Here is a 53,798-nt window from a genome sequence, read left to right on the forward strand (position 1 = left end):
AACCAGTCGACCCATTCGAGGGTAGCGAACTCGACGGCCTCGAACGAGCGCCACGGCCCGCGCGGGTGAATGACCTCGGCCTTGTAGAGGCCGTTGATCGTCTCGGCGAGAGCGTTGTCGTAGGAATCACCGACACTGCCCACGGACGGCTCGACGCCGGCCTCGGCCAGCCGCTCGGTGTATTTGATCGAGACGTACTGGCTTCCTCTGTCGCTATGGTGGACGAGCCCGTTGCTCCGCACGGGCCGCCGCTCATGAAGAGCCTGTTCCAGCGCGTCGAGGACGAAGCCGGCATGGGCCGTGCGGCTGACACGCCAGCCCACGATACGCCGGGCAAAGGCGTCGATGACAAAGGCGGCATAGACGAAGCCCGCCCAGGTCGCCACGTAGGTGAAGTCGGAGACCCACAGCCTGTTCGGCGCCGGCGCCCGGAACTGGCGATTGACCCGGTCGAGCGGGCAAGGCGCCGCCTTGTCGCCACTCGTCGTTTTTATCCGCTTGCCGCGGATCGCCCCTTCCAGACCCATCTGGCGCATCAGCCGCGCTACCGTACAGCGGGCAACATCGAAGCCTTCACGCTTCAACTGCCGCCACAGCTTGCGCACGCCGTAGACCCGGAAGTTCTCCTCGTACACGCGCCGTATCTCGACCTTCAAGGCCTCATCCCGCTGCGCCCGAGCGGACAGCCGAGAAGGGTCGCGACGCCGGGCGACATGGTCACGGTAGGTGGACGGGGCGATCGGCAGCACCTTGCAGATCGGCTCGACCCCGTGAGCCTCCCGGTGATCGTCGATAAACGCGATCATCGCTTCAGTGGGCGGTCGAGCTCCGCCTGGGCAAAATAGGCGCTCGCCTTGCGCAGGATCTCATTGGCCTGCCTGAGCTCGCGAACCTCGCGCTCCAGCGTCCGTATCCGCTCGCGCTCGTCGGTCGTCGTACCAGCCCGCATGCCGCTGTCGCGCTCGGCCTGCCGGACCCAGCGCCGTAACGTCTCGCCCGTGCAGCCGATCTTCGCCGCGACCGAGTCGATCGCTGCCCATTGCGAGGCGTGCTCGCCCTGGTGATTCAAAACCAGACGGACCGCCCGCTCGCGAACCTCCGTCGGATACCGTGTCGATTGTGTTCCCATAACAGCTCCTTCTTCTCACAAGTCGGAGCCTCCGGGAAACTCGGCGCGGTTCAGGGCGTGTTGGGACGAGCTTAGGGAGAAAGCGCGAGCTTTGCCCAAGTGTCCCTCGTCGAAAGTGCCGAAAGTCTGAGGTAGAAGTTGTGTCGGGCGCTCCGGCTTTTCCCGGAAATTTCAATTAATCTCGACACTTGTATATAGTAGTGGCGGACCCGACAGGATTCGAACCTGTGACCTCTGCCTTCGGAGGGCAGCGCTCTATCCAGCTGAGCTACGGGTCCGCTGGCGCGTCGCGGCGCGGCCCCACGAAATAGCGGAAAGCGCGCCGCCGTGCAATCGCGGCGTTGGCTCAGGCGGCGGCGCCCGTGGCTTCCTCCAGGGGCTCGATCCAGCGGCCGTGATAGTCGCAGTGGGCGAGCACCCGCGTCTCCCCGCCGGGCCACAGGTTGACGTAGAGCGCCGCCTTCCAGGGATCCTCGCGCCAGGGCTCCATCCGGACCCAGGCGAGCGGTGCGTCGGCCTCCGCCAGGTCGCCCGTGACCTCGATGGCGGAGCGCAGCGCCTGCTGGCTCTCGTGCGGCAGGTACTGCCAGAAGATCGAATGGAAGATCACCGTGGTGCGGTCCTTCGGCCGGCGCTGCAGGCTGGCCCCGATCCAGTCGACGGCGTCGGCGCGGGCGACGCGGGTGGCGCGCGCCTTCGCTATCTCAATGGCGCCGTCCAGGCGCTGCAGCCGTGGCTGCTGGTCCGGCCAGACATAGGCGCGGAGCCGCAGCATCTGCGCCGGGTCCCGGACGTCGAGGGGACGCAGGTCGCAGGCGAAGCTGGCGGCGATCTCCACCGGCCCCAGGTCGGGCGGCGGTCCGCGCCATTCGGGGGCGAGGCGTACGGCGGAGTCCGCCGGTCCCCAACCGGCGCCGCCCAGGTCGTAGCGGAAGCGGTCCCAGTTCTGGTTCAGTCCGGCGCTGGCGCCGATCTCCAGCATGTGCAGCGGCCGCCCGCCGCGCCGCGCCGCGTCCTGGAAGCCCAGCATCAGGGCCGCCGCGCGGGCCGTCTCGTTGGTCTGCGGCGGGTGGCGCAGGAACTCGCCCAGGAAGTCGCCATAGCCCGTCATCGCCGCCTCGACCGCCGCCCACAGGGCGTCGTCGTCCCCGGCTTCAGCGGCCGCGCGGGGCGGGTAGCGCTCGGCCAGCTCCGGCGCCCGGCCGGACAGCACCAGGGCATGCAGCGCCCCGGCGAAGCGCAGCGACAACGCGTCCTCGAACATGCGTTCGTCCGGCCAGTCGAGCACCGCGCGGCCGAAGTCCGTTTCCGGCGTCAGCCGGGCCGCCGCCAGCGGCAGCAGCCGGGCCATGAAGGGCGAGCCGAGCCGGCCGCAGGCCTCGCCCTGACGTTCGAAATGACGCCTCGCAAGTTCGCCCAAGTTTCCCTCCAGCGGTATTGTCCGGGACCGTGGCCGCGCCTGGCGGGCCGCACGCGGAAGGCGGCACCTTATCTTTTTGCGTCTGCGAACGTAACCGTCTTGACAGCGGCCCCGCGGACCATTAGATCGCGCTTTCGAACGCAATCGCACGGGCTTCCCTTCGATGGGACTCGGTCACGGCGTGAGCGTCTCTGTTTGGCTTTGAATGTGCCTGGCCGCTGGGGCCGGGGGCTGATGGAGAAATGCTATGCCGTTCATGCGACGACAGACCTGACTTCGCTGAAGTCAGAGGCGGCACAAGGCCCGGTATCGGGATAACCGCCGCTCAGTTCCGCTGAGCATCTCCACCTGCTGGACCATACGCCGGCCACCGCCCGTCAACCCCCGGGCCGTGGCTCACTGTCATTTGCGTCAAGGGGGACCCCGCATATGGACTTCACGACTTCTCAGGTTCTGGACGAGGGCCTGGATCTCGACGACCGCGCCGACGAGGCGCGCAAGGATTTCTTCATCGTGCGCGACGGCGAGTGCTTCGCCGGCACGCATCTGCTGATCGACGTCCGCGAGGCCGAGGGCCTGGACGACATCAAGCACATCGACAGGACCCTTCGGGCCTGCGTCGAGGCGGCAGGCGCGACGCTGCTGTCGATCGACCTGCATCACTTCACGCCCAATGGCGGCGTGTCGGGCGTGGCGATCCTGGCCGAGAGCCACATCTCGATCCATTCCTGGCCGGAATACGGCTATGCCGCGCTCGACGTCTTCATGTGCGGCGACGCCGAGCCGCAGAAGGCCGTGCCGGTGCTGAAGAAGGCGTTCCGTGCCGGCATGGTCGAGGTCGCGGAGATCCGCCGCGGGAAGGGCATGGTGGGATGACCGAATGGGTGACCGAAGCGCTGCATGACGGCCTTCGATCGTCCTTCCGGGCAGACCGCGTTCTGTACCGCCGGCCGGTCGGGCAGCAGGATCTCGTGCTCTACGAGAACCCGAAGTTCGGCCGCATGCTGGCGCTCGACGGCGTGACCCAGGTCACGGAAGCCGACGAGTTCATCTACCACGAGATGCTGACCCATGTGCCGCTGCTGGCCCATGGCGAGGTCCGCTCGGTGCTGATCGTCGGCGGCGGCGACGGCGGGATGCTGCGCGAGGTTGTGCGGCACCGCTCCGTCGAGCGGGTGACCATGGTGGAGATCGACGAGGGCGTCGTGACCTTCTCGCAGGAGTACCTGCCGAAGGTCTCCGACGGGGCCTTCGACGATCCCCGGCTGGACCTGGTGATCGCGGACGGCGCGGAGTTCGTGCGCGATACGGAGCGGACATTCGACGTGATCATCGTCGATTCCACCGATCCGGTCGGGCCGGGCGAGGTGCTCTTCACCGACCATTTCTACGGCCACGCCAGGCGGCGCCTGAACCCCGGCGGGGTGCTGGTGACGCAGAACGGCGTGCCGTTCCTGCAGGGTGCGGAACTCACCGGCACCATGCGCGCCTTCGGTCAGCTGTTCGCCGACCGCACATGCTATCTGGCCACGGTGCCGACCTATGTCGGCGGCCCCATGGCCTTCGGATTCGGCACGGACGACAAGTCGCTGCGCCGGGTCGCCGTCGAGACCCTTGCCGACCGGTACCGGAAGGCGGGGCTTTCCACGCGTTACTACACCCCGGAGGTACACAGGGCGGCCTTCGCCCTGCCGGGTTACGTCCAGGAACTGCTCGACGCGGCCTGAGCCGCCAGTGACAGCCTGAGTTGTTGGTTCAAGGGCGGGTATCGCCCGGCCGCCGGCACGCCGGTCGGCTTCTTTATGGAAAGGTTCGGGGGTCTGCAATGACACAGCGGATTCACGATTATCTGGAGCGCACGGCCCATGAGGCGCCGTGCCTGGTGATGGATCTGGAGCGGGTGCGCGACAACTATCAGGCGTTCGCGCACGCCATGCCGGACACGCGGGTGTTCTACGCCATCAAGGCGAACCCGGCGCCGGCGATCCTGGAGCTGCTGGCCGAACTGAGCAGCTGCTTCGATGCGGCCTCGGTGGCCGAGATCCGCATGGCCCTGGCCGCCGGCGCGACGCCGGACAGGATCAGCTACTCCAACACCATCAAGCGCGAGCGCGACATCGCCACGGCCTTCGATCTGGGGGTGCGGCAGTTCGCCTTCGACTGCGACGCCGAGCTGGAGAAGATCGCCCGCGTGGCGCCGGGCAGCCGCGTGGTCTGCCGCCTGCTCTGCGACGGCGAGGGCGCCGACTGGCCCCTGTCGAAGAAGTTCGGCTGCGCGCCGGCCATGGCCGGCCGGCTGATGCGCCGCGCCCACGAGCTGGGTCTCGAGGCCCATGGCCTGGCCTTCCACGTCGGCTCCCAGCAGCCCAATCCGGGCATGTGGGACGGTGCGCTGGCGACCTGCGCGGACCTGTTCCGCCAGCTCGGCGAGCAGGGCATCGAGATGAAGATGGTCAACCTGGGCGGGGGCTTCCCCGCCCGCTATCTTCGCGACGTGCCCCAGGTGGAGATGTACGGCCAGGCGATCACGGGCTCGCTGAAGCGCCACTTCGGCAACCGGATCCCGCAGACCATCATCGAGCCGGGCCGCGGCCTGGTCGGCGACGCCGGCGTCATCCGCTCCGAGATCGTGCTGATCTCGAAGAAGGACGACGACGATCCGGTGCGCTGGGTCTATCTCGACATCGGCAAGTTCGGCGGTCTGGCCGAGACCATCGACGAGGCCATCCGCTATCCGATCCGCACCGACCATGACGGTGAGGAACTGGCGCCGGTGGTGCTGGCGGGGCCGACCTGCGACTCGGTCGACGTGATGTACGAAAAGGAGCCGTACCTGCTGCCGGTCTCGATCGAGATCGGCGAGACGGTGACGATCGAATCGACCGGCGCCTACACGGCGACCTACGCCTCCAACGGCTTCAACGGCTTCGACCCGCTGAGGTGCGTCTGCATCTGAACGCGCCCGTTCAGGCACGGAACGAACTTCCTCCCGGTCCGGCGTCAGCGGGACCGGGAGGGGGGTCTCCCCGCATTCTTTCCTGACTATTCGGCCCGGCCCCAGATGCGCAGCGAGGCGCCGTGCGCCTTCAGCCAGGCGTCAGCGCCCTCCGGGTCCGGGTGCAGCCGCGCCACCAGCGCGTGGAAACGCGACCCGTGGTTCATCTCCTTCAGGTGCGCCGTCTCGTGGGCGGCGACGAAATCGAGCACCGCCGCCGGCGCCAGCACCAGACGCCAGTTGAAGGAGAGCACCGCCCGCGCCGAACAGCTTCCCCAGCGGCTCTTCTGGTCGGCGATCCGCAGCCGCGCGATCCGGACGCCGATCTCGTCGGCGTAGCTGCGGCTCGCCGCTGCCAGCCGCCGCCGGGCCTCGGCCTTCAGCCAGTCGGTCACCCGGCGGTTGAGGTGTTCGCCGCCGCCGGCGACTTCCAGCATCGCCCCGTTGCGGCGGACGCCGAAGCGGCCATCGGCCCTGTGCACGATGGCCAGCCGGTCGTCCTGGAAGGGGATTTCCAGCCCGTCGCGGAACGGCAGTGCCGCAGGGCGCGCGGCGCGCCTTTCGGCCAGCCAGTCCAGGTTCTGACGCACGAAGGCCTCGCCGGAGCGGCGGGACACGCCGGGGGGCAGCACGAGCACGGGTGCGCCGTCGACGCTGTCCAGCCTGAGCTTGATCCGCCGTGCGCGGCCATGGCGGACGACCCGCAGATCGGCGGGCAGCGGCCTCATTCGAACTGCGCGCCGTGCAGGACGCGGATGCGGCTGTCCAGTTCGCCCCGGTCGATGTAGTAGCCGCGCAGCCGCCGCCGGCCGGTGTTCGGGTCGAACGCCGTGCGGCCGTGAAGGATGCGCGAATTGTCGAACACCGCCATCTCGCCGGACTTCAGCCTCAGCTGCAGCCGGCGGGAATGGCTGTCGACCAGCGCCTTCAGGCTGCGGTAGGCGCGATACCAGTCGCCGACGATCCCGGATTCCATGTCGACAATGTCCAGGATTCCCGGATTGAACGCCAGCCTGACGGGACGGCCGGCGGCGTCCGGCTCCACCAGCGGCCGGCGGATGCGCAGGTCCGTCTCGCGGTCGCGGAAGCGGAAGGGGACATCGACCTCGGCCAGCAGCCGAAAGGCCGCCGGCGCTGCGGCGCGCAGGTCCTCCAGGATTCGGAAACCGTCGGCGAAGACGGAATCGCCACCCGTGGCCTCGTTCGCCAGACAGTGCAGGAACTGGTAGCCGGGCACCAGATGCTGGTTGGGCAGGTCCGTGTGCAGGCCCAGTTCGTCGTGCGTGTAGGCCTGGTTGTTGGGATCGGGCCGGGAAACCACCTCGAAGATGACGCCGAAGTTCGTCTCGCGCAGGAAGCCGATGCGCTGCCCCAGCGCCACGCCCTCTTCGTCGCCGTCCAGTCCGCCGATCACGACCAGGCCGTCGCGCTTCAGTTGCGACAGCATCCGGCCCAGGCCTTCGTCGCCGGCGAGCGCCGCCGCCTCGAAGCGCGCCACTGCGTGGTCGTCCGCCCAGGCCACCGGCGCGATGTCGGCCGGATCCGGCCGGCGCCGGCCCGGCGCCCGGGCCAGCAGCCAGTCCAGTCGATAGGCGCAGGGGCCCGGCAGATCCGGCCAGTGGATCAGGATCTCGCCGTCGCGCATCTCCGCCCGTTCGGGGAAGATGTCCGGCGGCACCGACAGCAGATCGAAGCTGCGTTCCTGGGTGACGGGGTGAAAGGCGGCGGGTTCGTTGTCGCGCAGCCAGAGCCAGGGGAAGCGGCGGCTGACGCCATCGGGCGAATGAAGCAGAAGGCCGTCGGGCTCCAGCGCGAAGGCGAAATCGGTCATGACGGGTCTCGTTTGCGGAAAGGTGGCGTTCAGGGGTTCGCGGGAGGCGTCCGGCCTCACGCACCCGGCGGCCACCATTTCTGCTGCTTGATCCGCATCTGCATGACCCGGCCAATGTCTCGCTGTCAGGGCGCGATGTCCAGTGACCTCGAGAAATCCCGGGGGCGCCCGTCAGGCGGCCTTGCTGCCACCGCCCCGGGCCGGCGTCGGGGGCTGGATCGCCTCGGTCAGGCGGCGGCGGATGCGCTCCTGCTTTGCGCGGTCCTCGACCTTCAGACCGAACATGTCCCGAACATAGAAGACGTCGACGGCGCGCTCGCCATAGGTCGCGATCCGCGCCCGGCCGAGGTTCAGCGACAGGTCGAACAGCGCCCAGGCCACGTCGTGGACGAACCCCAGCCGGTCGCGGCCATTCACCTCGATCACTGTCCACGTGTTGGAGGCGTTGTTGTCGATGAAGACCACCGGCTCCACAGTGAATATCTGGGTCCGCTGGGCGTAGTTCGGCTTGCGGTCGGCGATAACCCGCGTCGGCCGCATCTCGCCCGAGAGGGTCTTGCGGATGGCGTTCTTCATCTTCTCCAGCCGCTCGGGATCGGTCAGCGGCCCTTCCTCGGCGTCCTGGACGATGAAGCTGTCGACGGCCATGCCGTCATGGGTGGTGAAGATGCGCGCGTCGACGATGTTGACGCCGGCCACCGCCATGGCGCCGGCGATGCGCGCGAACAGCCCAGGATGGTCGGTGGCGTAGATGACGATCTCCGTCATCGCCTTGAACTTGTCGGATCGGGCCTCGATCTCGATGTGTTTCTTCTGCTCGTCGGCGCGGCGCATGATCTCCGCGTGCCAGGCCTGGGTCTCGATATCCAGGCCCAGCCAGTAACCGTCGTAGAAGCGCTCCAGATGAGCGTCGAGCTGCCTGGTCGGCCAGTCCTTCAGCCGCTCGGCCAGATTCTGGCGCGCCTGCTTGATCCGCTCGCGGGAGGCGCGGCCGATCATGTCGCCGGACATGGCGTCCTCGGCGCGGTAGTAGAGGTCGCGCAGCAACTGACCCTTCCAGCCGTTCCAGACCCCGGGACCGACGGCGCGGATGTCGGCGACGGTCAGCACCAGCAGCAGCCGCAGCCGCTCCGGGCTCTGCACCGCGCCGACGAAATCGGCGATGGTCTTCGGGTCGGCCAGGTCGCGCTTGAAGGCGGTCGCCGACATCAGCAGGTGCCAGCGCACCAGCCAGGCCACGGTCTCGGTCTCCGCCGCGCTCATGCCCAGCCTGGGGCAGAGCTTCTTGGCCACGCGCTCGCCGAGCACCGAGTGGTCGCCGCCCCGGCCCTTGGCGATGTCGTGCAGGAAGACCGCGACGTAGAGCACCTCGCGCGACAGCACCTTGTGAATGATCTCGGCCGAGAGCGGGTGGTCCTGCTTCAGCTTGCCCTGCTCGATCTGCCAGAGCAGGCCGACGGCGCGGATGGTGTGCTCGTCGACGGTGTAATGATGGTACATGTCGTGCTGCGTCTGGGCGACGACGCGGCCGAAATCGGTGATGAACTGGCCCAGCACGCCGGCCTCGTTCATGCGCCGGAGATGGATTTCCGGTTCCTTCTCGCCGGTCAGGATATCCATGAAGGCGCGATTGGCGACCGGGTCCTGGCGCACCGGCCGGGTGATCTTCTTGCGGTGGCGGCGCATCAGCCGGAGCGCGTTGGGGTGGATGTCCAGATCTTCGTGCTGGGCCACGCGGAAGATCCGGACCATGTCCGCCGGCTTCTCGGCGAACTGCTCCTTGTCGGTCACGTCCAACCGGCCGCCCTCGGCCACGAAACCGTCGATCTCGCGCGTCCTGAGCCCCAGCCGCGGCAGGCGCAGCAACGGCTTGCGCTGGTTTTCCTGTTCGATCGCGGTGCAGATCACACGGGTCAGGTCGCCGACGTCCCGCGCGGTCAGCAGGTAGTGTTTCATGAACCGCTCGATGGCCTGCGCGCCCGCGTGATCGGTATAGCCGAGCCGCTTGGCCAGGTTGGTCTGCACGTCGAAGGTCAGCCGCTCCTCGGGCCGGTTGGCGAGCAGGTGCAGATGAAACCGCACCGTCCACAGGAAGCGCTCGGCCTTGACGAACTTGCGGTACTCGCCCTGGCTGATGACGCCTTTCTCGACCAGCTCCGAGACCCGGTCGACCTGGTAGAGATACTTGGCGACCCAGAACAGCGTGTGGAGGTCCCGCATGCCTCCCTTGCCCTCCTTCAGGTTGGGCTCGTTGACATAGCGGGAATCGCCGAAGCGCTGGTGGCGCTCGTCGCGTTCGGCCAGTTTCAGCTCGACGTAATCGATGCCGGAACCGGCGACGACGTCCTTCTGGAAGCGGCGTTTCAACTCGGCGTAAAGGGGCTGGTTGCCATAGACGTAGCGGGCTTCCAGCAGGGCCGTCCGGATGGTCGTGTCCTGCTTGGCCATGCGGATGCAGTCGTCGACGGTGCGGCTGGCGTGCCCGACCTTCAGCTTCAGGTCCCAGAGCATGTAGAGCATGTACTCGATCACGCTCTCCGACCAGGCGGTCTGCTTGTAGGGCATCAGGAACAGCAGATCGACGTCGGAGAACGGCGCCATCTGCCCCCGGCCGTAGCCGCCGACAGCAACGACCGAGAGTTGTTCGCCGTCGGTCGGATTGGCCGCCGCGAAGACATCCTCGACGGCGTGGTCGTAGAGCATGGTGATGATCTGGTCGACCAGATAGGACATGGCGCGTGCGGCCACATCGCCCGGCTCGCCCTCCAGGAACCGCTGCTCGATCTTCTGGCGGCCCTCGGCCAGGGCGTCCCGCAGGCGTTCGAACACGGCCTGGCGCAGACTGTCGCCATCGTGCGTTTCGGCCAGACGGCGCAGATCGGCGCCGATGCTCCGGCGGTCGATGATCTCGCGCTTGTTCTTGAGCTGCTCCATGGCCGGAAACATAGCAAAGCGCCGGCGGATTGACAGGGTGGTGGGGCCGGCCGCCGGTCAGGCGGCGTCTTCGTCCTCGACCTCGACGGCCTCCCGGTCGGAAGCGCGGCGGCGGGGCGCGTCCTCCGGCGGATTCTTGCGGCGGCGGCGGTCGGGTCCGAAATAGTCTTCGGTCTTCACGAAGGGACGGGCGCGTTCGATCACCGCGCTCAGCCGGTCGGCCAGGATGGTGACAGAGATCGGCTTGGCGACATACTCATTGATGCCGGCCTCGCGGGCGGCGACCACGTTCTTCTGCTCGCTGTGCGCCGAAACCATGATGATCGGCAGATAGGGATTGGGCGAGTCGCCTGCGGTGCGCAGGAACCTGGCGAGGCTTATGCCGTCCATGCCCTCCATCCTGTGATCCAGCAGCAGGATGTCGGGCAGGGCGCCGCGCATGTCGGCCAGCGCCTGCTCCGCGGTTTCCGCCTCGAAGATGTCGCGCACGCCCATGCTGCGCAGCATGCGGCTCAGCATGGTCCGCGTGGGCTTGTTGTCGTCGACGATCAGCATCGACAGGTTGGAGAGATCGAGCATGCCGCGTCGTGCCATCTCAGCCTCCCGCCGTCCGGATCCGGGAGTCGTCATCGTCGGGCCGGTCGGCCGCGAACATCTCCGCCTCGATCTGGTCCGTGGCCAGGCTGTCCAGCCGATCCACGGCGCGCCGGCGTTCGCCGGTGTCGGCCAGGCTTTCCATGGCCAGGATGCCGATGCCGCCGGTGGGTACGATGCCGCCGCCCTCGCGGCGGTCGGGTCCGAAATAGTCCTTGGTACGCACGAAATTCTTCGGATTCAGGATGAGGTCGGCCAGGCGCGTCGAGACGACCTTGGCGGACACGGGTTTGACGACGATATCGTTCACGCCGGCGTTGGTGGCGTTGATGATGGTGTGCTTGTCGGCGTAGCCGGTGATCATCAGGATCGGGACGAACGGGTTCGGACTGTCCTCGCTGACCCGGACAAGGCGCGTGAATTCGGTGCCGGTGATCGGCGCCATCTGGTGGTCGACGATGACGATGTCGTAGCGGGTCTTGTGGAGCAGCTGGAAACCGCTGGCCCCGTCCTCGGCCTGAACGATCTCGCGCACGCCGATCGACCGCAGGATCTGCGTCAGCAGCGATCTCATGTGACGATTGTCGTCAATGAGCATGATCTTCAGCATGCTGAGGTCGAGAAATTTCACGTCCGCTCCTGCCGCTGGCGCGGTATCCGCACGATCTGCCCTTGCCGGCGCGCGCCTTGCCACGCTCCGGCCATCCGCAATCTAGCGGTAAAGACTTGATGAACCGTAAATCACGGATGGGGAGGCGGCACCGCCTCGACGCCCTGGCCGTCGCCTGCCGGGACGCGGTCCTTACGCGAACATCGGTGGCCGCCGGAAGCCGCCCAGGGCCGTCTCCAGATGACGGGCGACGTCGAGGGCGGTGCGATCCTCCAGGAAGTTGGCGACGATCTGGACGCCGACGGGCAGACCCTCGCTTGTCGTCCCGATCGGCACCACCGCAGCAGGCAGGTAGACGCCGCAGGTCATGCCGCACCAGACGATCATGTCCGTGTAATCGCGGGCCTTGCCGTTGATGGTCACCTTGCGGCCCTGGAAGTCTTTCGAATGGTCGTGGGGAATCGCCGAGCGCGGCATCACCGGGCAGAGCAGAACGTCGTGCTCGCCGAAGAACTGCCGCCAGACCTCCCGCAGCCGGGCGCGGCGCTCGTTCAGCGCGATCCAGGCGGCGTGGTCCATCACCGCGGCGCGCGCGAAGATGCCGGCGTGAGAGTTGTCGTCCGCATCGGGCGGGCTGTCGCGCAACCGGCGGCGCAGCCCTTCCGGCAGGCCGGCGCCCAGTTCGCCCGCCAGCAGCGAGTAGTAGATCTCGTGGCTCTCCGCCATGTCGATATCCGGTCGGGCGTCGCGGGCGACCATGGCGCCGGCGTCGGCGAGGGCGTCGCCGGCCTGCTCGATCAGGGCCGCGACTTCCCGGTCGACCTCGCAGAAGGCGTCGTCCGACCAGACGGCGACGCGATAGTCCGCGACCCGTTCCCGCCGGGGCTTCGCCAGGTCCAGCTTCCAGCCGGGCGCGTCGAACTCGTCGGCGCCCGCCAGGATGTCCAGCGCCAGCTCCAGGTCCTCGACATTGCGCGCGAGCGGCCCGGCGACGCCGATGTCCGCGCCGCTCAGATTGCCGGGCGGACCGGGGATGTGGCCGCGGATCGGGACGATGCCGAAGCTGGGCTTCAGGCCCGTGACCCCGCAGAAATGGGCCGGATTGCGGATCGAGCCGCCGATGTCGGAGCCGAGTTCCAGTGCGGTGAACCCGGACGCCAGCGACGCCGCCGACCCGCCCGACGATCCGCCCGGCGCGCGGCCCAGGTCCCAGGGATTGTTGGTCGTGCCGTAGACGTCATTGTAGCTTTGCAGGTCGCCCGCCCAGATCGGCGTGTTGGTCTTGCCGTAGACGATGGCGCCAGCCTCGATCAGCCGCTCCACCGAGGTGGCGTGACGTGCCGGCACATGGTCCTTCAGTTCCGGCGCGCCGGCGGTGCAGGGCATGCCGACGACCTCGAAAGTGTCCTTGATCGTGATCGGCAGGCCATGCAGCGGGCCCCAGCTCTCGCCGCGCGCGGTGGCCGCGTCCGCGGCATCCGCTCTTGCCCGCGCCGCTTCGATATCGGTGGCGACCACCGCGTTGATCGTCCCGTTGTGGGCCTCGACGCGCCCCAGATAGTGGTCCAGCAGTTCGCCCGAACCGAATTCTTTGGCACGCATGGCCTCGACAAGCTGCTTCGCGCCCCGGTATTCGATATCCGCCATGATCGTCGCCCTCCCCAGAACCGTCCGGCTTCATCCGTTGCCCGGAAGCATGCCGCCGCGAGGCGTGTCTGTCCATCGCTGGCCGGTCCGATGACGCCGCGCCTGCGCGCCGACATCTGGGTCTCGGCCTACATGAAGACGGTACGGCTGCATGGCGGGTTCGCCTATCTGGTCCAGCGGGGCCACGAGGAGGCGGGCAGCGTGCTGCTCAAGATCGAGCGGCCCGAAGGCGGCCGCATGGTGCTATCGCCCGGCTATGTGGACGGGGAGCGGGTGTGGATGAAATCCACCGGTCCGGAGGCGGTATCGGACGCGGATGCCGAAAGCTATATTCGCCGCCGCCTGGCGACGGACCCGGACCTCTGGGTCGTCGAGGTGGAGGATCAGCAGGGCCGGCATTTCCTCGCCGAGCCCGTCGAAGGGGAGGACTGAGGCGCATGGGCATCGAGGCGGTGATCTGGGATTTCGGGGGCGTGTTCACCACCAGCCCCTTCGACCGGTTCGCGATATTCGAGACGGAGCGCGGCCTGCCGAAGGATTTCATCCGCACGATCAACGCCACGAATCCCGATGCCAACGCCTGGGCGCGCTTCGAGCGCTCCGAAATCTCCCTGGATGAGTTCGACGAGGCCTTTCTGGCCGAAGCCGCCGCCGCCGGTCACGAGGTCCGCGGCAAGGAAATCGTCGCGCTGCTTTCCGGCACGGTGCGCCCGGAGATGGTCCGCGCGCTGGACCGCATCCTGGCGCACGGCATCCGTTGCGCCTGCATCACCAACAATGTCCGCGCCGGTCAGGGGCCCGGCATTTCGGCCGACGCGGAAACCGCGGCGGCGGTGGCCGATGTCATGTCCCGTTTCGAGCTGATCGTGGAAAGCTCCAAGGTCGGCGTGCGCAAGCCGGACCCGAAGATCTATCGGCATGCCCTGGGCGAACTGGGCGTGGCGGCCGAAGCTGCCGTCTATCTCGACGATCTCGGCGTCAACCTGAAGCCGGCGCGCCAGCTCGGCATGCAGACGATCAAGGTCCTCGGCCCGGAGCAGGCGCTGGGCGAGCTGGAAGCGATCGTGGGTATTGATCTGAGAGCGTAGCTTGCCCGGTGCCGGGTCCTGCGCGACGCATGAGCGGCGGCTTGGGACCCACGCCTGAGCCCATCCGGCCGCGCCGCGTCTGCGCCAAGGCTCAGGCACGGACCCCGGATCGGGCCTTGCGGCCCGTGCGGGGCGCGGGAGGCTACCTCAGCTCCACCGCATAGGCCTCGGCCGGTTCCGCTTCCCCGATCAGGCCCTGGTGCTTCAGGAACTTCGCGAACTCGTCGTAGCGGCGGCGGTCCAGCGCCCGCGGACGCAGCGCAAAGCGGGGCAGCGTGTCGGCCCAGGCGCGGCGGTTGAGTTCGTCGTCCAGGTCCGGGTTCTGCTGCAGGAACAGCGCCCAGGCCTTCTCGGGTTCGTTGACCATGTACTGGACAGCGGCCTCGATGGCGTCGAGGAAGGCGAGGTAGCGCGGATCGTCCACGGTGTCCTTGTGAGCCACCAGGATCAGCTCGTCATAGGCCGGCACGCCTTCGGCCTCGACGTAGAAGGCGCGGCCCGGGCGGCCGACGATGTCCATCTGGTTGAGCTCGAAATTGCGGAAGGCGCCGATCACGGCGTCGACCTGCCCGGAGATCAGCGAGGGCGAGAGCGAAAAGTTGACGTTCACCAGCTCGATGTCGTCCATCGTCAGGCCGTGGCGCGCGAGCATGGCAGAGAGCATCGCGTCCTCGAAGCCGCCGACGGAGAAACCGACCTTGCGCCCCTTCAGGTCCGCAATGGATTCGACCGGCCCGTCCGCCAGCACCACCAGTGCGTTGAGCGGCGTCGCCACCAGCGTGCCTATGCGCCGCAGCGGCAGGCCCCGGTCGACCTGCAGGTGCAGCTGCGGCTGATAGGAAATAGCGATCTCCGCCTGCTTCGCCGCGACCAGCTTGGGCGGGTCGTTGGGGTCGGCGGGGGCGATGAACTCGACCTCCAGACCGCGCTTCTCGAACTCGCCCAGCGCCTGCGCCACGTAGAGCGGGCCGTGATCGGGATTGACGAACCAGTCCAGCAGCACCGTCATCTTCTGGGCGCTGGCGGTCCCGGTCGAGAGCGCAAGGGCGGCGCAGGCGGCGAGGATCAGGCGTTTCATCGTTTCGGTTCTCCTTGATCGGAAGCGAAGCTGTCGGGTTGCCAGGGCAGGGCGAGGCGCAGCAGGCGGTCGACCGCGAGCCAGAGCAGCACGGCGAAGAGCGCGAGCACGAACAGCGCGGCGAACATCAGGTCGATCTGCATCCGGGCATTGGCGTGCAGCATCAGGTAGCCGAGGCCGGCGCTGGAGCCGACCCATTCGCCGACCACCGCGCCGATGGGCGCGACGCCCGCCGCCACCCTGAGCCCGGAGCCGAGCGCCGGCAGAGCGGCCGGGATGCGGATGCGCCAGATCAGCGCCAGCCGGCCTGCGTCCATGGTCCGCGCCAGTTCGATCCAGCCGGGATCCGTGCGGCGCAGGCCGTCCAGGAAAGCGGTGGTGACGGGAAAGAAGATGATCAGCGTGGCCATGGCGACCTTCGACCATATGCCATAGCCGAGCCAGAGCACCAGCAGCGGCGCCAGGGCGAAGACCGGCAAGGCCTGGGAGGCGATCAGCACCGGCAGACCGAAGCGGCGCACCAGCGGCATGCTGTGCACCAGCAATGCCGAGGCGCAGCCGATCGCCGTGCCCAGCAAGAGGCCGAGAACGATCTCCAGCGCCGTCGTGCCGAGATGCTCCAGGATCAGGGCGTGGCGGGCGACAAGGGTCTCCATCACGCGCAGCGGTCCCGGTAGCAGAAAGGGCTCGATGCCGGACAGATCGACATAGAGCGCCCAGGCCGCGACCAGCACGGCAAGGGTCAGCAGGCCGCTGGCCAGAGGCTTCATGCCGCCTGCTCCACGCCCAGCGCCTCGACAATTCGCCGCCAGAGCGTCTGCGCCTCGACGCTGTCGGGCGCGCGGGGTTTCCCGCTTTCGGGTCGGATATCCAGGACCGGCCGCGCCGGCGCGCCGGCGAGGACGACGATCCGGTCCGCCAGGCGGATCGCCTCGAACGGCTCGTGGGTCACCATCACGACCGTGCGGCCGGCCAGCAGCCGCAGTCCCAGGTCCTGAAGCCGCAGCCGGGTCAGCGCGTCGACGGCCGAATAGGGCTCGTCCATCAGGACGACCGGCCGGTCTTCCATCAGGGTGCGGGCCAGCGCCGCCCGCTGGCGCATGCCACCCGAGAGCTGCGCCGGCCGTTTCGCCGCCGCGTCGGCCAGGCCCACCGTCGCCAGCATCTCGCCGATGCGGCCGGGGTCGGGGTGCGCGCCGCGCAGCCGGTGGCCCAGGGCGACATTCCCGGCCACCGTGAGCCAGGGCAGCAGCAGGTCCGACTGGGCCATGAAGGCGATCCGGCCGGCCAGCGGCTGGCCGTCATGGGCCAGGATCGCGCCCGGGCCGTCGAGCAGGCCGGCAATGCGGCGCAGCAGGGTCGACTTGCCGACGCCGCTCATGCCCAGCAGCACGGTCGTCTCGGCGCCCGTCAGGTCGAGGTCCAGCCGGTCGAGGATGGGGCGGCCGCCATAGGCGACGCCCACATCGCGTATCGCCAGCCCGGGCGCGGCGCCCCGGGGCGTTTGGCCAGAGGCCATCGGAACCTTTCCTTCCCTACGCCGGCATGGACGGCATGGCCGCCTGTCCGGATCAGGTTCAAGGGGTCGTTCCGTCGCGTTCTCGGAACCTCTCAGCCGCGCCCTTGCGGCTCCCCCGGATTGCGCCATCATAGGAAAGATGCGATCGAAGTCGAGCCGGTTTCAGTTTCGTCACGGGGCAGCATGAGGGCGCGCACCTATTTCATCGGCAGCGAGATCTACCGCGCTTCCCGCTATGGCCGGCGCCACCCGCTCGCCATTCCGCGCGTCTCCACGGTGATGGACCTGGCGCGGGCGCTGCACTGGCTGCCCGAGGAAGCCTATCTCGACAGCCCGACAGCCACGGTCGGCGAACTCTGCCGCTTTCACGACCCGGCCTATGTCGCCGCGGTGCAGCGCGCCGAGCGGGAGCAGCGCGCCGACGCGGAGCTGCGCGAACGATACAATATCGGGCGGCTGGAGAACCCGGTCTTCGGCGAGGTCTTCCGCCGGCCGGCCACCGCCGCCGGGGCGAGCCTGCTGGCGGCGGAGCTGATCGCCGGCGACCGCGCCGACCGGGTATACACCCCGGCCGGCGGCACCCATCACGGCCGTCCCGACCGGGCGTCGGGCTTCTGCTTCTTCAACGATCCGGTGCTGTGTATCCTCAGGCTGAAGGACCGGGGCGTGAAGCGCATCGCCTATGTCGACCTCGACGCCCATCACTGCGACGGGGTCGAGGATGCGCTGCACGCCGATCCGTCGGTGCTGACGGTCTCCCTGCACGAACACGGGCGCTGGCCGCATGACGCCGCGATCGAGCAGCGCCACGATGCGACCACGGTCAATCTCGCCCTGCCGCGTGGCGCCGGAGACGCCGCGTTCCGCGCCGCGTTCGAGACCGGCGCCCTGCCCCGCGTGCGGGCGTTCGATCCGCAGGTTGTGATCGTCCAGGCGGGCGCCGACGCGCTGGCCGACGATCCGCTGAGTCGCCTCGAGCTCTCCAACCGGGCCTTGTGGCGCGCGGTCCGGCAACTGGATCGTGCCGCGGAAAAGATGATCGTGCTGGGCGGCGGCGGCTACAATCCCTGGTCCGTCGCCCGCTGCTGGACCGGCATCTGGGGCGTGATCGCCGGCTATGCCCGGCCGAGCCGCCTGCCCGAAGGCGCAGAGGCCGTGCTGCGCGGGCTGAGCTGGCGGCGCGCGGCCGGGCGCAATCCGCCGGAGCACTGGTTCACGACGCTGGCCGATCCGCTGCCTGCCGACGGCCCCCGACCGAAGGAGACCGCCCTTGCGTAGATTTCTGGCCGTGCTGTTCGTCGTGTTCGCCTTCGGGGCGGTGGCCGACGAGTATCGCTCGCCGCTCATCGTGCAGACCGTCAGCGGCGACCGGCACCTGATGGTGGAGGTCGCCGACAGCGCCCGCGAACGCAGCCGCGGGCTGATGTTCCGTCCGATGCTGGAAGACGCGCATGGCATGCTGTTCGACTTCGGCAAGCCGCAGCATGTCAGCTTCTGGATGAAGAACACGCTGATCCCGCTGGACCTGATCTTCATCGACGAGAGCGGGGAGATCACCCATATCCATCCCCAGGCGCGGCCGCACGATGAAACCGCGATCCCGTCGAAGGGCGAGATCCTGGCCGTGCTGGAGATCAATGGCGGCCTCGCCCGTCAGCTCGAGATCCAGGTCGGAGACACGGTGCGTCACGAGGTCTTCGGCAATCTCGACTGACCGTGGCGCTTGCGCCGCCCCGGGGGCTCGGCTATCTGGAAGCTGTCTGTGTCCGGGGCGTAGCGCAGTCTGGTAGCGCACCGGTTTTGGGTACCGGAGGTCGTTGGTTCGAATCCAATCGCCCCGACCAGGCGGGCATTCGAAGGGCATGACGATGAGCGCACGCATTTTCAAACCGACCAAGACCGCGATGCAGTCCGGCCGGGCCAACACGAAGAACTGGCGGCTGGAGTTCCGGGCCGACACCGCCCGCCATCCCGACCCGCTGATGGGCTGGACGTCGCTCGCCGATACCCAGAGCCAGGTGCGCCTGGACTTCGACACCAGGGAAGAGGCGGTCGCCTACGCCGAGAAGCACGGCATCGACGCCCAGGTCTTCGAGCCGCGGGAGCGCAAGATGAAGCTCCGCGCCTACGCCGACAACTTCGCCTACAACCGGGTTCTCTAGGAAGCGAAACGGGCGCGCGGGGGTTGGCATGGCCGGCCCGCGCGCCGGCTGAACCGGGCAAGGACGCCGTGGCGATGACGGCCCTCAGGCCGCCGTCAGCAGTGCCTCGGAGAGCCGTTCCGCCAGCGCCAGCAGCATGGCGTCGCCGTCGCGCGGGCCGATGAGCGAGAGCCCGACCGGCGCGCCGTCCGACAGCCCCGCCGGGATCGTCACCTGCGGCAGGCCGGCATGGCCGGCCAGCGCGGTCAGCGCGATGATGCGGTAGCGGAAGTCGTCCAGCAGCACCGGGTCCCAGCCGCGCACCGGCGCGGGGCCCGGCGCGGTCGGCGCCAGCAGCACCCCGTCGCTGCCCAGCAGGTCCGTCATGGTCCGCCGCACCCTGTCGCGGACGGGCCGGGCCTCGGCGATCTCCGCCTCGGTGATGCTTTCGGCCATCCGGAAGCGGTCGCGCACGCCGGGCCCGAATTCCGGCCGCACCGCCGTCACCCAGCCGCCGTGGACGCGCCAGATCTCCGCCGCCTGCAGGATGCGGAAGGCCTCCTTCCACGCCTCCGGGTCGAAGCCCGTGTCGGCCTTCGCCGGAACGACGCCCGCCCCGCCCAGCATGCCCACCGCGGCTTCCAGCGCGGCCGCGGTCTCGTCGTCGCACAGCCGGAACAGCGCCGGGTCGATCAGCCAGCGCGGCTGCGGCGCTTCGGGCGTCTTCTGGTCCAGCAGCACCCGGCCGACCCGCGCCAGCATCGCCGCGTCGCGTGCGAACCAGCCGCAGGTGTCGTAGCTCGGCGCCAGCGGCATGCAGCCGGCCAGGCTGATGCGCCCGTGGGTGGTGCGGATGCCGAACAGCCCGCAATAGGCCGCCGGCACGCGCACCGAGCCGCCGGTGTCGGAGCCGATGGCGAAGTCGGTCAGCCCTGCCGCCGTCACCGAGGCCGAGCCCGAGGACGAACCGCCGGGAATCCGGTCAAGCGCGGCCGGGTTCACCGGCGTGCCGTAGTGATGGTTCTCGCCGTTCAGGCTGTAGGCCAGCTCGTCGGTGTGGGTGACGCCGGCGAGCGCCGCGCCCGCGCCCAGCAGCGCCTGGAGGACCGGCGCGTCGGCCGCCGCCGGTTCGTGCGTCCGCGCCCAGTCGGGGTTGCCGCAGCCGGCGGTCCGGCCCCGGATGTCGTAGAGATCCTTCAGCCCGAAGCTCAGTCCGTCCAGCGCCCCGGCGCCCATCGCCGGCCGTTCCAGGCGCTCGATGAAGCCCTCGACCGGCCCGGCGCTCACTCGGCCGCCACCGTGGCCCGCGGCAGCCTCAGCAGGCAGTCGTCCGGCGCCGTCTCGATCGCCGTGAAGTCGCGGTGCGCGATCCATTCCGGCCGCTTGAACTCGCGGATGTGGTTGTCGACGTGGCAGAGCGAGAGATAGACGATGGTCCGCCCCCACGGCCCGATGTTCGGGCTGCTGGCGTGGACGATGTTGGAATGGAACATCAGCACCGAGCCCGCCTTGCCCTTGGCGGAGAAGATGCCGTGCGCGCCCGCCAGCCGGGTGATGGTTTCCCTGTCCAGGGTCCAGAGCGGGTAGGAGGTGGTTTTCAGGTCGTGGCCGGCCTCCAGCACGCCTTCCCTGTGGCTGCCCGGAATGATCCAGAGCGGGCCGTTGAACTCGGTCACGTCGTCCAGGAACAGCGCGATGTTCATGGCGCGCGGTTCCGGCATGCCGTCGTCGCGCGCCCAGGTGCCGTAGTCCTGGTGCCACTGCCAGACGTCGCCGTCGAAGGCCGCCTTGGCGTTGATCTTGTACTGGTGGATGTAGACGTCGCCGCCGAGCAGCTGCCGGACCGGCTCGACCAGCCGGGGATGGCGGCCGATCAGGTCGAAGGGCTCGGAATAGCGGTGCGCGGCGAAGGCGGTGCGCACGGCGCCGGTGCTCTCGCGCCAGACCTCCTCGCGCTCCAGCCCGTAGATGCGCGGCAGGTCGGCGGTGACGGCGTCCATCTCGTCCGCCGAGAAGACGCCGGGCAGCATCAGATAGCCCAGCTCGTCGAATTGCCTCAGCTGATCGTCGGTGAGTTTCATCGCGCGCCTCCCCGGGAGTTCATTGCGGCGACTATAGCAGGCGGCGGGAGGCGGGGGGAGGGCGTACCGGTTGGCGCGCGAGGGATGGCATGGCTGGCTCGCGCGCCTTCTGAATCTTTGCCGGTCGGCGCGCGAGGGATGGCATGGCCGGCTCGTGCGCCATCTGAATGCTACCCGCTACGGCGCGCCGGCCGGCCCCGCCATCCCCGTCGCGCCTGCGCCCGGGCGCGTCGATTTCCCCCGCGCGGGGCCGCGCGTGAATCGCTATAGTCCGGCCCGGAGCGCCCTTAGCTCAGCTGGATAGAGCACGAGCCTTCTAAGCTTGGGGTCGCAGGTTCGAGTCCTGCAGGGCGCACCATTTCTATTTTTTGCCCACGTGATCCCCCCAAACCCTTATTGGAAGCGCAAAAGCGGCGGTTCGAACTTTCCAAGTTCAGCAACCGTCAGATCGGCACGCAAGTGCGTCTGTTAAGTGCGCCTGGAGACTATTCGCCACGCCGAAGGCGCTGGTTTCTGGCGGACCTTGCCGTTTGCCACACCGGTTCAAAGATCACGAATGATGTTTGCTCTCCCGCCGTCCGGCGCAGAGACGTTTGGATGCCTTGCGTGTGCGAAGGGCAAAATCCATAGTTCAATAGGTATTGATTCTACCATCTACAGCTTATAGTATTAGAATTCAGGATTTCCTCAAAGGGCGAGATTCATGAAAATCAAACAAATTAAAATCCTGAATTTTCGATCTATAAAAGATCAGGTAATAAACTGTGGTGACCAGACCATTTTTATCGGCGCAAATGGTGTTGGCAAGTCTACTGTTCTAAAAGCGCTTCAGGCATTTTTCGAAATTAGTTTTCGTCCGGCTGTAGAGGATTTTTTTGCACACAATACAGAGTGGCCGATAGAAATTACCATCGTATTTAATAATTTTAGTGAAGACGAAGCGGAGGATTTTAAATCTAGAATTTATAATGATGAAATGGTAGTCACAAGAGTATTCGGCGGTGATCAAAGCAATAACGGAAACTATTATGGGATGATGAAAGGAAATCCTGCATTTCAATCGATAAGAAATGCTGCGAATGCGACAGAAGCGAAGGCGAAATACACTGAAATCCAGGGATCTGGTGTTGATTTGCCAAAATGGACTAAGCAAGGGGATGTAGAGGAGCATTTAACATTTTGGGAAGCGGGTCATCCAGATGATTGCGAATTTATCAGGGACGGGGGTCAATTTTTTGGCTTTAAAAGTGTAGGGGGCGGGAAGCTTCAAAAGGCGACAAATTTCATACTTATTGAAGCAGTCCGTGACGTCTCTGAAGACGCGAACGATCAAAAATCCTCCGCTATCGGTCAATTGATGGATTTGATCGTTCGCTCTGCGATGGCGCAAAACGAGAAGATCGCAGCCTACCAAGACGAAGTCAATCGGCAATATTCTGCATTAACGAGTCCAGAAAATTTTCCTCAACTTGGTTCGCTGCAAACTGCGCTTACGACCTCGCTGCGCACTTATTATCAGGGTGTTGGCGTTATTTTGGATTGGAGAGAAGGCGCGGGAATTAATCTGCCCCCGCCACAAGCAGAAATTAAGTTTGAAGAAGAAAAATTTCAATTTCCTGTAGCCAAAGCCGGAAATGGTATCCAGCGCGCATTTATAATTTCTCTCTTACACCAATTGCTGGTCGTTAAATCGAATAGCGACGACGGTTCAAAAAATAGCGAGAATGGGGCAGATTCCGGTGAGGGCATTGAGGAAAAGAATTTTATGGAAAATCTTCCATCTGTAATCTTGGCAATTGAGGAGCCTGAGCTTTATCAGCATCCAACAAAACAGTGGCATTTTGCTCAGGTTTTGAAAAAATTGTCAACCAAAGGTTTTCAGGAAATCTTTGGTGATGTTCAGGTATTATTCTGCACACATTCTCCGAGTTTCGTAGATCTTTCTGAATTTCACAACACACGTATCGTTGCTAAAGTAGGTGGTGAGGGCCTTCCTGCGAAAGAGTCGATATTCAGAGAGGCGTCTCTGCAAGATGTTTCGTATGCGCTGACGCATGCATGGGATATACCGGAAGAAAATTGTACGGATAAGAGTACAAAGGCCCGATTGCATATTTTTGGAACCGAGTTGTCAGAAGGTTTTTTCGCCGACGGGGTTATATTGGTAGAGGGTGCAACCGATAAAGCGGCGTTCGACACAATTGGCAAACGGATAGGCATCAATTTCGCGGAAAGAAATATTTCGGTTCTGCCCGTTAATGAAAAAAATAACTTGGATAAGCCATTTATGGTTTTTAAATCGTTAGATATTCCAGTGTATCCAATTTGGGATTCGGACGGAAATTGTGCAGAAGGAGATAGAGGAAAGGCAATAAAGGCCAATAAGGGTTTGCAGAAAATGCTTGGCGTACCTGATGGGGAAGTCGCTGAATTTCCTGAGGGCGTGCACGAAAAATATGCTTGTTTCGCGAATGAAATCAGCGAACAGTTAAAAAATGATTTTGGTCAAGAACAATTTTTGGAAGCTTATAATGAGGCAATGGATGAATTTTCACTGACGGCAAAGCAAGCTCGTAAGAATCCATATGTCACGACTGCCATTATAACAAAGTTGTACGATCAAGGGCGAACAGCGGGGATGTTAGAGGCGATAATTCAAGCTGCCATAAATCACATCGAGAATGGGACGCCAACGTCGGCAGCTACCGTCGCTGCCGAGTGATGGATCACCAGCAACGCTCTCTTAGGCTTGGGGATGCAATGGGCATCTGCAACGGCCCCTTTGTCGTCGCGCGAGTAGCGCGGCGAGAAGCTGATGCTGTGTTACAGCACAGAGGTTGCGGTGCGCCTTAGGACACATATTCGGGCTCTCTGGTTGCCGCAGTTGGCTCGTCCTCGGGCATGGCGCTCGAAACGGTGGTTTCGGGGCAGCACCGGCAACCGGCCGCGGAGCGGCGAAGCCGCCACGTGCAGGCGGCTGGCGCGGCCGATCGGGCCGCCAAGGTCGGGCCTTTGAATTTGGGTGCGCTCCCCGCACACTCCGGGGCAGGGAGGGCCACGCCATGACTGGGAAACCCATCGCCGTGATCGTCGGCGCGACGACCAAGTGGCGCCGCGACGGGCACATGACCAAGCTGATCCACGGCCACGAGGTCGACGATTCCGCGCTGCCGGAATCCGCGCGCTTCGGCGTCGGCGGGGCGGTGGCGCAGAAGTTCGCCGCCGGGGGCTGCCACGTGATCCTCACCACCCGCACCGCGGCCAACGCCGACGGCCTGGCGGAGACCATCCGCGGCCAGGGCGGGACGGTCTCGGTGGTGGAGATGGACCTCTCCCGCGACGCGAGCATCGCCAGCGCCTTCGCGCGCATCCGCGCCGAATGGGGCGACCCGGAGATCCTGATCTACAACGCCGGCTATCCGGACGGGCGCGAACTGCCGAAGGAGATGGAACTGCTGGAGAACATGCCCACGGCCATCTTCGACACGGCCATGGCCGTCTCCTGCCGCGGCCCGTTCCTGGTGGCGAAGGAGGTGCTGCCGGCCATGCGGAAGCGGGGGCGGGGCAGCTTCTTCTTCTCCAACAACGCCGCCTCGCTGCGCGGGCGCAAGCGCCACACCGGCGAGAGCCTCTACTATCCGCGCGTGATGATGCGCACGCTCGCCCAGGTGCTGACCGAGGAATATTCCGAACACGGCGTCCACGTCGCCAACGTGGTCATCGACGGGCTGATCGATTCGCCCGGCACCCGCGCCCTGCCCAAGGCGCGCGACAATCCCGACATCGTCATCAATCCGGCGAAGATCGCCGAGGCCTTCTGGTATCTGCACGGCCAGGACCGGTCCTGCTGGAGCCACGAGATCCAGCTGACGCCCTTCCCGCAGAAGCCGAGCTTCTGAATGGAGATCGTCGACGCGCAGATCCACATCTGGGGCAGCGGCCTGCCGGTCAACGACGCCCACTGGCAGGTGACCCGCTTCGACGCGGAACAGGCCGTGGCGCTGATGGACGAGGCGGGCGTGGACGCCGCCGTCATCCACCCGCCGGGCTGGGATCCCGGCTCCTGCGACATGGCGGCGCGGGCCATCGCGGACCATCCGGGCCGCTTCGCCATGATGCAGACGTTGAAGCTGGACGATCCGGCGACGCCGGCGAAGATCGCCGCCGTGCGCGACGCGCCTGGCGTGCTCGGGCTGCGCTACGTCTTCATGGGCGAGGATGCGGTCGCGGCGATGCGGGAGGACCGCCATGGCTGGCTCTGGCGGGCGGCGGAAGAAGCCGGCGTGCCGGTCGCGGTGCTGGCGACCGATACGCTGGCCGAGTTCGGCGCGGTGGCGGCGCGTCACCCCGGTCTGAAGCTCACCATCGACCATCTGGGCGGGCGCGGCGGCTTCACCAGGCTGAAGGACCACGCGGCGATGGAACACATGCCGCAATTGCTGGAACTCGCGCGCCATCCCAATGTCGCGGTCAAGGCGACCGGCGCGCCGGGCTATTCGGGCGAGGCCTATCCCTTCCCGATCATGCAGGACTATCTGCGCCGGATCTTCGACGCCTTCGGGCCGGCGCGCATGTTCTGGGGCACGGACATCTCCAAGATGCCGTGCTCCTGGCGGGAATGCGTGACGCTGTTCACCCGGGAGATGGACTGGCTGAAGGGCGCTGACCTGGAACTGGTCATGGGCGCCGCGTTCCGGCGCTGGTGGAACTGGCCCGGCGAAGGCTGAACATCCGCGACTATGCGTCCGGGTTCCGCAGGGTTAACCTTGCCGGCGACACCTGTTGCCGAACCGTGAGGGGGAACCATGAACGATTTCGCGGCGCTCGCCGACACAGCGCTGGCTGCCGATCCGGCCGCCGTCGTCACCGATCTGATCTTCGGCCGCTGGCGCAGCCAGATACTCCACGCCGGTGTCCGGCTGGGCGTTTTCGATGCTCTGGGCGATGATGCCCGGGGCGCCGAAACGGTCGCCGCGGAGCGTTCGCTTGACCCGGCGCTGACCTATCGGCTGCTGCGCGCGCTGGGCGCGATCGGTCTGCTCGCCGAAGACGCAGCGGGGCGTTTCCGTCTCACCGAGGCCGGGCGGCTGCTGCAAGCGGACCATCCCCAGAGCCTGCGGGGCGTGACCCTGCTGGAGGAGGGGCCGGAGCACTACACCATCTGGCGCCATCTGCCCGACATGGTGCGCGAGGGGCGCCAGAACGCCTTCCATCGCGAGTTCGGCCGCCACGCCTTCGAGCACGCCGGCGTCGATCCGGCCTACGAGCAGGTCTTCGACGCGGCGATGACCAGCTATTCGGGCCTTCAGTCGGGTCTGGTGCTGGAGGCGCTGGCGCAATACGACTTCTCAGGGTGCGAAACCATCTGCGACGTCGGCGGCGGCCGCGGCCACATGCTCTGCAGCCTGCTGGCGGCCCATCCGCACCTGCAGGGCATGGTGCTGGAGCGTTCCGACGTGATCGCCGAGACCGGCAAGCTCTGGGCCGAGCCCATGGGCGTGGCCGGTCGCTGCGAGTTCGTGGCCGGCGACATGTTCCACGGGGCGCCGCCGGCGGACGTCTACACCATGAAGATGATCCTGCACGACTGGGACGACGACGAATGCGTCCGGATCCTGAGCGCGCTGGCAAGGACCGCGCCCGCCGACGGGCGGCTGCTGGTCATGGAACACGTGGTGCCCGGCCCGTCGGAGCCCCATTTCGCCAAGCTGTTCGACATCCACATGATGTGCTGGGGCACGGGCCGGGAACGGACGGCCGAGGAGTATCAGGCGCTGATGGAGCGGGCCGGCTGGCGGCCCGCAGGGGTCCACTATCCCGCGTCGCGCATGATGGGCGTCGTCGAGGGCCGGCGCGTCTGAAGCCCGGCCGCCGCTTCAGGCGGCGAGCTGTCCCCTGGTGCGGACCTTCAGGAACAGCCAGGTCGCCTGGAAGGCGAGGTCGCCCAGCCGTCCGTGCGGCGGCAGACCGGCGGCCTTCAGGATCAGCTTGACCGCCTTGCCCAGGTGATCGCGCCGGTAACAGCCCAGCGCCGTGCGCGCGTAGGCCCGGCCCGCCTCGGAGCGGTCATATGCCTCCTCGGGCGGCATGTTGGCGCAGTAATATGCGAAGGAAAGCTCGTCGTCCTCCGCCTCCAGGAAGCGCGTGGCCGCGATCCAGGCCCGGCGCGGACGGCCCAGGTGCTCGCGCTCCTGATAGCGCTGGAAATAGTCCTGGAACATCCGGTAGTGGCGGATCTCGTCCTTCGAGATGCGATTGCAGATGTCCTTCAGCACGGGCTCCTCGGTGGCGTCGCGCAGCGCGGCGTAGAATGAACTCGTGCCCGCCTCGACGACGCAGCGGGCGACCATCTCGCCGGCCCGGGAGCCGCGCACCGACGCCTCGGCGTCGACGGGAATGCGATAGCCCTCGGTGAAGCGGCGGAAGGCAGTCTCGAAGTCGAAGTCCGGATCCGCCATCTCCGCCCAGCGTCCCAGCACGATGCCGTGCTGGTGCTCCTCGTGGCCCCATTGCTCGGCGGCGGCGCGGAACTCCGGATCGTCGGAGATGACCCGCTTCAGATAGGCGACGTAGTCGGCTGAATTGCGTTCGACCAGGCTGGCGGCGCGGATCACCGCCAATATGTCGGAATCCACCCGGGAAGGGTCGAACTGCTCCCAGGCGATGTCGTCGGGCGACCAGTGGCCGTTTTTGTTCAACATTCTTGGCCCCTATTGTTTCACAACCTCACGCGCCGCCGGCCTTGTCGGCCGGTTCTGGCGGCACAGCGCGCGTGCGGATGGTTTCATAGGGCGATAACCCCACCTGCACATGCGATCCGCTCTGATATGGTTATTGTGCCACGAAATCGAAGGCCTCGCGAGAGGCGCGGCCGAGCCGGCACGGCGCGCTTGCGCGTCCCGCGTGCCTTTGCAATGGTCCCGGCAGGGCGGTTCCGCGCGGCGGGCGCCCGCGTTGCATTCCAGGAGAACCGAACCGATGGACGAGCTTCCCGACGAGCAGGTGCAGGGCCAGTTGTCCCAGGCCGCCGAGATCGTGACGCGGCACCTGGACGCGGCGCTGGAGGAATGCACCGAGGCCGGACTCGGCCGGGAGGTCTTCTCGGCGGCGGTGATGGCCACGCTCATGCAGGCCATGCAGACCAGTCTCGGCACCGCGGCTTCCGACGCGCTCCGGGACATGCTCCAGATGATGGCCGCCGGCGGGGACCGTCAGAACTGAAACCGGAAATGCCGCCGGGCGCATGGTTCCGCGGCCTGGGCGGATATGCCGCCGGGCCGTCCGTGACGGTTCGTTGACAGCCCAAAACCGCCCAACTATTGTGCGCCGCACCATCCCGGGGGGTTGCGCCTTCGCCGCGGATGGTTTTTTTAGCTCCGGGCGGGACGACAAGACACCCAAGAATGTCTCGCGCCGTAATTACCGTGGGATGCACCCTGGAGATGTCGGGAGATGAAGGTACTCGTCGCTGTCAAGCGCGTCGTTGACTACAACGTCAAGGTGCGCGTGAAGGCCGATCAGAGCGGGGTAGAACTCGCCAACGTCAAGATGTCCATGAACCCCTTCGACGAAATCGCCGTCGAGGAAGCGGTCCGTCTGAAGGAGGCCGGCACGGCGGAGGAGGTCGTCGCGGTCTCCATCGGCGTGCAGCAGGCCCAGGAGACGATCCGCACCGCGCTGGCCATGGGCGCGGACCGGGGCATCCTGGTGAAGTCGGACGACGAGGTGCAGCCGCTCGCGGTGGCCAAGATCCTGAAGGCGCTGGTGGACGAGGAGAAGCCCGACCTGGTGATTCTCGGCAAGCAGGCGATCGACGACGACAGCAACCAGACCGGTCAGATGCTGGCCGCGCTGCTGGGCTGGGCGCAGGGCACCTTCGCCTCCAAGGTCAAGATCGAGGGCGGCGAGGCCGAGGTCACCCGCGAGGTCGACGGCGGCCTGCAGACCATCAAGCTGAAGATGCCGATGATCGTGACCACCGACCTGCGGCTCAACGAGCCGCGCTACGCCAGCCTGCCGAACATCATGAAGGCGAAGAAGAAGCCGATCGACACGAAGACGCCCGAGGACCTGGGTATCGACATCGCGCCGCGGCTGAAGACGCTGAAGGTCAACGAGCCGGCGAAGCGCCAGGGCGGCGTCAAGGTGGAGAGCATCGACGAGCTGGTCGACAAGCTGAAGAACGAAGCGGGGGTGATCTGATGGCTGTTCTCGTTATTGCCGAACACGACAACAACGAACTCAACCCGGCCACCCTGGCCACGGTCACCGCCGCGAAAGCGATGGACAACGACGTCACCGTGCTGGTCATGGGCCACAATGCGGGCGGCGTCGCCGAAGCCGCGGCCAAGGTCGCGGGCGTCGGCAAGGTGCTGCACGCCGACGACGCCGGGCTGGAGCATTCGCTGGCCGAGAACCGGGCGGCGCTGATCGTCAGCCTGGCCGGCGACTACGGCCACATCGTCGCGCCGTCGACCACCTCCGGCAAGAACATCCTGCCGCGGGTCGCCGCGCTGCTGGACGTCCAGCAGATCTCCGACATCGTCGAGGTCGAAAGCGCCGATACCTTCGTGCGGCCGATCTACGCCGGCAACGCCATGGCGACCGTGCAGTCCTCCGACGGGATCAAGGTCATCACCGTGCGCACCACCACCTTCGCCAAGGCGGAGGCCGAAGGCGGATCGGCCAGCGTCGAGCAGATCGCGGCCGCCGAGGATCCGGGCCTGTCATCCTTCGTCGGCGAGCGCCTCTCGGAATCCGATCGCCCGGACCTCGCCACGGCCAAGATCGTCGTGTCCGGCGGCCGCGGCATGCAGAACGGCGAGAATTTCGAGATGCTCTACAAGGTGGCCGACAAGCTGGGCGCCGCCGTGGGCGCCAGCCGCGCCGCGGTCGACGCCGGCTTCGTGCCGAACGACATGCAGGTCGGCCAGACCGGCAAGGTCGTCGCGCCCGAGCTCTACATCGCCGTCGGTATCTCCGGTGCGATCCAGCATCTGGCGGGCATGAAGGACTCCAAGGTCATCGTCGCCATCAACAAGGACGAGGAAGCCCCGATCTTCCAGGTCGCCGACTACGGCCTCGTGGCGGACCTCTTCCAGGCGGTGCCGGAGCTCGAATCGAAGCTTTGACCGGTCGCCGCATCCCGTCCGCAAGTGGGAAAGTCTGAAGAATGAGCGATACCGCCTCAATCCGTTCGATCGGCATCATCGGCGCCGGTCAGATGGGCAACGGCATCGCGCACGTGTGTGCGCTCGCCGGCTACGACGTCATACTCAACGACATTGACCAGGGGCGGTTGGATGCGGCGCTGAAAACCATCGAGGGCAATCTGGCCCGCCAGGCCGCGCGCAACAAGATCTCCGACGTCGACCGGGCCGACACCCTGGCCCGGATCCGGCCGACGCTGGAACTAGCCGAGGTCGGCAAGGCCGACCTGGTGATCGAAGCGGCGACCGAGGACGAGGCGCTCAAGAAGAGCATCTTCCAGAAGTTGACCGAGCATCTGGGGCCGGAGACGCTGATTGCCTCCAACACCTCCTCGATCTCGATCACGCGGCTGGCCTCGATCACCGACCGGCCCGAGCGGTTCATGGGCATGCACTTCATGAACCCGGTGCCGATGATGAAGCTGGTGGAGCTGATCCGCGGCATCGCCACCGAGGACACGACCTTCAATGCGGTCCGCGAGGTCGTGAAGAACCTCGGCAAGACCTCGACGGCGGCGGAGGACTTTCCGGCCTTCATCGTCAACCGCATCCTGCTGCCGATGATCAACGAGGCGGTCTACACCCTCTATGAGGGCGTTGGCTCGGTCGATGCGATCGATACGGCGATGAAGCTGGGGGCGAACCATCCGATGGGGCCGCTGGAACTGGCGGATTTCATCGGCCTGGATACCTGCCTGTCGGTCATGCAGGTGCTCTATGACGGCCTGGCGGACACCAAGTACCGCCCGTGCCCGCTGCTGGTGAAGTATGTCGAGGCCGGCTGGCTGGGCCGCAAGGCCAACCGCGGCTTCTACGACTATCGCGGCGACGTCCCCGTCCCGACGCGCTGACCCCACATGTCCAGGTGGCTGGCCCAGAGCCGGTAGCCTTCCCGTCGCAGACGGCCGGCCAGCGCGCGCCGCGTCGCGGCGTCCAGGTGGGCGTGCTCGAACTGCAGCAGCGACGGTCTGAGGCCGGCTTCCAGGGCCATGGCCATGATCTCGGCGTCGAAGCCTTCGGTGTCGACCAGCAGCACGTCCGCGTCCCTCATGCCGGCGGTCGCCATCGCCTGCCGGATCGTCGTTACCGGGACCGGCGTTTCCGTGATCAGCTGATCCAGCTCGGCGTCGGCAATCGCCGGGCAGGCATTGCGGAACGCGTTTTCCAGATGGGCGCGTGAGAACGATGCCAGCCCGTCCGAGATCTTCCTGCCCAGCCGTTCGCTCGCCGCCGCCATGTCCGTCGAATAGATCGCCCGTTCGCCCGGCTCCCGGTCGATGGCGGCGTTCAGACAGGTGACATGCGGCGCCTCAGCGTAACGCGCGGCGAGCCGCTCGAAGGCCGATTGCTGCGGTTCGATCAGCAGCGCCCTGGAGACGCGTTCCGGCCGGTGCAGGATCATCTCGCCCAGCGGGTCGTTGGACGATCCGTCATTGGCGCCGACCTGGACGATGGCGACCGGCTGTGTCGCCGCCAGCTCGGTCACAAGATCCGGGAAGCTGCGGTGACGGCGCAGCAACTGGCGCAGATAGACGCCGGGATTGCGCTTCAGCGCCTTGGTCGAGAAGCGGATGCCGAGGCGGCGTTTCAGGCGGCGGATCATCGGCCCGGCCGTTCCTCCGGATCGTCCCAGTAGTCGGCGATCCAGGGCGCGGGCCGTGTGCGGCGGTGCAGGCGCCTGGCGTCATAGCCTGTCAGGGCCTCGTCCGGATCGGGCCGGCCATGGAAGACGAGAATTTTCGTCTCCGCCGGCATCTTCGGCGCCTGCACCAGGTTGAGCGGGAAGGGCGGAATCGCGTGGCGCTTGAAGCTGCGGACCCACGTCTCCGGCCACCAGTGCTTCTCGCCCAGCCCGTAGGTCAGATAGGTCTGCGGCGGCCTGAAGTTGGCCATCGCCCATTCGGCCTCGGCGTAGAACTTGTCGACGATGAACTGCGTCGTGCCGGCGCGCCAGCGGAACACCGACGAATTGCCGACATCCGGGCGCCTCTTGAAGACGTGATGGCCCAGCACCCAGTTGTGGATGATGCAGCGCTTGCCCGGCATGTAGTCGAAGAAGCAGTCGATATTGTCGACGATCAGCAGGTCCAGATCGAGGAACATGCAATCGCCCTGCATGTCCGCCAGCCCGTCCATGAACAGCCCCAGCTTCAGCCAGGTCGTGCGCTGGTGGCTTTCGGGCAGCTCGATCGGTGGCAGCGGATGCGCCTCGACCTCGGGCCTGAGCCCCGCCCCGTCGTCGGTGAAGCACAGGAAGCGGAAGGGCCGGTCCAGGTTGCGCCGGACCGCGCCGTAGAGCCGGTTGACGAAGTCGGGACCGTAGCGGTCGCCCCATTTCAGGGTGCAGATATTGACCGGCGGGGCGTCCGGATCGGAGGACATGAAGGCACTATCCGTCTCGGGTGAAACTGTCGCCTGCGGCATAGCCCAACGGTGCCTTGCCGGTCACCCCAAAAGTGCCTCGGCGCGCGTCAGATCCTCGGGGCGGTTGACGTTGAAGAACGGGTCCGACGGTGTCGCCGGCCACTCGACCAGGGCGACGCGGTGTTCGGCGGTGAAGCGGTCGATCTTGCGGATGTCCCGCGCCGTCAGCGCCTCCCGAAGGGACTCGCGCAGGTCCATCCGCCAGAGCGCCGCCACCGGGTGATGGCGGCCGCCGCTGGCGCAGACGGCAACCGCCGCCGCTTCGTCGGTCAATGCCGCGCCCAGACGCGCGGCCATGTCGTCGGGCAGGAACGGCGCGTCGGTGGGCGCGGAAAGCAGGAGGCTCCCTTCGGGATGCGCCCCGGCGGCCCAGTCCATGCCGGCCAGGATGCCGGCCAGCGGCCCCGCAAAACCGGGCACCGTGTCGGCGACCAGCGGCAGTCCGAAGCGCTCATAGGCGGCCATTTCCGCATTCACGTTGAGCGCCAGCGCCGCGACCTGTGGCGTCAGCCGGGCGATCGCGTGCGCGACCAGCGGGCGTCTGCCCAGCTCCAGCAACGCCTTCTGACCGCCGCCCATCCGCCGCGCCAGCCCGCCCGCCAGGATAACGCCGACGGGTTTCACCGGGCGCCCTTGCGGGTCAGCTTATCGGGTTCGTCGGCCACCGCGTCCGGATCGCCGTCGAAGACGATCCGCTCCTCGCCGGCGAGGCAGACGAACCGCTTTCCCTTCGCCCGCCCGATGAGGGTCAGGCCCGCGCGCCGGGCCAGCTCCACGCCCGAAGCGGTGAAGCCGGAGCGCGAGATCAGGATCGGGATTTCCATCTGCACGGTCTTGATGACCATCTCCGAGGTCAGCCGTCCCGTTGTGTAGAACAGCTTGCCGGCCGGCCCGACGCCGTTGAGGCGCATGTAGCCGGCGATCTTGTCGACGGCATTGTGGCGGCCGACGTCCTCCATGTAGATCAGCGGCCGGTCCCGTTCGCAGAGCACGCAGCCGTGGATCGCGCCCGCCTGCAGGTAGAGCGACGGCGTGGTGTTGATCGATTTCGTCAGGGCGTAGAGCCACGAGGTGCGCAGTTCGGCATCGGCCGGCAGGCGCACCTTGTCGAACTTCTCCATGACGTCGCCGAAGGCGGTGCCCTGGGCGCAGCCGGAGGTCAATGTCCGCTTCTTCAGCTTGAACTCGAAATCGGTGCGGCGCGCGGTACGGACGAAGATGTGGCCCTTGTCGTCGTCGACCTCGAGACTGCGGATCTCGTCGTCGGGCTTCAGCATGTTCTGGTTCAGCAGGTAGCCGACGGCCAGACAGTCGGGATAGTCGCCGATCGTCATCATGGTGACGATCTCCTGGCCGTTGAGGAACAGCGTCAGCGCCCGCTCCACGGTCACGTCCTGCTCCACCGGCTGGCCGGTATGGTCGAGCCCGCCCATGCGCCGGGTCAGGCGCGGGTCCGCGGGATCGGGACGGACGAGATATGCGGGCGTTTCCGGCATTTCCCGAATGTGGCGTGTTCCTGCCCGCTCGGCCAGCCTTGACCGCCACGGGGGGCGGTGATTTGCTCCGACGCCCGTTGCATGGAGGGGGAGCGAATGGCCGGAGTTGTGATCGTCACCGGCGGCAGCCGCGGGATCGGCGCCGAGATCTGCCGGCTGGCCGGCAAGGCCGGCTATTCGGTGTGCGTCAACTACCGGAGCGACCGCGAGGCCGCCCAGAACGTGGCAGAGCTGGTCGAGGCGGCCGGCGGCAAGGCCATCATCTGCGGCGCAGATGTGGCGCAGGAGGCGGACGTGAAATCCATGTTCCGCCTGGTCGACCAGGAACTCGGCACTATCACCGCGCTGGTCAACAACGCCGGCATCGTCGGCAAGGTCGGCAAGGTCGAGGAACTGGACGCCGAGCGCATAAACCGCATGCTGGCCGTCAACGTGACCGGCGCCTTCCTCTGTGTCCGCGAGGCCGTGCTGCGCATGTCGACCGCCCATGACGGCAAGGGCGGCGTGATCGTCAACATGTCGTCAGCCGCCGCCCGTCTCGGCTCGCCGGGTGAGTTCATCGACTACGCCGCCTCCAAGGGCGCGATGGATTCCATGACCATCGGCATGGCGAAGGAACTGGGCGATCAGGGGATTCGCGTGAATGCGATCCGGCCCGGACTGATCGATACCGAGATTCATGCCAGCGCCGGCGCGGCGGACCGGGTGGAACGGTTCAGGGACAGCGTGCCGATGAAACGCGCCGGCAGCGCCGAGGAGGTGGCGAAGGCCGCGCTCTGGCTGATGTCGGAGGATTCGTCCTATGTGAACGGTGCGCTGGTGGACGTGGCGGGAGGACGCTGATGATCATCGACCGGGCCGAACTGGCGCGGCAACTCGCCGACATCACCGAGGAGGCCGGGCGGCTCATCCTCGACATCTACAACTCCGAATTCGAAACCCGCTCCAAGGACGACAGTTCGCCCGTCACCGACGCCGACGAGAAGGCGGAGGCGCTGATCCTGGAGCGGCTGGCGGCGCTGGGGACCGGCATTCCCGTGGTCGCCGAGGAAGCCGTTGCCGCCGGCGAGGTGCCGGATATCGCCGGAGGGCGCTTCTTCCTGGTCGATCCGCTGGACGGCACGAAGGAGTTCATCAACCGCAATGGCGAATTCACGGTCAACATCGCCCTGATCGAGCAGTCCGAGCCGGTGGCGGGCGCGGTGCACCTGCCGGCGCTGGGCCAGACCTACTGGGGCGCCTGGCCGGGCGCGGCCTGGCGGCGCGCGGTGGGCGGCGAGCCTGAGCCGATCACGGTGCGGCCCGCCGATCATGACGGTTTCGTCGTGGTCGCCAGCCGCTCCCACCGCGACCAGGCGACAGACGACTATCTGAAGGACGTGCCGGTGCTTGAACTGGTCTCCGCCGGCTCCTCGCTGAAGCTCTGCCGGGTGGCCGAGGGCCAGGCCGACATGTATCCCCGGCTCGGCCGCACCATGGAATGGGACATCGCCGCGGGCCACGCCGTTCTGATGGCCGCGGGCGGCAAGATCCAGGTCATCGCGGGCGGCGACGTGCCCGGCGATGTCGGCCAGCCGCTGCGCTACGGCAAACCCGGTTTCGAGAATCCGTATTTCGTGGCAAGGGGCGGGTGACGGCACAGGCGGGCTGGGGATGGTCGGGCCGGCCAGCCCGCCGTCCTCAATGATCCGTTGACTACCCCGTCATGCCCGCCTCCTGAAAGGGGTCAGGGGCAGGCTTGGGCATGAATCCGTCCAAAGAAGAGCGACGATGCAGCTCGTTCAGATCTGAGCCAGTCCCTGCTCCAGGTCGGCGATGATGTCATCGACGGTCTCGATGCCGACCGAGAGACGCACCACGTCCGGGCCGGCGCCGGCGGCTTCCTGCTGTTCCTCGGTAAGCTGGCGGTGCGTGGTCGACGCCGGGTGCAGGATCAGGCTCCGCGTGTCGCCGATATTGGCGAGGTGGGAGAGGATGTTGACGCTCTCCACCAGCTTCACGCCGGCCTCGAATCCGCCCTTGAGCCCGAAGGTGAACAGCGGCGGCGCGCCGTTGGGCAGGTACTTCTTCTGCAGGGCATGATAGCGGCTGCCGGGCAGGCCGGCGAAGCTGACCCAGGACACCTTGTCGTGGCCGGCGAGATATTCGGCCACCTTGATCGCGTTCCGGCCGTGGCGCTCCATCCGCAGCGGCAGAGTCTCGATGCCCGTGAGCAGCAGGAAGGCGTTGAACGGGCTGAGCGCGGGGCCGAGATCGCGCAGCGCCACCGCGCGGCCATAGGCGGTCAGCGCGAAGCGGCCGAAGGTCTCGTAGAAGTTGAGCCCGTGATAGGCCTCGCAGGGCGCGGCAATGGCGGGGAATTTTCCGCTCGCCGACCAGTCGAAATCGCCGCTTTCGACGATCACGCCGCCCACGGAATTGCCGTGGCCGCCCAGATATTTGGTCGCCGAGTGCACGACCACGTCCGCGCCCCACTCGATCGGACGGCAGCCCCAGGGCGTGGCGCAGGTGTTGTCCACGATCAGGGGCAGGCCTGCATCATGGGCGATCTTCGCGAAGGCCTCGATATCGGCGATGACGCCGCCCGGGTTCGACGCGCTCTCGATGAAGATCGCCTTCGTCCTCTCGTTGATCAGCGGTTTGAAGCTGTCCGGATCGTCGGGGTCGGCGAAGTGGCAGGTCCAGCCCATCTTCTTGAAGCTGACCCCGAACTGGGTGATGGAGCCGCCATAGAGCTTGGTCGAGGCGATGAACTCGTCGCCCGGCTCCATGAGCGCGAACATCAGCACCATCTGCGCCGCGTGGCCCGAAGCGACGGCGAGGCCGGCCGCGCCGCCCTCAAGCGTCGCCACCCGTTCCTCCAGCACCGAGACGGTGGGGTTGGTCAGCCGGGAGTAGATATTGCCGAAGGTCTGCAGGTTGAACAGGCTCGCCGCCTGGTCGACGTCCTCGAAGACGTAGGAGGTCGTCTGGTAGATCGGCGTCACGCGTGCGCCCGTCGTCGGATCCGGCGCTGCGCCCGCGTGGATCGCAATGGTCTCGAAGCCGTAGTCGCTCTTCTGTCCGCTCATGCCGTCCCTCCCCCGATTGCCGACGCCCGGAGCATGGCGGGGCAGGGGGCAAAGCGCAATGCGGCGGGTTCGAACGGGTTTGCCAGACGGCAATTATACTGCGTGGCAAGAAACGCCCCGGCTACCCGATATCGGCGTCGGAATAGGTGTGCAGCGCGTTGTTGAAGCGCGAGAACAGGTTGGCGAGGCCGATCACCTGGGTGAGCGCCACCACGCCGTCATTGCCGAGCCCGGCATGCAGTTCCGCCAACAGGTCCGCCGGCGCCTTGCCGGGCTTCGAGGCGACGTGCTCCGCGAAGCGCAGCACGGCCTTCTCGAGATCGCTGAAGACGCCGCTGTCGGCGGAACGGTCGATGTTCTCGATCTTCGCTTGCTCGACGCCCACGTCGCGCGCAGCCGCCGCGTGGTTGGCGACGCAGAGCCTGCAGCCGGCAAGCTGCGCCGTGCGGAGATAGGCGAGCTCGCGGATCTTCGGGTCCAGCGGGCCGTTGTAGATGACCTCCTTCGCGTAGGTCGCGAAGGCCTCCAGAGCCTTCGGCTGGGCGGCCATGAAGGCGAAGGAGACGGGCACCTTTGCCCAGTCCCTGCGGAGGCGATCGAGGACGGCGCGCGCCTCCGGCTCCGCGTTGCGCAGGCTGACGGGTTCGACGATGCGGTCCTGTTTCATGGCGGTTTCCTCCCCTTGGCCCGCCGCGATGGCGCCGCGGGTTACACCCGCCGGCTCCGCCTCGACGAGATGACGCCGGTGTTGACGCCCATCCAGCCGATCTCGCCCGAGAGGCGGCCGTACTCGATCTTCGGACAGCGGTTCTGGATCACGGTGAGCCCGGCGGCGCGGGCCTTCTCCGCCGCGCCGTCATGGCGCACGCCGAGCTGCAGCCAGAGCGTCTTCGCGCCGATGCCGATGGCGTCGTCGGCGATGGGCGGGATGGCGTCGGAGTTGCGGAAGCAGTCGACCATGTCGATTTCACAGCCGATCCCGGCCAGCGAGGCCACGGCCTTCTCGCCCAGGATCTCGTTGCCGGCCGCAGCCTCCTTCGGGTTCACCGGGATGACACGGTAGCCCTTCGCCTGCAGGTACTTCATGGCGAAATAGCTGGGCCGGTTCCAGTTGGCCGAGGCGCCGACCATGGCGATGGTCTTCGTCTCGCGCAGGACGCGGCGGATCTCGTCGTCGGCGTAGATCTCGTCCGGCGGCGCGGGGGCTGCGGTATCGGCCATGGCCTCAGCGGTCCTCCCACTTGGGCTGGCGCTTGTCGATGAACGCCTGGATGCCCTCGGCGGCGTCGCGCGCGGCCATGTTCTCCACCATGGTGATCGAGGCGTGGTCATAGGCGCTCTTCAGGTCCGGCTGTTCCAGCTGGTCGTAGAAGGCGCGCTTGCCGACCTTCAGCGTGTAGGAGGACTTGGAGGCGATCTTGCCCGCCATCTCCATCACCGCCTCGTCCAGCTTCCCGGCAGGGACGGCGCGGTTGATCAGGCCGAAGCGGACGGCATCGTCGGCGTCCATCATCTCCCCGGTCAGCAGCATTTCCATGGCGTGCTTGCGCGAGACGTTGCGCGACAGCGCCACCATCGGCGTGTGGCAGAACAGGCCGATATTGACGCCAGGCGTCGCGAAGCGCGCGCCGTCCTCGGCGATGGCCAGGTCGCAGCTGGCCACCAGCTGGCAGCCGGCGGCGGTGGCGATGCCGTGCACGCGCGCGATCACCGGCTTCGGATGATGGACGATCGTCTGCATCATGTTGGAGCAGGCGCCGACCAGCTCCTTGATGAACGGCTCGTTGTTCTGGTTGCCGCGCACCTCGCGCAGGTCGTGGCCGGCGCAGAAGCCGCGGCCGGCGCCGGCGATGACGATGACGCGCACCGACGGGTCGTCGGCCATGCGGTCCAGCTCCTCCTGCAGCCGCGCGATCAGCGGGCGCGACAGGCTGTTGAAGGCGTTGGGGCGGTTGAGGGTGATCCAGGCGATCCCGTCGCGGTCCTCCCGCAGCAGGATGTCCTCGTTCGGGGTCGCGGCCTCGGCGGCTGCACTCATCGGATTCCTCCCAGATCCAGCGTGAACTTGCTCTGCCCCCGATAATAGGGCGGACGGACGCAATTTCACAGTGTCCGTCTGTGATGGAGCCATGCGCCCGGTTCAGCCCAGCCGCCGCGCCGGTTGCGCCGCCGGGCGCTGCAGCCTATTCGATGGCCAACGCGCCCCGGAGGACAGCCGATGACCGAACCCCGTCTGCATGTGGACGCCGATCTGGGCGCCGGCGCGGCGGTCGACCTGCCGAAGCACCAGGCGCACTATCTCCGCAATGTCATGCGGCTGGGCGCGGGCGCGGCGGTGAAGCTGTTCAACGGCCGCGACGGCGAGTGGCGCGCGGCGGTCGACCGGGTCTCGAAGAACAGCATGACGCTGACCGTGGGCGAGCAACTGCGGCCGCAGGCGGCGGAACCCGACCTCTGGCTGCTCTTCGCGCCGATCAAGGGCCGCCGCATCGATGCTATCGCCGAGAAGGCGTCCGAGCTTGGCTGCGCCGAGATTCGGCCCGTGCTGACCGAGCGGACGGTGGTCGCCCGCGTCAATGTCGAACGGCTGCAGGCCAACGCCGTGGAGGCGGCCGAGCAGTGCGAGCGGCTGACCCTGCCGGTCGTGCGCGAGCCCGAGCCTCTCGGCGACGCGATCGCCCGCTGGCCGGCGGACCGGCGGCTGCTCTATGCCGACGAGCGCGCCGGCGCCGCGCCGATAGCGCGTGCGCTGGCGGCGGCTGAGCCGGGCGGCAGATGGGCGGTGCTGATCGGGCCGGAAGGCGGCTTCGCCCCTGCGGAGCAGGACCTGGTCCGGGCCCTGCCGCAGGCGCTGCCGGTCAGCCTGGGGCCGCGGCTGCTGCGCGCCGACACGGCCTGCTTTGCCGCGCTCGCGCTCTGGCAGGCGCATCTCGGCGACTGGCGCGACGGCGACGGCGGCCAGAGCGACGATGCGCCCTGATTCCTTTTTTCACGAATCCGCCCTAGGTTCGGCGAACCTGGGGAGCCAAGACGGAGCCATGCATGTCGACCATGATCGATTCGGAGGAGGGGCGAACCCTCTCCACCACCGTGGTCGAGAGCCGCGATCAGCTCGTGGCCTATATCGAGAGCGGCGTGAAGCCGCGCGAGAACTGGCGCATCGGCACGGAGCACGAGAAGTTCGGTTTCGATCTGGAGACGCTGAAGCCCATTCCCTATGACGGCCCGAAGGGCGTGAAGGCCATGTTCGACGGCCTGGCCCGATTCGGCTGGGAGCCGATCGTCGAGGGTGGCTATGTCATCGCCCTGCACATGGACGGTCAGACCATCAGCCTGGAGCCGGGCGGCCAGTTCGAGCTCTCCGGCGCGCCGCTGAAGACGCTGCACGAGACCTGCGCCGAGGTGAACACGCATCTGGCCCAGGTGAAGGAGGTCGCCGCCGAGATCGGCGTCGGTTTCCTCGGCCTCGGCTTCCACCCGACCGCGCGGCGCGAGGACTTCGACACCATGCCGAAGGCCCGCTACGACATCATGAAGGCCTACATGCCGACGAAGGGCAATCTGGGCCTCGACATGATGTACCGCACCTGCACCATCCAGGTGAATCTGGACTTCGGCTCCGAAGCCGACATGCGCGAGAAGTTCCGGATCGGCATGGCGCTGCAGCCGGTGGCGACGGCGCTGTTCGCCGCCTCGCCGTTCAAGGAGGGCAAGCCCGGGGGGCTGCTCAGCCTGCGCAGCCAGGTCTGGACCGACACCGATCCGGAGCGCTGCGGCAACCTGCCCTTCGTCTTCGAGGACGGTTTCGGTTTCGAGCGCTATGTCGACTACGCCCTCGACGTGCCCATGTACTTCATCCACCGCGACGGCAAATACATCAACGCGGCGGGCCAGTCCTTCCGCGACTTCCTCGACGGCCGCCTGCCGGCCCGGCCCGGCGAGAAGCCGACGATGAAGGACTGGGACAATCACCTGACGACCATCTTCACCGAAGTGCGGATGAAGAAGTTCCTGGAGATGCGCGGCGCCGACGGCGGCCCCTGGGCCCGGATCTGTGCCCTGCCGGCGCTCTGGGTCGGCCTGCTCTATGACGACCGGGCGCAGAACGCGGCGCTCGATCTGATCAAGGGCTGGACGCCGGCCGATGTTGACCGGCTGCGCGCGGAGGTGCCGAAGCTGGGTTTCGACGCGCCGAGTCCGGACGGGCGCACCGTGCGCGATCTCGCCGCCGACATGCTGTGCATCGCCGACAAGGGGCTCAGGGCGCGGGCGACCGCCGATTCCATGGGCCAGGACGAGCGCCATTTCCTCGGCACCCTGCGCCAGCTGGTCGAAGACAACCGCTCGCTGGCCCAGGAACTGCTGCAGAAATACGAAGGCCCCTGGGGCGGCGACATCAACCGCGTGTTCACCGAGTACGCGTACTGAGGCCTTGATTCCGCCGCACCCGGGCCGGATGGTCGGTCCCCATGCGAAACTCGACCTGTCTCATCGCGCTCGGCCTGTTCGTCGCCGTCATGTCGCTGTGGAGCGCCCAGCGCCACTACGCCGCCCTGGACGAGGGCCACGGCGCGCCGGTGATCGTGGCCGCCGATATCCTCTATCCGCCCGATATCGATGCGGTGACCCGGAAGCGGATATTCTTCGACACCTTGCGGCCCATCGTCCGCGCCGAGAACGCGCGCATCGCGAAGCTGCGCGGGCGGTTGCTGGCAGCCAGCCAGGCGGGCACATCCGGCGGCTGGGTGGAGGAGGCGGCGGCGCGCTACGGCGTGGACTGGACGGGCCGGGAGTGGGGCGAACTGCTCGCCCGCGTCGACACGGTGCCGATCACCCTGGTGCTGGCTCAGGCGGCGAAGGAGTCGGGCTGGGGCCAATCCCGCTTCGCGCGGTCGGGCAATAACATGTTCGGCCAGTGGTGTTTCCGGGAGGGCTGCGGGATGGTCCCATTGCGCCGCGCCTCGGGCAAGGCCCATGAGGTCGCGACCTTCAGCAGCGTCAACCGCTCGGTCCGGGCCTATCTGCACAACATCAACACCCAGCCCGCCTATGGCGGTCTGCGCGCGGAGCGGGCGCGCCTCCGCGCGGAGCTGGAGGAGCCCACGGGGCTGGCCCTCGCCGGCGGACTGGCGCGCTATTCGGAACGCGGCCTGGCCTATGTGCGGGAGGTCCGCGACATGATCCGGATGAACCGGCGGCTGATGCTGGCGGCCGCGCCGGCGCACTGATTTCCGGGACGGTGCGCGGGGATGTGAACCAGCCATGCGTCCGCGCGCTGGGACGCGTGCCACACTAAGGATAGACTGCCCGGCAGTTGTGCAACCGAAACCGGGGGCGTGGGAATGGGTTCCGATCTGGCGCATGTGGAGGCGCGGTACGACCCGGCGACCGACGTGGTCATGTTCCGCCTCTGGGGACAGACTTCCGCCGCCGCCATCTTCGAAGCGCTGGAGCGTCATTTCCAGGAGCACCCGACCTGCCGCTTCGCGCTCTGGGATTTCCGCCGCGTCGATCTCAATGCGTTGAGCGTCCCTGACCTGATGGAAATTTCCCGCCGTGCCGCGGCGGCGGGCGCCGCGCGCCGGCAACCGCGCACAGCGCTGGTGATGCGGGATGAGACCAACTACCTGCTCGGCAAGGTCTATGACGCGCTGGCCGAAACCGGGCGTTCGCCGATCGAGCACCGCGTCTTCTACCATCTGCCGCCGGCCTTCGCGTGGTTCGGCGTGGAGAACGCCTTCGACAAGCCCGGCTGACCGGCATGAAAAAGGGGCGCCGGGTCGAACCCGACGCCCCAGGGCTTCACGCCGACTGCGGGTGATCACCCGGCATATTCGGGAAGCTGCTCGAGCTCTTCCTCGGTCATCTCGACGATGACGCGGTCATTGCCCGGCTCCATCTGCACGCGGTCCTGCGGCACGACGACTTCTTCGTCGCCGAGACCCAGGAAGCCGCCATATTCGACCACGACCTCGTCGATCTGGCCGTTCTCGTCACGCAGCACCCGTTCGATCTCGCCGACCTCGTCACCGCGGGAGGAATAGACCTCGGTGCCGACCAGATCGGTGTCCTCGGCTTCGACGAGGCTCCATTCCTCGTCGTACTCGTCGATCCGGCCCTCGGCGGCGCGGTCGTTTTCGCGGACCATCGGGTCCCCGGAGGCGCCCGCCGCGGCCTGGGCGTCGGCAGTGGCGTCAGCGCCGGCGTTGGCTTCAGCTTCCGCATCGGCGCCGGCGTCCGTATCGCTCATACCGGTCTCCATGCCGGCGCCACCCTCGATGGAGGCGTCGGCGTCGCCTTCGACCACAGCGACCTCGAGCTCTTCTTCCTGCTGCCCGGTCTGGCCGCTCTGATCCGTGGCCTGCTGACCGGACTGCTGTCCCGCCTGGCCGCTGGTTTGCTGTCCGGCCTGCTGTTCGGTCGCCGAACGGTCGGCTTCCCTGACGCTGACCTGCGCGTCGGTCTCGCCCTCGATCTCGACCTCGGGCGCCGGCTGGTCGACGCTGACTTCCGGCCGCGGCTGGTTCACGGCGACGTCGGGCGCCTGCTGCTCGACGGTGACATCGGGATCGCCCTCGACGACCTGCACGTCGGCCTTACCCGGCTCGACCTCGACCTCCGAGGAGTCCTGCTGGATCTGAACCTCGCCGCGCTGGCCTTCCTGCACCGTCTTCTCGGTGCGCTCGGCGACCGTCACGGTCTCGGTCTCGGCTTCGGCCTCGTCGTCCTGGGCCTTCACGGCGACGTCCTCGGGCAGTTCGGTCTCCTTGATGGTGACCTCGGCCTTGCCGCCGCTCTCGACCTCGATCTCGGGCTGCGCCTTCTGCACCTTCACTTCGGGCTTGGCCTGGTTGACGCTGACCTCGGGACGGTCCTGTTCGACGATCACCCGGGGCTCCGGATCGACCACGGTGATACGCGGCGGCGTCTGTTCGACCTCGATCTGCGCGGGCGGCTGCTCCACCACCAGTTCGGCATCCTCGCCTTCGGCCGCGGTGCGCGGGCCGGATTCGGCGTCGGCCTGCGCGCCGGCAGTCACCTCAGCGCCGCCCTTGCGGCCGTTCATGCCCACGCGGTCCTGTCCGGATGCGCGCATCAGGGTCTGCTGCCCGGCGTTCAGGGCATCGGCCAGAATGATCACGTCGATGTCGTCTTCCATGTCCTGCATGGTCTGTTTCAGGTCGGCGCGTCCGCGGGCCACGATCTCGGCGTCGGTCGCCTTGATCTGGCCGCCCTCCATGCGGGCCAGCACGCGGTCCAGGTTCTGGAACGCCGCACGGGCTTCCTTCTGCAGTTCGCGGGCTTCCGGGCTGCCCTTCTTCACACCGCGTTCGGCGGCCTGGCGGAGGTTCCGCTCGGCGCGCTCCATCTCGCGGACGGACTGACGGACCTCCTGATTCATGGCGCGGTCCTGCTGCGTCGCCTGCGGCGTCCGGTTCTGGTTTTCGTTCTGGTTCTGCTGCTGCGCAATCGCGGGAACGGTTGCGAGTGTGGTGGCCAGCGCGGTCGCGGCCAGGAGTTGCTTGATCATATTGTTGTTCCTCTACTCGCGTTACTCTACTTGGCCTCCGCCCGCGTCCGGTTCGGGACGGCGGCGCGAGGCATCGTTCGTTCGCGCTCTCTACCTCGACGGCGCGGCGGCCGCCTTCAACCGGGGCCACCCCCGGACAGGCTGTCGCATCCGTTCGATACTTCGTTCGCAAATACCGCTTTCGCGCCGCGCCGTATGGGCCACTATGGCGGCGGTGGCTCGTTGGAGTGTGGGGCCGGCGGAATGAAGAATATGGAGACGCGCCATGATGCCGACGCCGTCCTCTTCATCATGCGCGGCAGGGTCACGTTGGAGGACTTTCTCGAGGCGGGCGACGCGCATTTCGGCCGTCACGCCACGCCGCGTGCCGTCTGGGACCTGCGCCGCGCCGATCTCAGCGGCCTCGAGGTCGAGGATCTGAAGCGTGTGGCGGCGCGCTCGCGGGAGGCCGCGGCCAGCCGGTCGGACCCGCGAACGGCCCTGGTGGTCGACAGTGAGGCCGACATGCTGCTCGCCCGGCTTTTCGACGCGCTTTCCGAAACGCGCGAGTCGCCGGTGATCTATGAAGTGTTCTTCGATCTCGAACCCGCCTGGGCCTGGCTGGGTGTCGACAACCCGTTTCCCGACCGACGCTGATCACCCCGGCGCGTTCACGACATTGTAACCCGCGCCGGTTTCTGCTCCGATTGCATGAAGAACGATGCGCCGCCCGCACGGCGTGCGGTCGCCTGCCAGGGGAGCCGAAATGGGGCAGCTGACGCTGGAGCATCTTCCGGGGCATGATCTCGTGGTCTTCACCGGGATCGGCATGCTGCTGGGATCCCAGGTCGTCGACGCCAATCGCTGGCGGGAAGCCAATTGTCCCACCAACCTGACGCTCTGGGACCTGCGGGACGCCGACATGAGCGAGATCACCCTGCCGGAGATCCGCGACATCGTCGAAGGCCTGGTGGAGCAGGCGGTCATCCATGAACGCCGCCGCACCGCGCTGGTGATGGACGATCAGCACAACCTGCCCATCGCCCGGCTCTACGCCCAGGTCGCGGAGTACCGGAACCTGCCGATCGACTCCCATGTCTACGATTCCATGACCGACGCCTGCGCCTGGCTGGGTATCGATCCGCCGCCCCTGAGCGACCCGGATAAAGTTCTGCTTTCGTTCTGAAAGCATCCTGCCTACAATCGCCGCCGTCATGGTTGCCCGCATCGCCACAGTCTCCTTTCAGGGGTTCCGTGCGCGTCTCGTCGACGTGCAGGTGCAGATTTCGCCGCAGATGCCGGCGACGGCCATCGTCGGCCTGCCCGACAAGGCCGTGGCGGAGAGCAAGGAGCGCGTGCGCTCGGCGCTTGACGCCATCGGGCTCGGCCTGCCGCCCAAGCGCATCACCGTGAACCTGTCGCCGGCTGACCTGCCGAAGGAAGGCAGTCACTACGACCTGCCCATCGCGCTGGCCCTGCTGACGGCGATGGACGTGCTGCCGGCCGACGAGATGGCGCGCTTCATGGCGCTGGGCGAACTGGCGCTGGATGGCCAGATCGCGCCGGTTGCGGGGGTGCTGCCGGCCGGGGTCGCGGCGGCCGAGCGCGGCATGGGTCTGATCTGCCCGGCGGCCTGCGGCGGGGAGGCGGCCTGGGCCGGCGATCTCGACATCGTGGCCGCGCCGGACCTGCTGGCCATCGTCAACCACTTCAAGGGGGCGCAGGTGCTGCAGCCGCCGAAGCCGGGGCCGGTCGAGACCGACGCCACGGGGCCCGACCTGCGCGACATCAAGGGCCAGGAAAGCGCCAAGCGCGCGCTCGAGATCGCCGCCGCCGGCGGCCACAACATGTTGATGATCGGGCCGCCGGGCTCCGGCAAGTCGATGCTGGCGGCGCGTCTGCCGGGGCTGCTGCCGCCGCTTTCGGCGGGGGAGGCGCTGGAGGTCTCCATGATCCGCAGCCTGGCCGGCGAACTGGCCGAGGGGCGGCTCTCCCGCCGCCGGCCGTTTCGCAACCCGCATCATTCGACCTCGACCCCGGCGCTGGTCGGCGGCGGCCTCCGCGTCCGCCCGGGGGAGATCAGCCTGGCGCACCGGGGCGTCCTGTTCCTGGACGAACTGCCGGAGTTCCCGCGGCCGGCCCTCGAATCGCTGCGTCAGCCGCTGGAGACGGCGGAGGCGGTGGTGGCCCGCGCCAACGCCCACGTCACCTATCCGGCGCGAGTGCAACTCGTCGCCGCCATGAACCCCTGCCGCTGCGGCCATCTGGACGACGCGGAGCGCGCCTGCAGCCGCGCGCCGCGCTGCGCCGCCGACTATCAGGCGAAGATTTCCGGCCCGCTGATCGACCGCATCGACCTCGCCATCGACGTGCCCGCGGTCTCGGCAGCCGATCTCACCCTGCCGCCGGCGGCGGAAGGCTCGGTGGAGGTCGCGAAGCGCGTCGCCGAGGCGCGGCGGATCCAGGCCTGCCGCGGCGAGACGCTCGGCATCGACGCCCGCACCAATTCGGAAGTGGACGGGGAGGCGCTGGCCGAAGTGGCGACGCCGGAACCTGCGGCCCAGACCCTGCTCACCGACGCCGCCGAAAGGCTGAAGCTCTCGGCGCGCGGCTATACCCGCGTGATCCGCGTGGCGCGGACCATCGCCGACCTTGCCGGCGCCGAGACCATCGCCCGCGCCCATATCGCCGAGGCGCTGACCTACCGGCGAAGGGGCGCGGTGAGTTAGACGACCTGCGCCGCCCGGATCGCCCGCCAGATGCGGTGGGGCGTGAAGGGCGGCTCGAGGTCCGTGACGCCCAGGCCGCGCAGCGCGTCGTAGACGGCGTTGGCGATGGCGACCGGCGCGCCGTTGGCGCCCATCTCTCCGATGCCGCGCGCGCCCAGGATATTGGTGGGCGAGAGCGTCTCGATGAATTCCGCGCCGATCGCCGGCAGGTCGCCGGCGCGCGGCATGGCGTAATCCATGAAGGTGCCGGCGACGAGCTGGCCCGTCTCCAGGTCGTAGGCCGCGTGTTCCCAGAGCGCCTGGCCCGCGCCCTGGACCAGCGCGCCGTGGGACTGGCCGGCCAGCAGCACGGGATTGATGATGCGGCCCGCGTCGTCGCAGGAGACGAGCTTGGTCAGCCGGATCGCGCCGGTTTCCGTGTCGATCTCGACTTCCGCGCCGACGGCGCCATAGGGGAAGGCCGCGACCTGGTCGGCGAAGTCCTGCTCGGCCTCCAGGCCGTCATCGCCGGCCACGTCGAACAGGCTCACGCGGCGGTCGGTGCCGGCGACGCTGAAATGGCCGCCGGCGTATTCGATGTCGGCGGCGGCGGTTTCCAGCAGGTCGGCCGCGCGCGCCTTGCCCAGCCGGATCACCTCGTCGGCGGTCCGCGTCAGCGTCGAGCCCGAGATCACGGTGGACGAGGAACCGCCTGTGCCGCCGCCGCGCCGGAGCTGCGCCGTGTCGCCCTGGCGGACGTCGATCAGGTCGACCGGCACGCCGAGGCGGTCGGCGAGTATCTGGGCGAAGACGGTCTCGTGGCCCTGACCCGTGGACTGGGTGCCGGTCCAGGCCACGATCCGGCCGTCGCCGGAGACGGTTACGCGGCTGGTCTCCGCCGAGGAGCCGCCGATCGGATGCAGGTTGCAGCAGATGCCGACGCCGCGCCGGATGGGCCCGTCCCGGCGGGCCAGGTTCCAGTCGAGCGCATGCGCCGTCGATTGCAGGGCCGCGGCGTAGTCGCCGCCGGCGTCGAGCACCTTCCCCGTGGCCGTGGTATAGGGCAGGGCGTCTGCCGGGACGAGGTTGCGCCGGCGAATCTCGACGGGGTCCAGGCCGAGCTCGCCCGCCGCAAGGTCGACCAGCCGTTCCAGGCAATAGATCGCCGGCGGCTTGCCCGCGCCGCGATAGGCGTCGACCGGCACGGTGTTGGTGTAGAATCCACGCACCCGGAGCCCTGCCACGGACACGTCGTAGAGGCCGGTCAGCACCTTCGCCATGCCGTCGGTCGGCACGCCGGGCGCAAAGCCTGAGAGGAACGCGCCCATGTCGGCGTCCACGTCCATGGTGACGGCGAGGATGCGGCCCTCATCGTTGAAGCCCATCCGGGCGGTGACGAACTGGTCGCGCGCATGGACCTCCGAGACGAAGCTCTCGGCGCGTTCCGATACCCACCGCACGGGCCGTTTCAGCCGCCAGCAGGCCCAGGCCACCGCCGCCTGCTCCTGATAGACGAAGCCCTTCGGCCCGAAGCCGCCGCCGACATCGGGCACAATCACGCGCAGCCGTTCGCGCGGCCAGTTCAGGGCGAACTTCGTCAGCATGACCTTCAGCGCGTGCGCGCCCTGGGTCGCCGCCGTCAGCACGACCTGTCCCGCCCCGGCGTCGTATTCCGCCTGCGCGGCGAGCCCCTCGAGCGCGCCGCCCACCATCCGGTTCTGGTGGAAGCGCATATCGACCCGGCGCGGCGCGTCGGCGACCGCCTTCGACGCGGCCTCGAAGTCGCCGGCTTCCCAGTCGAAGGCCATGTTTTCGGGGATGCCATCATGGATCGCGGGCGCGCGGGCGCATTCCAGCGCGGGCGGCGATTCCTCGATGTCGATCTCGACCAGCTCCGCCGCTGCCAGGGCCTTGGCCCGGGTCCGGGCCAGCACGACGGCCAGCGGCTGCCCCACATGATGGACCTGCGCCTCCGGCAGGACGGGCCGCCGGGCCTGATGCATCGGGGTGCCGTCGCGATTGGTGACGGGGGCGCCGGTCGGGATATGACCCAGGCCGTCCGCCGCCGCTTCGCGGCCCGTCAGCACTGCGGCGACGCCCGGCGCGGCCGCGGCGGCGGCGCTGTCGATGCCCGCGATTCGTCCGAAGGCGACCGGCGAACGGACGAAGACGGCGTGCAACGCGTCCGGCGTCTCGATGTCCGCGGTGTAGCGGCCGCGGCCGGTGACGAAGCGCAGATCCTCCTTGCGGCCGATGCCCTCGCCGATGCGCGCCATGTGCTTCCCCCATTGAAACGTCCCGGATTGAACCATCCGCAGGCACGATCGGTCGAGCCATCCGTGCAGTCTGCCTCAATTTCAAGCATCGAATCAGGACAGACCTGCCATGCGCGGAAAAACGTACGCCTGCGAACTAAAATCAGTTGCCGGGGCAATGGGCCTGTGACAGCTTCGCCCCCGAAACGGCAACGGCGGAAGGGCGGCGCGACCATGGGAGACACGGGGCAGAACCTTGGCAATCTCTCGGTCTGGTGCAGCGCCCTGACAGGATTCGTCGCATCCGACGAGCCCGATCTGTCGACACGGCAGCTCGCCATCCTGATGAATGTCTATCTGCGCGGCGGGCCCCATACGGTGCGCGGCCTGGCCGAGACGCTCAACATTTCCAAGCCTGCGGTCAGCCGCGCGCTCGACGCGCTGGGCTCCAAGGGGCTGACCCGGCGGCTGCGGGACGAGACCGACCGGCGCAACGTGCTGGTGCAGCGCACGGACGCCGGCGTCGCCTTCCTTTCCGCTTTCGCGGATCTGGTCCGCGCGGCCGAGGAGGACGATCGGCGGTCCTATGGCTGACGGCCTCGACAGCCGCCGCCATCCGTTTCGAGCCGACCTAGCCGCCGGTTATCTGAGAGAACGCGTTTCGGCGCCGCGCTATGCGGATCCCGTACGCCGCACGGTGGTGGCCGAGACCGCCTCGATCCGCCGGCAGCCCGACGCCGGCGCCATGCAGATCTCCGAACTGCTCCACGGCGAGCCGGTCGACGTCTACGCCGCCGAGGGCGGCTGGGCCTGGGCCCAGGGCGCGCTGGACGGCTATGTCGGCTACGTCGCCGAAACCGACCTGGCTGAAGCCGGACCGACGCCCACGCACATGGTGCGGGCGCGGCTCAGCCATATGTTTCCCGAAGCGAGCATCAAGCTGCCGCCCGCCGGGCGTCTCACTCTCGGCGCGCGGGTCGCGGTGACGGATGTCTCGGGCAGGTTCGCGCGCCTGGCCGACGGCCGCTTCGTCATCGCCGATCATCTCCGCCCGCTGGGCCAGCCGGAGGCCGATGTCGTCGCCGTGGCGCTGCGCAATCTCGGCGCGCCCTATCTGTGGGGCGGCCGCTCCAGCCTGGGGCTCGACTGTTCGGGCCTGGTGCAGGTGGCCTTCCAGGCCTGCGGCTTCCTGCCGCCGCGCGATTCGGACATGCAGGCGAAGGAACTCGGCGCCGCGAAGCCGGTGCCGAAGGGCCCCGAAGGCCTGGAACGCGGCGACGTGGTCTATTTTCCCGGCCATTGCATGATCGCCGACGGGGCCGGTGGCCTTGTCCATGCCAATGCGACCCACATGATGGTGACACACGAGCCGGCGGATACCGTCTTCGCCCGCACGCCGGGCGGCTGGAACGCCGTGACAGACGTCCGCGCCCGACCCGTGGACTGAGCGGCCGCTCCAACCGTCGCAATCAATTGCATTTGCAATTATTGCATTTGCAAATTACCCTGCGTCAAAACACAGGGAGGCAGGGTCATGGACTTCGGCTATTTCACGCTTTCGGACAACCGCTATCCGGACAATCCGCGGAGCCCCGAGCAGTTCATCCGCGAGATCTACGAACAGTCGCTCTACGCCGAGGAGGTGGGGCTGAACTCTGCCTGGATCGGCGAGCACCATTTCAACCTGCTGGGCGTCAACGCCAGCCCGCACATGCTGCTGGCCCAGGTCGCCGGGGCGACCGAACGCATCCGGCTGGCGCCGGCGGTGGTGCTGCTGCCGGTGCACAATCCCATTCAGGTGGCCGAGGACTGGGCGACGCTGGACCTGCTGTCGGGCGGGCGCGTCGACTTCGCCGCCGGCCGCGGCTATGACCGCAAGGAATACGATCCCTTCGGCGCACCCTTCGAGGAAAGCGCGGAGATCTTCGCCGAAGGTCTCGACGTGGTCTGGAAGTGCTGGACCGAGAAGGGAAAATTCTCCCACAAGGGCCGCTTCTACAATTTCGAGGATGTCGACGTCCGCCCGAAGCCGGTGCAGGATCCGCTCCGGCCCTATGTGGCCTGCTTCTCCCGTCCGTCGATGGAACTGGCGGCGCGGCGCGACTGGAACATCATCTACGCGCCCTTCGCCGCCGCCATGGTCTATGGCAGCCTCGCCGAGGCGGTGCAGGCCTATCGCGAGGAATGCGAACAGAAGCACGGCCGGCCGGCGCGGCGGGCCATGTGCAGCTATTTCATTCACATCGCCGACACGCCCGAGGAAGACGCCTATGGCCGGCAGTCGCTGATCAACTACTTCCAGAAGGCGCTGATCGACGCCTTTCCCGCGGACCCGGCGAAGACGCCGCCGACATACAGGTACTTCAACGAGATCGTCCGCCTGCTCAAAGAGATGAAGCCGGAGGCGCTGACCTCGAAATCGGTGCTGGTCGGCAGCCGGGAGAAGATCATCGAAGACCTGAAAGCGGTCGAGGCCGCGGGAATCTCGGAGGTCATCCTCTACTTCAACTACGGCCAGAAGCCGCATGCGATGGTCAAGGAGCAGATGCAGCGCTTCATGGAGGAGGTCGCGCCGGCCTTCGAGGGCGCCCACACGGCGATCCGGGCGGCATGAGCCGCGCGGCGCACGACCAGAACCTGCATCTGGACGACTATTTTCCCTATCTGCTGAACCGCGCCGGCAGCCGCATCGCCGAGGCCTTCTCGGCGGAGACCCGGCGGCGCGGCGTCAGCCTGCAGATGTGGCGGGTGCTGGCGGCGGTGAACGACCGCGGCCCGCTGCGCATGGGCGACCTCTCGGAGGCGACCTCCATCGAGGGTTCGACGCTCACCCGGCTGGTGCAGCAGATGGAGCGCAAGGGACTGGTGGAGCGCGTCCGCCGGGACGCCGATCAGCGCGTGGTCCGCGTCGTCCGGACCGAGGCCGGCCGCCGCATCGCCGCCGAGCTCATACCGCTCGCCATGGACTACGAGGCGCGCGCACTGGAAGGACTGGGCGCGGAGGACGTGGCGCGTCTCAAGACCCTGTTGCGGCAGGTTTACGCGAACATGGATCGACAGGCGCGTTGACAGGAACGGCGCGGCCCACAACCCTGCCGCCATGAACACTGCCGACACAGCCCAGCCGCCGGATGTCCTCGTCATTGCCGAGGCCGGTGTCAATCACAATGGCGACCCGGAACTGGCTCTGGAACTGGTGCGCGCGGCCGCCCGCGCCGGCGCCGACGCGGTCAAGTTCCAGACCTTCAATCCGGATGCGCTGGTAGCCGCCGACGCCGCCACCGCAGCCTACCAGAAGCGGGCGACGGGGATCGACGATCAGCGCGAGATGCTGCGCCGTCTCGCCCTGCCGGCGGCGGCGCTCGCCGCGCTCTACGATTGCTGCGGCGAACTCGGGATCGAATTCCTGTCGACACCGTTCGACGCCGGATCGGCCGAGACTCTGGCCGAGCTGGGCGTGGACCGTTTCAAGATCGGCTCCGGCGATGTGACCAACCTGCCGCTGCTGCGCCAGGTGGCGGCCTATGGACGGCCCGTGATCCTGTCGACGGGCATGGCCGATCTCGCCGAGATCGACGAGGCCGTCGCGGCGCTGGCGGCCGTCCGGGACCGGCTGACCATTCTCCATTGCGTCTCCGCCTATCCGACCCCGGTCGAACAGGCCAACCTGCGAGCGATCGCGACCCTGCGGGAGCGTTATGGCGGGGCGGTGGGCTATTCCGATCACACGCTGGGTGCCGCAGCGGCACTGGCGGCGGTGGCGCTCGGTGCGGTGGCGATCGAAAAACACCTCACCCTGGACCGGACCATGGCGGGGCCGGATCACGCCGCCTCCCTGGAGCCGGACGACTTCGCGGCGATGGTGGCCGGCATCCGCGAGGTCGCGCGGGCGCTGGGCAGCGGCGAGAAGATACCGCAGCCCGACGAGCTGGAGACCCGCGCCGTTGCCCGGCGGGGCCTGAAACTGAAACGCGACCTGCCGGCCGGTCACGTGCTGACGTCCGGTGACATCGCCGTGCTGCGTCCGGAGACGGGGCTGCATCCCCGGCACCTGGACG

Annotated in this window: 54 protein-coding genes, 3 tRNA genes and 1 other annotated feature (1 of these 58 running past the window's edge); of the genes, 32 read left to right on the plus strand and 25 right to left on the minus strand. The window is 67.5% G+C overall.

What is annotated here, in order from left to right; translation table 11 throughout:
• The 3 genes from CWC60_RS22260 to CWC60_RS22270 all read right to left on the minus strand — a co-directional run.
• Nucleotides 1-1,129, minus strand: a protein-coding gene (locus CWC60_RS22260; protein ID WP_420891140.1) for an IS3 family transposase whose coding sequence is annotated in 2 segments (ribosomal slippage) — nucleotides 1-835 and nucleotides 835-1,129 — 1,130 coding nt annotated over the 2 segments. Because the reading frame shifts where the segments join, the coding sequence is not laid out codon by codon here. This gene is flagged as partial in the annotation.
• Nucleotides 732-848, minus strand: a sequence feature (AL1L pseudoknot). Its footprint overlaps the gene before it by 117 nt.
• Nucleotides 1,130-1,330: 201 nt before the next feature.
• Nucleotides 1,331-1,407, minus strand: a tRNA-Arg gene (locus CWC60_RS22265).
• 68 nt (nucleotides 1,408-1,475) lie between these two features.
• The gene (locus tag CWC60_RS22270) at nucleotides 1,476-2,549 is read right to left on the minus strand and encodes a DUF2332 domain-containing protein (protein ID WP_164516696.1); all 1,074 of its coding nucleotides are present in this window, start codon (nucleotides 2,547-2,549) and stop codon (nucleotides 1,476-1,478) included.
• Nucleotides 2,550-2,978: 429 nt separating this feature from the next.
• On the opposite strand from CWC60_RS22270, the gene speD reads away from it, so the two are divergent.
• The 3 genes from speD (at nucleotide 2,979) to CWC60_RS22285 (ending at nucleotide 5,505) form a co-directional block, all read left to right on the plus strand.
• Nucleotides 2,979-3,425 (plus strand): adenosylmethionine decarboxylase, encoded by a 447-nt coding sequence (gene speD / locus CWC60_RS22275; RefSeq protein WP_109796119.1) that lies wholly within the window; start codon nucleotides 2,979-2,981, stop codon nucleotides 3,423-3,425.
• Nucleotides 3,422-4,276 carry a polyamine aminopropyltransferase gene (gene speE, locus CWC60_RS22280; RefSeq protein WP_109796120.1) on the plus strand — a complete coding sequence of 285 codons (855 nt, stop codon included), beginning with the start codon at nucleotides 3,422-3,424 and terminating at the stop codon, nucleotides 4,274-4,276. The genes speD and speE overlap by 4 nt, the downstream gene beginning before the upstream one ends.
• Nucleotides 4,277-4,374: 98 nt before the next feature.
• Nucleotides 4,375-5,505 carry a type III PLP-dependent enzyme gene (locus CWC60_RS22285; RefSeq protein ID WP_109796121.1) on the plus strand — a complete coding sequence of 377 codons (1,131 nt, stop codon included), beginning with the start codon at nucleotides 4,375-4,377 and terminating at the stop codon, nucleotides 5,503-5,505.
• An 86-nt stretch (nucleotides 5,506-5,591) separates the two neighbouring features.
• Here CWC60_RS22285 and CWC60_RS22290 read toward each other — a convergent pair whose 3' ends face one another.
• From CWC60_RS22290 to CWC60_RS22315, 6 genes are all read right to left on the minus strand, one after another.
• A complete protein-coding gene (locus tag CWC60_RS22290) occupies nucleotides 5,592-6,272 on the minus strand; it encodes a M48 family metallopeptidase (RefSeq protein WP_109796122.1) in 681 nt (226 codons plus the stop codon).
• Entirely contained in the window at nucleotides 6,269-7,375 is a 1,107-nt protein-coding gene (locus CWC60_RS22295) for a TauD/TfdA family dioxygenase (protein WP_109796123.1), read from the minus strand. Before CWC60_RS22295 ends, CWC60_RS22290 begins: the two co-directional genes overlap by 4 nt.
• A 171-nt stretch (nucleotides 7,376-7,546) precedes the next feature.
• A complete protein-coding gene (locus CWC60_RS22300; RefSeq protein ID WP_206420094.1) occupies nucleotides 7,547-10,321 on the minus strand; it encodes a [protein-PII] uridylyltransferase in 2,775 nt (924 codons plus the stop codon).
• Nucleotides 10,322-10,366: 45 nt separating this feature from the next.
• A complete protein-coding gene (locus CWC60_RS22305) occupies nucleotides 10,367-10,903 on the minus strand; it encodes a response regulator (protein WP_164516697.1) in 537 nt (178 codons plus the stop codon).
• A gap of 1 nt (nucleotide 10,904) precedes the next feature.
• Nucleotides 10,905-11,534 (minus strand): response regulator, encoded by a 630-nt coding sequence (locus tag CWC60_RS22310; RefSeq protein ID WP_109796125.1) that lies wholly within the window; start codon nucleotides 11,532-11,534, stop codon nucleotides 10,905-10,907.
• Between the two features lie 171 nt (nucleotides 11,535-11,705).
• On the minus strand, nucleotides 11,706-13,160 hold the full coding sequence (locus CWC60_RS22315; RefSeq protein ID WP_109796126.1) for an amidase: 1,455 nt from the start codon (nucleotides 13,158-13,160) through the stop codon (nucleotides 11,706-11,708).
• A 90-nt stretch (nucleotides 13,161-13,250) separates the two neighbouring features.
• Between CWC60_RS22315 and CWC60_RS22320 the strand changes: the two genes are divergently transcribed.
• Nucleotides 13,251-13,592, plus strand: coding sequence for a DUF1491 family protein (locus CWC60_RS22320; protein ID WP_109796127.1), 342 nt, complete (start codon nucleotides 13,251-13,253; stop codon nucleotides 13,590-13,592).
• 5 nt (nucleotides 13,593-13,597) lie between these two features.
• Complete coding sequence (locus tag CWC60_RS22325) at nucleotides 13,598-14,248, plus strand: HAD-IA family hydrolase (protein ID WP_109796128.1); 651 nt, start codon at nucleotides 13,598-13,600, stop codon at nucleotides 14,246-14,248.
• A 142-nt stretch (nucleotides 14,249-14,390) separates the two neighbouring features.
• Here CWC60_RS22325 and CWC60_RS22330 read toward each other — a convergent pair whose 3' ends face one another.
• The 3 genes from CWC60_RS22330 to CWC60_RS22340 are packed head-to-tail and all read right to left on the minus strand — an operon-like array spanning nucleotide 14,391 to nucleotide 16,845.
• A complete protein-coding gene (locus CWC60_RS22330) occupies nucleotides 14,391-15,326 on the minus strand; it encodes an ABC transporter substrate-binding protein (protein ID WP_109796129.1) in 936 nt (311 codons plus the stop codon).
• Nucleotides 15,323-16,096, minus strand: a complete 774-nt coding sequence (locus CWC60_RS22335) for an ABC transporter permease (protein ID WP_109796130.1) — start codon at nucleotides 16,094-16,096, stop codon at nucleotides 15,323-15,325. Before CWC60_RS22335 ends, CWC60_RS22330 begins: the two co-directional genes overlap by 4 nt.
• On the minus strand, nucleotides 16,093-16,845 hold the full coding sequence (locus CWC60_RS22340; protein ID WP_109796131.1) for an ABC transporter ATP-binding protein: 753 nt from the start codon (nucleotides 16,843-16,845) through the stop codon (nucleotides 16,093-16,095). The genes CWC60_RS22335 and CWC60_RS22340 overlap by 4 nt, the downstream gene beginning before the upstream one ends.
• A gap of 183 nt (nucleotides 16,846-17,028) precedes the next feature.
• Between CWC60_RS22340 and CWC60_RS22345 the strand changes: the two genes are divergently transcribed.
• The 4 genes from CWC60_RS22345 to CWC60_RS22360 all read left to right on the plus strand — a co-directional run bounded on the left by CWC60_RS22345 (nucleotide 17,029) and on the right by CWC60_RS22360 (nucleotide 19,007).
• The gene (locus tag CWC60_RS22345) at nucleotides 17,029-18,123 is read left to right on the plus strand and encodes an acetoin utilization protein AcuC (protein ID WP_109796132.1); all 1,095 of its coding nucleotides are present in this window, start codon (nucleotides 17,029-17,031) and stop codon (nucleotides 18,121-18,123) included.
• Complete coding sequence (locus CWC60_RS22350) at nucleotides 18,116-18,559, plus strand: DUF192 domain-containing protein (RefSeq protein ID WP_206420095.1); 444 nt, start codon at nucleotides 18,116-18,118, stop codon at nucleotides 18,557-18,559. Before CWC60_RS22345 ends, CWC60_RS22350 begins: the two co-directional genes overlap by 8 nt.
• A 53-nt stretch (nucleotides 18,560-18,612) precedes the next feature.
• Nucleotides 18,613-18,689: transfer RNA gene (locus CWC60_RS22355), tRNA-Pro, on the plus strand.
• 24 nt (nucleotides 18,690-18,713) lie between these two features.
• Nucleotides 18,714-19,007, plus strand: a complete 294-nt coding sequence (locus CWC60_RS22360) for an ETC complex I subunit (RefSeq protein WP_109796277.1) — start codon at nucleotides 18,714-18,716, stop codon at nucleotides 19,005-19,007.
• An 84-nt stretch (nucleotides 19,008-19,091) separates the two neighbouring features.
• On the opposite strand, the gene CWC60_RS22365 is transcribed toward CWC60_RS22360, so the two are convergent.
• Both CWC60_RS22365 and CWC60_RS22370 read right to left on the minus strand, forming a co-directional pair.
• Complete coding sequence (locus CWC60_RS22365; protein ID WP_206420096.1) at nucleotides 19,092-20,273, minus strand: amidase; 1,182 nt, start codon at nucleotides 20,271-20,273, stop codon at nucleotides 19,092-19,094.
• Entirely contained in the window at nucleotides 20,270-21,067 is a 798-nt protein-coding gene (locus tag CWC60_RS22370; RefSeq protein ID WP_109796133.1) for a phytanoyl-CoA dioxygenase family protein, read from the minus strand. The genes CWC60_RS22365 and CWC60_RS22370 overlap by 4 nt, the downstream gene beginning before the upstream one ends.
• A gap of 281 nt (nucleotides 21,068-21,348) precedes the next feature.
• Here CWC60_RS22370 and CWC60_RS22375 point away from each other — a divergent pair.
• From CWC60_RS22375 to CWC60_RS22395, 5 genes are all read left to right on the plus strand, one after another.
• Nucleotides 21,349-21,425, plus strand: a tRNA-Arg gene (locus tag CWC60_RS22375).
• 345 nt (nucleotides 21,426-21,770) lie between these two features.
• Complete coding sequence (locus tag CWC60_RS22380; protein ID WP_109796134.1) at nucleotides 21,771-23,789, plus strand: ATP-dependent nuclease; 2,019 nt, start codon at nucleotides 21,771-21,773, stop codon at nucleotides 23,787-23,789.
• A 340-nt stretch (nucleotides 23,790-24,129) separates the two neighbouring features.
• Nucleotides 24,130-24,966, plus strand: coding sequence for an SDR family oxidoreductase (locus CWC60_RS22385; protein WP_109796135.1), 837 nt, complete (start codon nucleotides 24,130-24,132; stop codon nucleotides 24,964-24,966).
• Nucleotides 24,967-25,794 carry an amidohydrolase family protein gene (locus tag CWC60_RS22390; protein WP_109796136.1) on the plus strand — a complete coding sequence of 276 codons (828 nt, stop codon included), beginning with the start codon at nucleotides 24,967-24,969 and terminating at the stop codon, nucleotides 25,792-25,794. It begins immediately after the preceding gene.
• A gap of 78 nt (nucleotides 25,795-25,872) precedes the next feature.
• Nucleotides 25,873-26,928, plus strand: coding sequence for a methyltransferase (locus CWC60_RS22395; RefSeq protein WP_109796137.1), 1,056 nt, complete (start codon nucleotides 25,873-25,875; stop codon nucleotides 26,926-26,928).
• Between the two features lie 15 nt (nucleotides 26,929-26,943).
• On the opposite strand, the gene CWC60_RS22400 is transcribed toward CWC60_RS22395, so the two are convergent.
• The gene (locus CWC60_RS22400) at nucleotides 26,944-27,768 is read right to left on the minus strand and encodes a ferritin-like domain-containing protein (RefSeq protein WP_109796138.1); all 825 of its coding nucleotides are present in this window, start codon (nucleotides 27,766-27,768) and stop codon (nucleotides 26,944-26,946) included.
• Nucleotides 27,769-28,045: 277 nt separating this feature from the next.
• On the opposite strand from CWC60_RS22400, the gene CWC60_RS22405 reads away from it, so the two are divergent.
• From CWC60_RS22405 to CWC60_RS22420, 4 genes are all read left to right on the plus strand, one after another.
• Nucleotides 28,046-28,288: a hypothetical protein gene (locus tag CWC60_RS22405; protein WP_109796139.1), complete on the plus strand. Its 243-nt coding sequence runs from the start codon at nucleotides 28,046-28,048 to the stop codon at nucleotides 28,286-28,288.
• Nucleotides 28,289-28,519: 231 nt separating this feature from the next.
• A complete protein-coding gene (locus tag CWC60_RS22410) occupies nucleotides 28,520-29,269 on the plus strand; it encodes an electron transfer flavoprotein subunit beta/FixA family protein (protein ID WP_109796140.1) in 750 nt (249 codons plus the stop codon).
• Entirely contained in the window at nucleotides 29,269-30,198 is a 930-nt protein-coding gene (locus tag CWC60_RS22415) for an electron transfer flavoprotein subunit alpha/FixB family protein (protein ID WP_109796141.1), read from the plus strand. Before CWC60_RS22410 ends, CWC60_RS22415 begins: the two co-directional genes overlap by 1 nt.
• Before the next feature lie 41 nt (nucleotides 30,199-30,239).
• Nucleotides 30,240-31,127 (plus strand): 3-hydroxybutyryl-CoA dehydrogenase, encoded by an 888-nt coding sequence (locus CWC60_RS22420; RefSeq protein ID WP_109796142.1) that lies wholly within the window; start codon nucleotides 30,240-30,242, stop codon nucleotides 31,125-31,127.
• On the opposite strand, the gene CWC60_RS22425 is transcribed toward CWC60_RS22420, so the two are convergent.
• From CWC60_RS22425 to fdhD, 4 genes are all read right to left on the minus strand, one after another.
• Nucleotides 31,094-31,879 (minus strand): FkbM family methyltransferase, encoded by a 786-nt coding sequence (locus CWC60_RS22425; RefSeq protein WP_109796143.1) that lies wholly within the window; start codon nucleotides 31,877-31,879, stop codon nucleotides 31,094-31,096. The genes CWC60_RS22420 and CWC60_RS22425 overlap by 34 nt on opposite strands.
• A complete protein-coding gene (locus CWC60_RS22430) occupies nucleotides 31,876-32,658 on the minus strand; it encodes a glycosyl transferase (protein ID WP_109796144.1) in 783 nt (260 codons plus the stop codon). The genes CWC60_RS22425 and CWC60_RS22430 overlap by 4 nt, the downstream gene beginning before the upstream one ends.
• A gap of 63 nt (nucleotides 32,659-32,721) precedes the next feature.
• The gene (gene mobA / locus CWC60_RS22435) at nucleotides 32,722-33,324 is read right to left on the minus strand and encodes a molybdenum cofactor guanylyltransferase MobA (RefSeq protein ID WP_206420097.1); all 603 of its coding nucleotides are present in this window, start codon (nucleotides 33,322-33,324) and stop codon (nucleotides 32,722-32,724) included.
• Complete coding sequence (gene fdhD / locus CWC60_RS22440) at nucleotides 33,321-34,196, minus strand: formate dehydrogenase accessory sulfurtransferase FdhD (RefSeq protein WP_109796146.1); 876 nt, start codon at nucleotides 34,194-34,196, stop codon at nucleotides 33,321-33,323. Before fdhD ends, mobA begins: the two co-directional genes overlap by 4 nt.
• 96 nt (nucleotides 34,197-34,292) lie before the next feature.
• On the opposite strand from fdhD, the gene CWC60_RS22445 reads away from it, so the two are divergent.
• Nucleotides 34,293-35,039 carry an SDR family oxidoreductase gene (locus CWC60_RS22445; protein WP_109796147.1) on the plus strand — a complete coding sequence of 249 codons (747 nt, stop codon included), beginning with the start codon at nucleotides 34,293-34,295 and terminating at the stop codon, nucleotides 35,037-35,039.
• Nucleotides 35,039-35,830, plus strand: coding sequence for a 3'(2'),5'-bisphosphate nucleotidase CysQ (gene cysQ, locus CWC60_RS22450; protein ID WP_109796148.1), 792 nt, complete (start codon nucleotides 35,039-35,041; stop codon nucleotides 35,828-35,830). Before CWC60_RS22445 ends, cysQ begins: the two co-directional genes overlap by 1 nt.
• Before the next feature lie 147 nt (nucleotides 35,831-35,977).
• Here the strand turns inward: cysQ and CWC60_RS22455 are convergent, their stop codons facing one another.
• From CWC60_RS22455 to CWC60_RS22470, 4 genes are all read right to left on the minus strand, one after another.
• Entirely contained in the window at nucleotides 35,978-37,267 is a 1,290-nt protein-coding gene (locus CWC60_RS22455) for an O-acetylhomoserine aminocarboxypropyltransferase (protein WP_109796149.1), read from the minus strand.
• Nucleotides 37,268-37,388: 121 nt separating this feature from the next.
• A complete protein-coding gene (locus tag CWC60_RS22460) occupies nucleotides 37,389-37,934 on the minus strand; it encodes a carboxymuconolactone decarboxylase family protein (RefSeq protein ID WP_109796150.1) in 546 nt (181 codons plus the stop codon).
• A 41-nt stretch (nucleotides 37,935-37,975) separates the two neighbouring features.
• The gene (locus tag CWC60_RS22465; RefSeq protein ID WP_109796151.1) at nucleotides 37,976-38,488 is read right to left on the minus strand and encodes a CoA-binding protein; all 513 of its coding nucleotides are present in this window, start codon (nucleotides 38,486-38,488) and stop codon (nucleotides 37,976-37,978) included.
• A gap of 4 nt (nucleotides 38,489-38,492) precedes the next feature.
• Nucleotides 38,493-39,305 (minus strand): enoyl-CoA hydratase, encoded by an 813-nt coding sequence (locus tag CWC60_RS22470; protein WP_109796152.1) that lies wholly within the window; start codon nucleotides 39,303-39,305, stop codon nucleotides 38,493-38,495.
• Between the two features lie 180 nt (nucleotides 39,306-39,485).
• Here CWC60_RS22470 and CWC60_RS22475 point away from each other — a divergent pair, with 180 nt between their 5' ends.
• From CWC60_RS22475 to CWC60_RS22490, 4 genes are all read left to right on the plus strand, one after another.
• Nucleotides 39,486-40,247: a 16S rRNA (uracil(1498)-N(3))-methyltransferase gene (locus CWC60_RS22475; protein ID WP_109796153.1), complete on the plus strand. Its 762-nt coding sequence runs from the start codon at nucleotides 39,486-39,488 to the stop codon at nucleotides 40,245-40,247.
• A 62-nt stretch (nucleotides 40,248-40,309) separates the two neighbouring features.
• Complete coding sequence (locus CWC60_RS22480) at nucleotides 40,310-41,695, plus strand: glutamate--cysteine ligase (protein WP_206420098.1); 1,386 nt, start codon at nucleotides 40,310-40,312, stop codon at nucleotides 41,693-41,695.
• 41 nt (nucleotides 41,696-41,736) lie between these two features.
• A complete protein-coding gene (locus tag CWC60_RS22485; protein WP_109796154.1) occupies nucleotides 41,737-42,495 on the plus strand; it encodes a glucosaminidase domain-containing protein in 759 nt (252 codons plus the stop codon).
• Between the two features lie 114 nt (nucleotides 42,496-42,609).
• Nucleotides 42,610-43,023 carry a hypothetical protein gene (locus CWC60_RS22490; protein WP_109796155.1) on the plus strand — a complete coding sequence of 138 codons (414 nt, stop codon included), beginning with the start codon at nucleotides 42,610-42,612 and terminating at the stop codon, nucleotides 43,021-43,023.
• A 65-nt stretch (nucleotides 43,024-43,088) separates the two neighbouring features.
• On the opposite strand, the gene CWC60_RS22495 is transcribed toward CWC60_RS22490, so the two are convergent.
• Nucleotides 43,089-44,798, minus strand: a complete 1,710-nt coding sequence (locus tag CWC60_RS22495; RefSeq protein ID WP_109796156.1) for a PRC-barrel domain-containing protein — start codon at nucleotides 44,796-44,798, stop codon at nucleotides 43,089-43,091.
• Between the two features lie 243 nt (nucleotides 44,799-45,041).
• Between CWC60_RS22495 and CWC60_RS22500 the strand changes: the two genes are divergently transcribed.
• From CWC60_RS22500 to CWC60_RS22510, 3 genes are all read left to right on the plus strand, one after another.
• Nucleotides 45,042-45,434: a hypothetical protein gene (locus CWC60_RS22500; protein WP_109796157.1), complete on the plus strand. Its 393-nt coding sequence runs from the start codon at nucleotides 45,042-45,044 to the stop codon at nucleotides 45,432-45,434.
• A gap of 109 nt (nucleotides 45,435-45,543) precedes the next feature.
• Entirely contained in the window at nucleotides 45,544-45,963 is a 420-nt protein-coding gene (locus CWC60_RS22505; RefSeq protein WP_109796158.1) for a hypothetical protein, read from the plus strand.
• 28 nt (nucleotides 45,964-45,991) lie between these two features.
• The gene (locus CWC60_RS22510) at nucleotides 45,992-47,506 is read left to right on the plus strand and encodes a YifB family Mg chelatase-like AAA ATPase (protein ID WP_109796159.1); all 1,515 of its coding nucleotides are present in this window, start codon (nucleotides 45,992-45,994) and stop codon (nucleotides 47,504-47,506) included.
• On the opposite strand, the gene CWC60_RS22515 is transcribed toward CWC60_RS22510, so the two are convergent.
• Nucleotides 47,503-49,761 carry a xanthine dehydrogenase family protein molybdopterin-binding subunit gene (locus CWC60_RS22515; RefSeq protein ID WP_164516699.1) on the minus strand — a complete coding sequence of 753 codons (2,259 nt, stop codon included), beginning with the start codon at nucleotides 49,759-49,761 and terminating at the stop codon, nucleotides 47,503-47,505. The two genes, CWC60_RS22510 and CWC60_RS22515, sit on opposite strands and share 4 nt — an antisense overlap.
• 213 nt (nucleotides 49,762-49,974) lie before the next feature.
• Between CWC60_RS22515 and CWC60_RS22520 the strand changes: the two genes are divergently transcribed.
• The 5 genes from CWC60_RS22520 to neuB form a co-directional block, all read left to right on the plus strand.
• Nucleotides 49,975-50,334: a MarR family winged helix-turn-helix transcriptional regulator gene (locus CWC60_RS22520; protein ID WP_109796161.1), complete on the plus strand. Its 360-nt coding sequence runs from the start codon at nucleotides 49,975-49,977 to the stop codon at nucleotides 50,332-50,334.
• A complete protein-coding gene (locus CWC60_RS22525) occupies nucleotides 50,327-51,187 on the plus strand; it encodes a C40 family peptidase (protein WP_109796162.1) in 861 nt (286 codons plus the stop codon). Before CWC60_RS22520 ends, CWC60_RS22525 begins: the two co-directional genes overlap by 8 nt.
• Before the next feature lie 87 nt (nucleotides 51,188-51,274).
• Nucleotides 51,275-52,354: an LLM class flavin-dependent oxidoreductase gene (locus CWC60_RS22530; protein WP_109796163.1), complete on the plus strand. Its 1,080-nt coding sequence runs from the start codon at nucleotides 51,275-51,277 to the stop codon at nucleotides 52,352-52,354.
• A complete protein-coding gene (locus tag CWC60_RS22535; RefSeq protein WP_109796164.1) occupies nucleotides 52,351-52,809 on the plus strand; it encodes a MarR family winged helix-turn-helix transcriptional regulator in 459 nt (152 codons plus the stop codon). Before CWC60_RS22530 ends, CWC60_RS22535 begins: the two co-directional genes overlap by 4 nt.
• Before the next feature lie 31 nt (nucleotides 52,810-52,840).
• On the plus strand, nucleotides 52,841-53,798 hold the 5' portion of the coding sequence (neuB, locus tag CWC60_RS22540; protein ID WP_109796165.1) for an N-acetylneuraminate synthase. Its footprint extends 74 nt past the window's final position; 958 of the gene's 1,032 nt are visible here — the first part of the coding sequence; it begins with the start codon at nucleotides 52,841-52,843; its stop codon lies beyond the right edge, outside the window.

Origin of the sequence: Minwuia thermotolerans, from assembly GCF_002924445.1 — a bacterium.
Lineage (GTDB): Bacteria > Pseudomonadota > Alphaproteobacteria > Minwuiales > Minwuiaceae > Minwuia > Minwuia thermotolerans.

What these genes read in the sequence shown, in the direction of transcription:
- speD (WP_109796119.1), top strand. Translation starts at nt 2,979, where the DNA reads ATGGACTTCACGACTTCTCAGGTTCTGGACGAGGGCCTGGATCTCGAC.
- speE (WP_109796120.1), top strand. Translation starts at nt 3,422, where the DNA reads ATGACCGAATGGGTGACCGAAGCGCTGCATGACGGCCTTCGATCGTCC.
- CWC60_RS22285 (WP_109796121.1), top strand. Translation starts at nt 4,375, where the DNA reads ATGACACAGCGGATTCACGATTATCTGGAGCGCACGGCCCATGAGGCG.
- CWC60_RS22290 (WP_109796122.1), bottom strand. Translation starts at nt 6,272, where the DNA reads ATGAGGCCGCTGCCCGCCGATCTGCGGGTCGTCCGCCATGGCCGCGCA.
- CWC60_RS22295 (WP_109796123.1), bottom strand. Translation starts at nt 7,375, where the DNA reads ATGACCGATTTCGCCTTCGCGCTGGAGCCCGACGGCCTTCTGCTTCAT.
- CWC60_RS22300 (WP_206420094.1), bottom strand. Translation starts at nt 10,321, where the DNA reads ATGTTTCCGGCCATGGAGCAGCTCAAGAACAAGCGCGAGATCATCGAC.
- CWC60_RS22305 (WP_164516697.1), bottom strand. Translation starts at nt 10,903, where the DNA reads ATGGCACGACGCGGCATGCTCGATCTCTCCAACCTGTCGATGCTGATC.
- CWC60_RS22315 (WP_109796126.1), bottom strand. Translation starts at nt 13,160, where the DNA reads ATGGCGGATATCGAATACCGGGGCGCGAAGCAGCTTGTCGAGGCCATG.
- CWC60_RS22320 (WP_109796127.1), top strand. Translation starts at nt 13,251, where the DNA reads ATGACGCCGCGCCTGCGCGCCGACATCTGGGTCTCGGCCTACATGAAG.
- CWC60_RS22325 (WP_109796128.1), top strand. Translation starts at nt 13,598, where the DNA reads ATGGGCATCGAGGCGGTGATCTGGGATTTCGGGGGCGTGTTCACCACC.
- CWC60_RS22330 (WP_109796129.1), bottom strand. Translation starts at nt 15,326, where the DNA reads ATGAAACGCCTGATCCTCGCCGCCTGCGCCGCCCTTGCGCTCTCGACC.
- CWC60_RS22335 (WP_109796130.1), bottom strand. Translation starts at nt 16,096, where the DNA reads ATGAAGCCTCTGGCCAGCGGCCTGCTGACCCTTGCCGTGCTGGTCGCG.
- CWC60_RS22340 (WP_109796131.1), bottom strand. Translation starts at nt 16,845, where the DNA reads ATGGCCTCTGGCCAAACGCCCCGGGGCGCCGCGCCCGGGCTGGCGATA.
- CWC60_RS22345 (WP_109796132.1), top strand. Translation starts at nt 17,029, where the DNA reads ATGAGGGCGCGCACCTATTTCATCGGCAGCGAGATCTACCGCGCTTCC.
- CWC60_RS22360 (WP_109796277.1), top strand. Translation starts at nt 18,714, where the DNA reads ATGAGCGCACGCATTTTCAAACCGACCAAGACCGCGATGCAGTCCGGC.
- CWC60_RS22370 (WP_109796133.1), bottom strand. Translation starts at nt 21,067, where the DNA reads ATGAAACTCACCGACGATCAGCTGAGGCAATTCGACGAGCTGGGCTAT.
- CWC60_RS22380 (WP_109796134.1), top strand. Translation starts at nt 21,771, where the DNA reads ATGAAAATCAAACAAATTAAAATCCTGAATTTTCGATCTATAAAAGAT.
- CWC60_RS22385 (WP_109796135.1), top strand. Translation starts at nt 24,130, where the DNA reads ATGACTGGGAAACCCATCGCCGTGATCGTCGGCGCGACGACCAAGTGG.
- CWC60_RS22390 (WP_109796136.1), top strand. Translation starts at nt 24,967, where the DNA reads ATGGAGATCGTCGACGCGCAGATCCACATCTGGGGCAGCGGCCTGCCG.
- CWC60_RS22395 (WP_109796137.1), top strand. Translation starts at nt 25,873, where the DNA reads ATGAACGATTTCGCGGCGCTCGCCGACACAGCGCTGGCTGCCGATCCG.
- CWC60_RS22400 (WP_109796138.1), bottom strand. Translation starts at nt 27,768, where the DNA reads ATGTTGAACAAAAACGGCCACTGGTCGCCCGACGACATCGCCTGGGAG.
- CWC60_RS22405 (WP_109796139.1), top strand. Translation starts at nt 28,046, where the DNA reads ATGGACGAGCTTCCCGACGAGCAGGTGCAGGGCCAGTTGTCCCAGGCC.
- CWC60_RS22410 (WP_109796140.1), top strand. Translation starts at nt 28,520, where the DNA reads ATGAAGGTACTCGTCGCTGTCAAGCGCGTCGTTGACTACAACGTCAAG.
- CWC60_RS22415 (WP_109796141.1), top strand. Translation starts at nt 29,269, where the DNA reads ATGGCTGTTCTCGTTATTGCCGAACACGACAACAACGAACTCAACCCG.
- CWC60_RS22420 (WP_109796142.1), top strand. Translation starts at nt 30,240, where the DNA reads ATGAGCGATACCGCCTCAATCCGTTCGATCGGCATCATCGGCGCCGGT.
- CWC60_RS22425 (WP_109796143.1), bottom strand. Translation starts at nt 31,879, where the DNA reads ATGATCCGCCGCCTGAAACGCCGCCTCGGCATCCGCTTCTCGACCAAG.
- CWC60_RS22430 (WP_109796144.1), bottom strand. Translation starts at nt 32,658, where the DNA reads ATGTCCTCCGATCCGGACGCCCCGCCGGTCAATATCTGCACCCTGAAA.
- fdhD (WP_109796146.1), bottom strand. Translation starts at nt 34,196, where the DNA reads ATGCCGGAAACGCCCGCATATCTCGTCCGTCCCGATCCCGCGGACCCG.
- CWC60_RS22445 (WP_109796147.1), top strand. Translation starts at nt 34,293, where the DNA reads ATGGCCGGAGTTGTGATCGTCACCGGCGGCAGCCGCGGGATCGGCGCC.
- cysQ (WP_109796148.1), top strand. Translation starts at nt 35,039, where the DNA reads ATGATCATCGACCGGGCCGAACTGGCGCGGCAACTCGCCGACATCACC.
- CWC60_RS22455 (WP_109796149.1), bottom strand. Translation starts at nt 37,267, where the DNA reads ATGAGCGGACAGAAGAGCGACTACGGCTTCGAGACCATTGCGATCCAC.
- CWC60_RS22460 (WP_109796150.1), bottom strand. Translation starts at nt 37,934, where the DNA reads ATGAAACAGGACCGCATCGTCGAACCCGTCAGCCTGCGCAACGCGGAG.
- CWC60_RS22465 (WP_109796151.1), bottom strand. Translation starts at nt 38,488, where the DNA reads ATGGCCGATACCGCAGCCCCCGCGCCGCCGGACGAGATCTACGCCGAC.
- CWC60_RS22470 (WP_109796152.1), bottom strand. Translation starts at nt 39,305, where the DNA reads ATGAGTGCAGCCGCCGAGGCCGCGACCCCGAACGAGGACATCCTGCTG.
- CWC60_RS22475 (WP_109796153.1), top strand. Translation starts at nt 39,486, where the DNA reads ATGACCGAACCCCGTCTGCATGTGGACGCCGATCTGGGCGCCGGCGCG.
- CWC60_RS22480 (WP_206420098.1), top strand. Translation starts at nt 40,310, where the DNA reads ATGTCGACCATGATCGATTCGGAGGAGGGGCGAACCCTCTCCACCACC.
- CWC60_RS22485 (WP_109796154.1), top strand. Translation starts at nt 41,737, where the DNA reads ATGCGAAACTCGACCTGTCTCATCGCGCTCGGCCTGTTCGTCGCCGTC.
- CWC60_RS22490 (WP_109796155.1), top strand. Translation starts at nt 42,610, where the DNA reads ATGGGTTCCGATCTGGCGCATGTGGAGGCGCGGTACGACCCGGCGACC.
- CWC60_RS22495 (WP_109796156.1), bottom strand. Translation starts at nt 44,798, where the DNA reads ATGATCAAGCAACTCCTGGCCGCGACCGCGCTGGCCACCACACTCGCA.
- CWC60_RS22500 (WP_109796157.1), top strand. Translation starts at nt 45,042, where the DNA reads ATGAAGAATATGGAGACGCGCCATGATGCCGACGCCGTCCTCTTCATC.
- CWC60_RS22505 (WP_109796158.1), top strand. Translation starts at nt 45,544, where the DNA reads ATGGGGCAGCTGACGCTGGAGCATCTTCCGGGGCATGATCTCGTGGTC.
- CWC60_RS22510 (WP_109796159.1), top strand. Translation starts at nt 45,992, where the DNA reads ATGGTTGCCCGCATCGCCACAGTCTCCTTTCAGGGGTTCCGTGCGCGT.
- CWC60_RS22515 (WP_164516699.1), bottom strand. Translation starts at nt 49,761, where the DNA reads ATGGCGCGCATCGGCGAGGGCATCGGCCGCAAGGAGGATCTGCGCTTC.
- CWC60_RS22520 (WP_109796161.1), top strand. Translation starts at nt 49,975, where the DNA reads ATGGGAGACACGGGGCAGAACCTTGGCAATCTCTCGGTCTGGTGCAGC.
- CWC60_RS22525 (WP_109796162.1), top strand. Translation starts at nt 50,327, where the DNA reads ATGGCTGACGGCCTCGACAGCCGCCGCCATCCGTTTCGAGCCGACCTA.
- CWC60_RS22530 (WP_109796163.1), top strand. Translation starts at nt 51,275, where the DNA reads ATGGACTTCGGCTATTTCACGCTTTCGGACAACCGCTATCCGGACAAT.
- CWC60_RS22535 (WP_109796164.1), top strand. Translation starts at nt 52,351, where the DNA reads ATGAGCCGCGCGGCGCACGACCAGAACCTGCATCTGGACGACTATTTT.